The following is a 57,490-nucleotide window of genomic DNA, read 5'->3' as shown; positions in this document are numbered from 1 at the left end:
CCTTTACCTCGTAGAATATAGTTTAGACATTATCTTAAAAGAATTTATAGGGAAAATTGATACGAATGAAACTGATTTTATTGAACGCTTAAGACAAATAGCAAAAATTAAATTTGAAAACAATCAAAGATACCCTAGTGTGCTTAGTTTTCTAGGAAACATTTTTATTCAAGAAGAATGGGAAGTGTCGGAAAACCTGAAGCAACGATATGAAGAAATGATGAACATTAGACATTCGATACTATATGACAATGTTGATACATCAATATTTCGTAGCGATGTTGATACTGAAAAGGCATATAAGCTTATCAAGTGGTCAATTGAAGGTTATCAGAATGAATTAATCAATCAATTTAAAGAGAAAAACTTGGCTACCACTAATATGGACCCATACTGGGATGAGTTTTATGACTATCTAGAAGTATTAAAAACCATTTTTTACAAAAAAGAGGAGGGAACAGAATGAGTGTATTAAAGGTGAGTGATTTAACGAAAGATTTCGGGAAATTTAGAGCATTGGATGGAGTTAATTTAGATGTAAATAAAGGGGAGGTATTTGGTTTTATTGGCCCAAACGGTGCTGGTAAATCTACAACCATTCGTGTGCTCTTGGGCATTTTGAAAGCAACGGAAGGGCAAGCAAGAATATTTGGAAGAGATGTATGGTCAGATGCTGTTGAAATTCATAAACGTATTGCTTATGTTCCTGGGGATGTTAACTTATGGCCAAACCTAACTGGTGGAGAAGTTATCGATTTATTTGTGAAATTACGTGGGGGAAATAATAAGAGTAGACGTGAAGAATTAATTAAACGGTTTGATTTGGATCCAGCAAAAAAATGCCGTACTTATTCAAAGGGTAATCGCCAAAAGGTTGCATTAGTTGCTGCTTTCTCGTCGGATGCAGATCTTTATATCTTGGATGAACCAACATCTGGTCTTGACCCGTTAATGGAACAGGTTTTCCAAGAATGTGTAATGGAAGCGAAAGAAGCAGGAAAAAGTGTGCTTTTATCCAGTCATATTTTATCTGAAGTAGAAAAATTATGTGACCGAGTAGGGATTATCCGTCAAGGTAAGATAATTGAAACAGGTTCATTACGTGAACTACGTCATTTAACACGAACTAATCTACTTGTTGAAACCAAAAATCCGATTACCGGATTGCAAGAATTAAATGGTATCCATGAGGTGGAAGAAATAGATCAAGCACTAGCATTTCAAGTGGATACAGAGGAACTGGATACAGTTATAAAACACGTTAGTCAGTTTGGAATTATGAAATTGGAAAGTGCACCGCCAACACTTGAAGATTTATTCATGCGTCATTATGAAGGAAAAGGGCAACCGGAGTCAGGAGCAGGGGGGAGATCCTAATGGCTAATCCGATTTACAAACGAACTGGTAGACTTGCCAGATTAATTTTAAGACGGGACCGCATACGCATCCCACTATGGCTAATTGGTATCTGCTTCTTTACGTTTATCGTTCCAATAGCTTTCTTGGGATTGTATGAATCACAGCAAGATCGAGATGTAATGGCAGAAACGATGGAAAACCCAGCTATGATTGCGATGGTAGGTCCAGCAGATTTATCTAATTACACGATTGGTGTAATGACTGCCCATCAAATGTTATTAATGACAGCTGTAGTAGTGGGGTTAATGAGCATTCTTTTAGTGACACGACATACACGGGGTGATGAAGAGGATGGACGGATTGAATTGATCCGATCATTGCCTGTTGGTCGCTTATCCAATTTAAATGCAACATTAGTCGTCTATACGATAATAAATGTCTTGTTAGCTCTTATTGTTGGATTCGGTTTATACGCTTTAAATATTGAAAGTATGGATTTAGAAGGTTCTATGTTATACGGTGCTGCGTTAGGTGCTACGGGTATTATTTTTGCAGGAATTACTTCTCTATTCGCACAGCTTTCCGAAAGTTCTCGTGGTACAATTGGCTATTCTATTGCAGTACTTTTAATTGCTTATATAGTTCGAGGAATTGGAGATGTGAGTAATGAAGCTTTGAGTTGGGTATCTCCGCTCGGATGGGTAACAAAAACAGAGGCTTACGGAGCAAATAATTGGTGGCCAATTATTTTAATGCTTGGTGTATCTCTTATTCTATTTATAGTTGCCAATTATTTAAATGCAATTAGGGATTTGGAGGCTGGATTTTTCCCATCAAAACCTGGTAAAAAACATGCGTCTGCCTTTTTACAATCTCCAATTGGGCTTGCGTTACGACTTCAACGCACTGGTATAATTTCTTGGGCAATCGGGATGTTTGTGTTGGGTGCGTCATATGGATCTGTTTTAGGAGATATGGATTCCTTTTTTGAAGGCAATGAAATGATGATGCAAATGTTCGCATCGGAGGATGGGTCCTCGTTTACGGAGCAATTTTTGCCGATGCTCATGGTTATAATGTCACTATTAGCTACTGTACCTCCAGTAATGGCTATGAATAGATTGAATGGGGAAGAGAAGAAGAACCGTGTGGAACATTTACTGGGAAGAGCCGTTTCTCGCACAAAATTGATGTCAAGTTTTCTATTAATCTCAGTCATTAATGGATTTGTAATGATTTCATTAACTGCAATTGGATTGTGGGCGGCTAGTGTATCCGTAATGGATGAACCATTTGCATTTGGTACGATTTATGGGATGGCATTAGCATACTATCCAGCAATTCTAGTTATGGTCAGTGTTGTAGTATTATTAATAGGGTATTTGCCAAGGTTTACAAGTCTCATTTGGCTTTATGTTTTTTATTCATTTGTGGTGCTTTATTTGGGAGGAATATTCCAGTTAGATGAATGGGTTGGTAATCTATCTCCATTCGGTCACGTGCCACAACTACCGGTTGAAGATATGACTTGGATGCCAATTGGTATTCTGACTATTATTGCTATAGTTATAACTGTGGCTGGCTTTGTTGGGTATAATAAACGAGATATTGAAGGGTAATATACAATATGGCCTCGCGTTCCGTTTTTAAGGAATTCGAGGTCTTATTTTTATGCTAAAATAAGGTGATGACAAAGGTTGGGAAGGAGGACAGGGAATAATGAATAATAAATCATTTACTTATGCTCCATTTACAACTCGTTTACTTGCTTTCCTCTTAGATTATCTCATCATTATCATATATGGTGTGTTCATTGTAGGATCCGTATCGGTATTGTTCCGTCCCATTATGACACCGTTATTCACCGAATCAGTCGTTACTGCCCAGCTAACAGGGTTTCTTATGATGACATTGCCTGTTTCCCTTTATTTTATTGTAAGTGAATGTTCCAAACGACAAGGGACATGGGGAAAACAAAAGTTGGGAATTCGTGTTGTAGATCGACAAGGAAACCGAATAGGATTTGTGCGTTCTGTCGTACGGACGGGAGTGAAATTTTTACCTTGGGAAGTTGCACATTTTTGTGTTTATCGATTAATGTTACCTACGAACCTATCAGAATCAACAGTTATTGTCATACTTAATGCTGTTAATATTGCTATCGTAGTTTATTTAGTAATACCATTCTTCAATTATAAGAAGAAATCAGTATATGATTTAGTTGCTAGAACAGAAGTTGTTCGAAACGAGAAATTGTGATAGTTTCATGGAGGAATTAATATGAAAGAATGATATGTTGGTTATAGAATGTAAGGACACCAAGACAAAGTGAATCTTCAATCATAGGGGGCTTCATCCCACACTGCATGTTAGCATGACAAGGGTATAGCCTAAGTGCCACTTTACGGGCAGTTGATCCCTCACTTATTTTTTCTGGGTTCACTTTCAAACCATCGAAAGGAAGTTTTAGATGAAAATAGAAGTAAATCAAAAGTCATTATCCCCACACTTTGATCCATGGGAAGCATATATGGATATGGAAGAACACGGGAAAATGACCTTATCAAATATTGAATTCACTACTACCTACCTATGTAATATGCGCTGTGCACATTGTGCGGTTGGTTATACGTTGCAAAACCAAGACCCAGATGCGTTGTCTATTGAATTAATAATAAATAGGCTTGAGGAAATTCCGCATTTACGTACATTAAGCATTACTGGTGGCGAGCCAATGATGAATAAAAAATCAGTACGAGAGTATGTTGTTCCGTTGTTTAAATATGCGCACGAGCGCGGTGTGAGAACACAAATTAATTCCAACTTAACTCTTCCGTATCAACGATATGAAGCTATTATTCCTTATCTTGATGTATTACATATTTCACACAACTGGGGAACAGAGGACGAATTTGCAGAAACTGGTTTTGCGCGTATGGAGAGAAAACCTACTAAAGAAAACCGAAAGAAGTATTTTACGAGAATGGTAGAAAATTCGCAAGCACTTTCTAAAGAGGGTGTGATGGTGTCAGCAGAGACAATGCTAAATAGACGTACCTATCCATATCTCGAAAAGATACACGATCATGTGTTGGAAATGGGTTGTACGCGACATGAAATACATCCTATGTATCCAGTTGATTTTGCTAGCAATTTAGAAACATTAGACCTCGCTGAAATTCGGTTAGCGATTACCAGACTACTAGACCATCGAAATAAAGAATTATGGATGCTGTTTGGAACGTTGCCTTTTTACGCATGTAGTTCCAATCAAGAGGATCTAGCACTTCTAAAGCGGATCTATCAGGAGAAAAATGTAACGGTTCGAAATGATCCGGATGGTCGCTCAAGGTTGAACGTAAATATCTTTACCGGCGAGGTAATTGTTACTGACTTTGGCGATGAGGAGCCGTCGGTTGGGAATATAAAAGATACTCCACTTCCAGAAGCATATAATCGTTGGATGAAAACAAGTACAGCAAAACAATTAAATTGTCATTGCCCAGCTGTGAAGTGTTTAGGGCCGAATCTGTTAGTGAAAAATGCTTATTATAAGGAAGTTGATTTTCAAAAGCGTACAGCTAATATTCGTTTGTAATATGATTTTCATTCCATGGAATAGCCATCAAATATTTTACCTATGCGTAAATGTTTGGTGGTTTTATTTTACCAAGTCTAGCACTTCACATAACTTGTACAATTCACAAACGCCATGGAATTGATTACGGTTCTGATAATTAACATTTTCAAGTGCTGCTTTTGTTGCTTTCTTGGCTTCATCTATATTATTGTGTTCGATTTCTTTCACTATATTTTTCATGATTTCCAAATAGTGCACGGTCCTTCGAAGTGCACGAATAACAAGAATCTGGCGTAGGTGTATTTGGTTAAATAGTCGATACCCATTTTCGGGGTCACGATGAGGAGTGATTAACCCTTCCTTTTCCCAATGTCGAATAGCAGAAGCTGGAACGTCTGCTAGTTGTGCAATATATCCTATCGTCATTTTTTCTTTGCTGAATTTTTCGGGAAGCGTTGATACAAATGACTCTTGTAATAGTTCATAGGTTTGGTCTGTTAATACTTTTTCCTGTTGCAGTTTGGCTTGTTCTTTGTTAACTGTCCAGAATGCATCCGTTGCGTTTCCTTCTTGGATATATTTCATCACTTTTCTTGTAATGTCCATACCAAACCCAGGATACATCGCACGAATACAACGAAAGTACGCAACATGTTCTTCGGTGTATAATCGATACCCGTTCTTTTTCCGTTTAGGAGCGGGAACAATTCCCCATGATTCATAATGACGTAGTGCGCTTGGTGTTATATCAAGTGAATTGGCGATTTCAATTGGTTTATAGTACATGTATTCACTCACCTCTTTTACAAACAGTCGTATGAAAATAGTATACCATCAATCAAACATTAACAATAAACCTTAAAGTACTGTGACGGATTTATTGATAGAAAGGCTGTTAGAATAACCATCTTGATTTCTGTGAAAGGTACTTGCATTAGTGTTGTATGATGAATTTGTAGTGTTTTTAGAAAAAGGAGGTTGGTATTGTGAAAGATGTAATAACAAATAAAAATGCTCATGAGAATAATTTGAAGCATGTAACTGTCAATATCCCAAAGAATAAAATGGTCGTACTAACAGGACCTTCTGGGTCGGGGAAGTCAACATTAGCGATGGATATTTTACAATTGGAATGTCAAAGGCATTATATGGAATCCAGTGGTATGATTTCTTCCTGGTTTACGAAGCCAAAGGTTGAGTCAATTAGTGGATTATCACCATCCATTAGTGTTGGCCAGCATATTACAAATCGCAATCCCCGGTCTACAGTAGGAACCGTAACGGATATGTATACCTATTTGAGAATGATTTATGAAAAATTAGGAGAACGTACATGCCCGAACTGTCACACGAAGTTTTCACCTCAATTAGAAACCAACGCGGAAGTAACTCACTTAGAAGAAACTCATCATGATACGGAATATGTTAATTGCCCTACCTGTAATTATGAAATGGAAAGATTAACAAGCTCCCATTTTTCCTTCAATACAATAGCTGGAGCATGTGAAACATGTAGTGGTCTGGGAGAAGTAGCAGAGATAAATACCCAAGCAGTATTTAATGAGGAACTAAGTTTGCGAGATGGAGCAGTTCGTATTTGGTATGATTCATATGCAGCCTATCAAATAAGTACGCTAGAAGCTGCTGCTTCCTTTTATGGAATCCATTTTAATGCAGACCTCCCGTTAAAAGATTATGATAATGTTCTTCGCGATCTTTTGTATTATGGAGTCGAAAGTGACAATTTTATGATGCATTTCCCAGATAAAAAGCCACCTAAAAAGGTTAGTGATGGTAAGTTCGAAGGTGTACTTACTGGAATGTGGAGAAGGTATAAAGAAAAAGCTGGTGATACTGGGGAAGCGGTAAATTTTTATAAACAACCTTGTAACGACTGTCATGGGGAACGCTTAAGAGAAGAAAGTAGACAGGTGAAAGTGGAAGGAACCCGTATTACGGATATTTCTCAATCTTCGTTGCATGAATTTCTTGAATGGCTGAAGGTACTGCAAGAAAAACATGTACAGGATGAAGAATCACTTATTGAAACAATACTTCATGATTTAATAAATAAAGTGACAAGAGTTGTTGATGTAGGGTTAGGCTATCTGTCGATGGATAGACAAGCTATTTCGTTGTCCGGAGGAGAGTCACAGCGTTTACGCTTAGCTTCTATTTTAGGATCAGGTCTAACAGGTGTACTTTATATTCTTGATGAGCCTACTTCTGGACTACATCCGAAAGATACGAAAGGTTTAATTAGCGTGTTGAGGCAACTACGTGATTTAGGAAACACTGTTCTAGTTATTGAACATAATATCCAGGTGATGGAAGAGGCAGATCATATTATTGATATGGGACCTGGTGCTGGTCAACTTGGGGGGAGTATTGTAGGAGAAGGAGAATTGCATCAATTAGTAGAACAACCAGAATCAATTACTGGGGCATTTCTAAGAGAAAACTCCTTCCAAACAAAACAGCGCCGAGAAAGTAATGGACAAAATGTAACCATCCACCAGGCAACCAAGCATAATTTAAAAAATATCACTGTATCATTCCCTTTAAATTGCTTTATTACGGTAACAGGTGTATCAGGATCTGGAAAATCAACCCTAGTCTACGATTTACTTGCAGAAGGGATGGAAGGAAATCCGGTTAAAGGATACGAGAAACTGACTGGATTGGAGTCGATTAAGGAAAAAATAACTGTTGATCAGTCTCCACTTAGTAGGATGAGGCGTTCCAATGTTGCTACTTATACCGACGCTTTCACATTCATTAGAAATTTATTTGCCAAATTACCGGAGGCGAAGCAGCAAAAGCTAACTGCTAAAAATTTTTCTTTTAACACAACTGGTGGTAGATGTGAAAAATGTGAAGGACTAGGTACTGTTGCAGTAAATATGTACTTTTTACCCGACTTAGAGGTAAGGTGTCCATCCTGCAAGGGGAAACGATTTAAGGATGAAATTCTGTCTGTGACATTACAGGGTTATTCGATATCAGATATTCTTCATATGAGCATTGAAGAGAGCTTGCCATTGTTCCGAGATCAAAAGAAAATTTCAACCATCATTAATTTATTGTGTGAGGTTGGTCTTGGTTATTTACAATGGGGACAATCACTTACTACATTATCTGGTGGAGAGGGTCAACGACTCAAATTAGCAAAGGAACTAAATAAAACAAGTACAGGTCATACCTTATATATTTTGGACGAACCGTCAACTGGCTTACACCCTAATGATGTAAGAAACCTGTTATTGTTATTAAATAAGCTGGTAGATGCAGGAAATACAGTCATCGTTGTCGAACATAATAGTGATATTATTCGAGATTCGGATTGGGTGATCGATATGGGGCCGAATGGTGGAGAGGAAGGTGGACAAATTATTGCCGAAGGGACACCAGAGCAAGTTGCTGCTACAAGAGAATCCTATACTGGTGCTTTTCTTGATTTATAAGTAAAGATTTTGATAGAGATAGGAGAAGTAATATGAAAAAAAAAGATAAGGGCATGAAACCATTTATATCTTTAATTTTATCAACCAAAATACCTAAAATGGCCCTAACCATAGGCTCTATAGGTAGTATCATTACAATGCTTGTCGGTCTATCCATTCCACTACTAACAAGAGAGTTAGTGGATGGTTTTTCCGTCGAGGCATTGAGTACGACACTGATTATTATTATTGTTGTGGTCTTTATTTTACAGGCTGTAGTTGATGGAGTATCAACCTACTTATTAGCTGCTGTTGGACAAAAAATTGTTGCAGGATTACGAGAAAGAATGTGGTTAAAGTTAATTCGGCTACCGGTAAGTTATTTTGATAAACAAGCAAGTGGAGAATCAGTGAGTCGCGTTGTTAATGACACGGGAATCGTGAAAAACTTAATCTCGCAACACTTTCCTCAATTTATTACGGGGCTGATTACGATTGCCGGAGCGATCGTAATCTTGCTCGTTATGGATTGGAAGATGACGTTATTAATGTTGTTAGCTGTACCAGTTACTTTTGCTATCATGATTCCACTGGGTACCAGGATGTCGAAGGTTTCAAAAGGATTACAGGATGAAACGGCAACTTTTACAGGTAATATTCAACAAACACTAAGTGAAATTCGTCTAATGAAATCTTCAACCGCTGAACAAGTGGAAGAGAAAAAAGGAACCACCGGCATTGGGAAGTTATATGACTATGGTTTAAAAGAAGCTCGGATTTTCGCGCTGATTGGTCCTTTTATGTACACCGTAGTTATGTTTGTTATTGTGGTTATCATTGGGTACGGTGGAATACGTGTTGCAGAAGGATCCATGTCAACAGGGTCCCTTGTAGCATTCTTACTCTACCTTTTCCAAATCATTTATCCAATTACATCGTTTGCTATGTTTTTCACCGAATTACAAAAAGCTAAAGGTGCGACAGAGCGTATTATTCGTATTTTAGAAGTACCTGAGGAAGCAGGACAAGATGGAATCGAAAAAAATATAACCAATGAACCGGTTTATGTTTCCAATGTTTCCTTCTCCTATGATGAAGGGGAATCAGTCCTGCAAGACGTAACATTAACCGCTAATCCAGGTGAAATGATCGCTTTTGCTGGTCCAAGTGGGGGAGGAAAAACGACACTGTTTTCTCTGTTAGAACGATATTATGAACCAAATCGTGGTGAAATTAGAATTGGTGACACTCCCATTCATAAGTTGTCCCTAAGGTCTTGGCGAAGTCAAATCGGCTATGTATCTCAAGAAAGTGCGATGATGGCTGGAACCATTCGTAATAACTTAACGTACGGATTACCAAATGTCGATACGATTCCAGATGATAGGTTATGGGAAGTCACAAAGATGGCCTATGCGGAGGAATTTATCCGATCTTTTGATAAAGGATTGGATACAGAGGTTGGTGAACGAGGGGTCAAACTTTCTGGTGGTCAAAGACAACGGATCAATATTGCACGTGCATTTTTACGAGATCCTAAGATACTTATGATGGATGAAGCTACTGCAAGTTTGGACAGTCAATCAGAAGGTATCGTTCAACAAGCATTAACTAGGTTAATGGAAGGGCGGACTACATTTGTAATTGCCCACAGATTATCCACAATTGTAGATGCAGATAAAATCATTTTTATTGATAAAGGTAAGGTGACCGGAAACGGAACTCATAAGGAATTAATCGAGACTCACAACCTATACCGAGAGTTTGCAGAACAGCAATTAACCTAATAGAGATATACTTTAAAAAGCCATATTACGGTGAATTCGTATTATGGCTTCATTATTTACTTATTATTTGCATCTGTTATTATCTTTGGCTGTTGCCTAAAAGATTGTTGCTTTATCCAAGTATGAATCTTTATGGGTAATTGATGTGAAATGCGACATAAAATAGCGCTCCCATCATCGCTTGAAGTAGGGGGGACGGAGCGGACATGGAGTACGCTATTTCATAAAATAATCTGATTTGAAAATGTTATCGGACATCAAGTACGTTAATTGCTCTAATTCGTACCAGAATACCTGTCATTCCGGCTAATAACGGAACTGATGTCCTATAGCTTTCTTTATTAACTAAATTTGTCACTAATAAGGGAACGGTTGTCCGTTTCGGAAAATATTCGACTATCGTTGACGGAGAAGAAGTGAAAAAGCAACGCTATCGCTGTAAAGCGTGTAAAATGACATTTACTGACCTTACAAATACTGCCCTATATCGAACTCGTCGTCTCAACCAATGGATAAAATTTATCGAGTGTATGATAGAGGGCTATTCCTTGCGAAATTCTTCGCTTGTTATACGGGATCGTAGTCCCAACCAGCCTCAATCATGTTTCTACAAGTAGGGGGTGTACAGTTTAGTTGACGGGATCTATCTCCCACGGGCAGGGACGTTCTACCCCGGCTACAATTGTAATGTTAAGACCATATGAAACAAGGTCAACCAGTAATTTCTGGTTAACCTTATAATACGATCAGGCAGAATAGTTAAATAATTTATTCAGCCATGTGGTAAAATATGGAGAAAAACAATTGACATAAATACACATTATGATATATATTTAACTAAACGCTTAATTAAGGAGTTGCCTAATTGACTACAAAGGACACACTCAGCCTCATCTTCGCTGCGCTCGCTGATCCGACGCGCCGAAACATCCTGACTAGGTTGTCACAAAGGGCCGCGACAGTTGGGGAGGTCGCCGAGCTCTTCGAGATAAGCGCACCCGCGATCTCCCAGCACCTCAAAGTGCTGGAGCGAGCAGGGCTGATTGAACGAACAACAAACGCCCAGTGGCGGACCCTGACTATGCGCAAAGAGCCTCTCGATGAGGTATCAGCCTGGGTCGAGAAGCACCGCCGTGAGTGGAACCAGCGCTTCGACGCACTGGAAGAACACCTCAAAACCATGATTACAAAGGAGGAACAATGAACATGTCAAATGATCACAAAGGAGGAACAACGAACATGCCCACATCTGAACAGGAGTTTACCATTACCCGCACCCTGAAAGCCCGCCGCGAGCTCGTGTGGCGCGCTTGGACCGAGGAGAAGGAACTCGCCGACTGGTTGCCTTCGACACCCCTAGAGACCATCTCCTTCGATGTTCGTGAAGGAGGACGCTACTGTTATACTATGGTCAACATCGAGACCGGCGAGGAGTATCCAACCGGAGGTGTGTTTCTCGAAGTCGTACCATTCGAACGGCTTGTTTTCACCTGGGGCTACCCCGATGCTCTCATCGAGAACTCCCCTGTCGTGACCCTAACCCTTATCGAACATGGCGACCGCACCGAGATGATTTTCCACCTGCGCGGATTCGCAGGTCACCCCGGCGATCAGTACGTGTACGACGGCTGGTCCGACACGCTCGACAATATTGTGAAAAAATATACTTAAACAAACTGGTGCTTTAGTTGAAGAAGACTATATTACGAAATAGAACTTCCAGATAATTTGGAAGTTCTAATTTTTTATATAATATCAACATTAAAATTTAACAGAGCCTATGGAAAAAACCTCTAACACACCAGCGAAAATAATAATAAGTTTTAGTTCCAACATTAGCCCTTTTATGGATTATTCCTATCCCGGTAGAATAGCTAAATTTTGCTTTAAAACCTCTTCCATTGACTCCATTCCATAATAAACTACTCGGTAAACCATTTTTCCATCTCTTATTATATAGTCAAAATGGCTATCATCTTGCCAAAACCACAATTCATCTACCACACTATTTCTTTGATACACATATGATTTAAATGTCTCTGTATTATCCGCTAGTAAGGATTGTACCAAGCGTTCTGCAAACCATTCATTTCTCACTTCATAACCATAAGATTGCAAAAAAGGATCATAAATGCTGCTCTTATCTTCCCAAGTCTTTTCTGGGACTTCGACATTCTGATGCAGCTCATATTGCTTCGGAACTAAGATGTTAGATTCAACTCGGTAGAAATTAATGTAATCTCCTTGAGAGATTGGCGTAAAAGTGGATTCGTTTATAATATCTGCCATTTGAATAATAGGAATTTCTTCATTAGGAATATCGGGATATCGATCTTGTGAACCAATCTTTACTATATCGGGTACTAAAAAACTAATAAAGATAACAAATAAAATAATTAAACTGTAACCAATTGCTTTATTTCGATTTAATACTCGTTTGTAATGAACATCGTGATTAAGTAATTCTCCTGATTCTAATCTTCTGAACATTCTCGTAAGGTGAATACGACCAAACATCATGTAGAGGTTGGTAAATATAATATAGGGAATAAACATTAGAGACGGTATAAAACTTTCATCCGTAAAATACCGAACATTATCATGTTGAAACGTCAAAATTTGTACAAGAATAATAATGGCCGATAATATTAAGGTAGTCCAAGCTCTGGTTTGCAAACTACTTCTTAAAATAGTTAAAGATGCTGCCTGTTCTATCGGTTCTGTATGAATCTCGGTGGAGATTGTATTGACCACTTCACGGAATATATGGACATGTTGTCGCGATCCTACATACTCCCAACCAGCTTCTTCGTAAAAACTTTTTCTGTTTTGTTCATGGCGATTATTCCATTTAAATACTTCACATCTGTAATTTAATTCTTGAGGCTCTATTTGCTCAAATGTAGCAAACAGTTGTCCAACTTTGGTCAACTTCCAGCCTTTTCGTGACATATCCGTTAACCAGGATTCCTGTTCCTCGATATTCCAAATATCTAGCCACCAAATTCTTCTTTTCTTTTTAGTCATTTGACCGCCCCTCTCCTAAATAGGATTTTCCATCGTGTACCAATGTTGAGAGGCGTTCAAATTCTTTGTTTAATGCTTCATGCCCAACTGCATTGATATGGTATACTTTCCGCGTTCCATCTACTTCTTCTAAGTTTATAAGGTTTTCCTTTAATAGACGCTTTAATATTCCATAAAGTGTTCCTGGCCCCATGTTAATTCTACCGTTCGAGACCTTCTTCACTGCATCCATAACTGCGTATCCATGAAGGGGATTAGCTAGAGAGAGTAGTACGTAATACATTGCTTCTGACATTGGCGAATTTTCACTTTTGGGCATCAAATCATCACCTCTGATATTATGCATTGCGATATATATCGTATGACATAATAGTAGAGTTTCCATATGATATTGTCAATTATCTTCTGAATATTACGTGTGATTTTTGTTTTAAAAAACCTTCCCAGAGTAAGGAAGGTTTATTGTTTAGATATACTATTCTTGTTTTCTTCGTTTAAATAAAACGACTGCTGTTATAATAGCTACGACAAGTAAGCCACCAAACCAGTAAAGCGTTAACCAATGATTATCGCCAATAGGGGTTCCAATTAATAGTCCACGCAGGGTTTCAATTAGTGGTGTCATGGGCTGTTTATCAGCAAATGCATGTAGCCAGGTAGGCATGGTTTCTGTAGGAACAAAAGCACTACTTACATATGGTAGAAACATAATTAAAAACGTAAAAGCACTAGCCGATTCAACACTCTTGGCAAGTAACCCAAACACGACAGCTAACCAATTCATGGCAAATAAGAACAGGCTAAGCACAGCTATGATGCCGACCCACTCCAATAATCCAGCATTTGGTCGAAACCCGATTAAAAAGGCAACAAAGAATACTAGTGTAGTACTGATTATATTACGAACAAAGCTACCAATTACATGCCCGACCAATAATGAAGACGGTTGGATAGGCATACTACGAAAACGTTCAAATAAACCATCAACCATATCTTGCGTAATACTGATTGAAGTCATAGTGCTCCCATAACCGACACATGTAATAATAACACCAGGAATAACGTAATTAACATAGTCGGTCCCAGTTTGGATGGCACCACCGAATACGTATACAAACATTAGCATCAATGTAATTGGTAATCCGATGCTTAAAAATAATGACTCTGGATTTCTAAAGATATGCTTAAAGCTACGCTTAGACATGGTCCATCCATCCAAAATAGTCCAATACCACCTTGATTCTGACATCATAATTCTCCTTTCTGACTATTAGCAGTTATTTTCATGAAAACGTCATCTAATGTAGGCTTACGAAAGGTAATATCCTTAGGATTGATGGAATGATCATGTAATTCGTTTAATAATTGCCTTAATGATTCAGTGTTGCCATTAGAAGGAACTTCAATTTGTAAATTACTAGAATCTGTTAATCCATTTAATAGATTTTGGGCAAGATTAAACTCCTTTAGGTCATGGAAGGTTAGTTCAAGCATTTCTTCACCGACTAAACGCTTCAGTTGTTCTGCTGTTCCCTCTTCCACAATTTTCCCCTGATGGATAACAGCAATCTTATCCGCTAATATATCGGCTTCTTCTAGATATTGTGTTGTTAAAAAAATTGTTACACCACTATTTTTGAGATTTTGAAGAAATTTCCACATCGTTAAGCGACTTCTTGGATCCAAGCCAGTAGTGGGTTCATCTAGGAAGAGTACTTCTGGAGTAGAAAGGAGACTGATTGCGATATCTAATCTGCGTCGCATACCTCCTGAGTAGGACTTTGCAGGCTTTTTGGCTGCTTTCACCAAATCGAACTGTTCAAGTAAATCAGCTATTCGCTTTGTCAATGTTTTCTGATCTAGATGATTCAGTCTTCCCATCATTTGTAAATTTTCTTCTCCAGTTAATAGTTCATCCACAGCGGCGTATTGTCCTGTTAAACTAATCTTTTTACGAACAGTATGGGCATCACGCTTGGTGTCATGTCCTGAAATAGTTGCGTTACCACGATCTGCTGTTATTAAGGTAGAAAGGATACGCACTGTTGTAGTTTTTCCAGCTCCATTTTCTCCAAGAAGTGCAAAGATCGTACCACGATCCACGTTAAAACTTAAATTGTCTAATACAGTGTGATCACGATAGGATTTTTTAAGGTTTTCTACCGAAATTATGGTTTTTGTCATCATAAACCTCCTTTAAATATTTTGGTTGACTAATTCAGTCAAAAACAACCCAGGCGCACTTTGTTGCGCTTTTGGTTTATGGGTATTATTTTTGGTTGACTTAATCAGTCAATAATACAATATAGTTATTTGCTCCCTTTGTCAATAACAACTTATTTTTTAGAAGAGAGCATCCGGAGTAAAATATTTACCTTTTGGTCAATATTTTGTTTCCACCATTGCAAATCCTCAGACATTATCCCGGATAGGATATTCAAATAGGTTTCTAGCAGTTCCTGCGTATCTCCTTTATAAATCTCTCCTGTTTCTTGTCCTTCTGCAAATAGTGGATATAGGAATTCCAAATACATTTTCCCAGACTGTTCTATCAGTTCACTGATGTGTTGGGGAATATCTTCTGACTTTGTTACATGTTGAATTACTCGAAAAACATCACTATTCCCTTCTGAAAGAGCGAAGGTTGTGAAGTGCTTGATTTTTTCTAGAGGAGACATGGGCATGTTATTTAATTCTTGAAAAGCTGCTTCCATTGTTGCTGTCTCCATCGCCCATTCTAGGCTTTGAAATAAAACTTCTTCTTTGGAGTTAAAATAATGATACACAAGACCATGACTAACCTTTGCTTCTTTTGCGATCATACTTATTTTAGTAAGCTTTATCCCATTATTAGCAAATACCTTCATAGCAGCATTCATAATTTGTATTTTACGTTCTTCGCGAATATCTTTTAACTGATCTTCATTTAAAGGCGCCATTCAACCAATCTCCTTAACCAGAATTTCCAAATCAATCATACCATGAATTTTAAAAAGGTGCCTGTCACCACCCGAATTTTGTCGAATGATGAGGTGCTTGAAAAATAAAATCCTAACAGAACCAGGTCTGCTAGGATAATTTTGTTAAGATGAAGATCCTTCTCGTGAAGGATTATTTTTCTTAGAATTTGACTTTCCAGAAGCAAACCAACCGATGATGGCAATTCCAAGTAATACACCCCAGAAAGCAATGGTCCAGCCAGTGCTATGTGCAAAGTGTTCATCTAATATACCTACGTCTGGATGACTTATTGTGATAACGGCTAGCTTTACACCAACCCATGCTACGATTAGGTAAGCAACCGTTTCAAGAGCTGGTCGCTCATCAAGAAGCTTCACAAACCAAGTTGCTGCAAATTTAATTAAGACTAATCCTGCTATACCTGCTATTACAACTATTATAAATTGTCCTCCGTCCATACCACCAAATGTTGGTAACGGTGTTTCTGGTAGTACGATAGCAAGTGCAACGGCTGCAAGGATTGAATCAATCGCAAAAGCAAGGTCCGCCAGTCCAATTTTGGCTACAGTTGGCCAAAATCCTTTACCAGCAGATTCTTCTTCTACTTCATCTTTATCATCCTTAGACGAACCGAAGTGATCTGTAATAACATGCTTTAATCCTAGATAAATAAGGTATGCTGCACCAATAGCTTGGACTTGCCATACATTTGCTATAAATGAGATTGCGAATAGGGCTGCAAATCTAAAAAGAAATGCTCCAAAAATACCGTAATTGATCGCTCTCTTTTTTTGGTCTTCTGGCAAATGTTTTGCTATTACGGCTAAAACGAGTGCATTGTCAGCAGACAAAAGACCCTCTAATCCTATAAGTACTAATAATGTCCATGCATATTCTAACCAAATTGATTCCACTGATTATTCTCCCTTCTGGTATAAAAAAATAGAGGCATTCACCATCCAATGTGGTAAAGGCCTCTAAAAAATGTCAGACCTTTACCACTCTTGGGCAAAGGTCTTGCTAACAACACCGTAAGTTGCCAGTAAAGCCGAGAGCATACTATATACTCTGAAATGACGACTGAACTGTTAAAGCTACTCCCCTTTAAACTATTAATATTTAATCATTAAATTCCTCTTCTGTCAATTATTAACGATGGGGCGGCGCCTTTACTCGTTTTATTTTCTGACTGATGATGATGTTTTATACATGCACTGTCGGATAACCTATTGGTAGATAAAGCGTTAGTCTTATGTATTTCGTGTTTTTACCATGCTATAATTAAATCATTGTAAATTAAAGGATGATGAACGTGAATGAATATGAAAGCAAAGTATATGATGAAATAGAGGTATGGCGCAAAAGGCTACTTAAGCCATCTAGTATGATTAATCGTCTATCGAAAAAGGCACAAAATAAAATAAACAGTATGATACCAGAGAAAGCACATCAAGTGATTACAGAAGGCATTAAAAATATGGTGAAGGCGACATTAGTCGGTTCAAATATAACTACGAGAAAGCAACAAACGAACAAAAGTTTATTCGAAAGGGATGAGCTTTTAAAAGAGAAGCTCTCTTCGTATCGAAAAACAGCAACGGTAGAAGGAGCTGGAACAGGTGCAGGTGGAATATTCCTCGGTCTAGCCGATTTTCCGTTGTTACTCTCCATAAAAATGAAGTTTTTATTCGATGCAGCTGCAGTGTATGGGTACGACACGAATCGGTATGAAGAACGATTATTTATACTTCACGTATTTCAGCTAGCTTTTTCGAATGAACAGAAGCGGAGAGAAACTTTTTTCATTATTGATAATTGGGAAGAACAGAAATCAAAGCTTGTCGATATGGATTGGCGTGTTTTTCAGCAGGAATATCGTGATTACATTGATCTCGTCAAGATGTTACAGTTAATACCTGGATTTGGGGCCATTGTTGGCGCCTATGCAAATTATAATTTGCTAGATCAACTAGGGGAGACTGCGATGAATGCTTATCGGCTTCGTCTACTGAAAGAGGTTCCTAAGGATTACTAGAAGACCATAATTGGAATGGTGAGATTAGCTAATTAGAAATGAAATTAAAAATATATCGCAATGCTGGATTCAATACTTTTATGTACCACAGGAAGAGATAGTAATTACAAATCCAAAAATGAGACGCCATTGGTGAAGGGCGATTTAATAAACAGCATACCTATCTTGGAAGATTGGTATGCTGTTTTCCCTACTGAATTGCATTAATAAGGATCAGCGTCATGACTTTTTTCCACAGCATCTTTAACTGCTTTATGTGCGTCTTTTGCTCCTAATGGGTGCATTTCTTCGCCTGCTTCCATTTTCATATTACCCATTTCTTGATTTCTCTGTTGCAATCCTTCTCTCAATCGACGACCATACTCTTCATCTGCTTCTTCAGCAAGAGCAATCATTTTGTCTTGTAACCGCTTATCACATATAGCAAGATCATTCACAAGGTTATTAATTAATTCATCCTTTTCCCACTGCTCGAATTGACGGTATGTTTCACCAGCTTGCTTTGTATTACTTTGACGATCGATGGAATCACGTACGAGATTTCCTTCAACATGTGGGGTATGCTCTTTCCCTGTTTGTTCGGCCTCTTTTAGTCCACCTAATATAGATGGTTCATAATTCACATGTGGGTTTTGATCAGGTGCCTTATCATTTTCATATCTTAACTGTCCGCCCTCTTGGTTCGTAGCGACACGTTTCTTCGCGGCGTTTATAGGCAGCTGTAGATAATTTGCACCGACTCGATATCGTTGCGTATCAGAGTAGGAGAATGTTCTACCTTGCAACATTTTATCATCGGAAAAGTCCAAGCCATCGACTAATACACCCGTTCCAAATGAAGCTTGTTCAACTTCATTATGATAGTTTTCAGGGTTTTTATTTAATACCATTTTTCCTACAGGTAGCCATGGGAATTGATCCTCGGGCCATAATTTTGTATCGTCTAACGGATCAAAATCTAATTCAGGGTGTGGTCCGTCTTCCATAATTTGAACTAATAGCTCCCATTCCGGATATTCCCCTCGTTCAATTGCTTCATATAAATCCTGTGTAGCATGGTTAAAGTTTTTCCCTTGGATTTCTTCTGCTTCTTTTACAGTAAGGTTTTTAATTCCTTGTTTCGGTTCCCAGTGATACTTAACAAGTACGGCCTTACCTTCACTATTAACCCATTTGTACGTGTTCACACCAGACCCTTGCATCATACGGTAATTGGCAGGAATTCCCCATGGTGAATAAACAAATGTGACCATATGGAATGATTCTGGAGAATTTGCACAGAAATCAAAGAATCGCTCCGGGTTTTGTACATTGGTCACGGGATCTGGTCGAAATGCGTGAATCATATCAGGGAACTTCATGGCATCGCGGATAAAAAAGATTTTTAGATTATTTCCTACTAAATCCCAATTGCCATCTTCCGTATAAAATTTAATCGCAAATCCTCGTGGATCACGAACCGTTTCTGGAGAGTGATTACCGTGGACAACGGTGGAAAAACGAACAAAAACAGGAGTTTGTTTCCCTTTTTCTTGAAACACTTTTGCTCTTGTATACTTCGAAACTGGATCTTCGCCTACTGTTCCGTATGTCTCAAAATAACCATGTGCCCCAGCTCCGCGCGCATGAACGATTCGCTCGGGTACCTTTTCCCGGTCAAAGTGACTGATTTTTTCAATGAAATCGTAGTTTTCAAGTGTAGCGGGTCCACGGTTACTGACAGTTCGGATATTTTGATTGTTCGTTACAGGATGACCTTGTCTAGTTGTGAGGGTATCGTCATTTTCTATGTTTGTTTCGTTTTTATTCGATTCTTCCTTCATGATATACCATCCTTTTCTATCAACATTTTTCAAGTGTAAATTCAAACATAACTACCTATAAGTTACCCATAAATTTAAAAAATACCCTGTAATTAAGAAGGAATTTCACGGTAATTATCGAATTGTTAAATAGAATTACTAAAGAGGAGGATTTTATTTGAGGATTTTAGACACGTTTCCATCTTTTCCACAGAAACCGAATGTACAACGGTTACGAGAATATTATGCAAGCTATCCAGATGTGTTTGAGGTTTATTTTTCTTACCATTGTAAAAATACAGATGAAAGACTTACAAAAGCGCTAGAACGATATCGAGATGATTGGGATTCTATTCAAAAAGTTCATCGTCAAATAGCAGGTTTAGTAGAAGATGTCGTAGGTACATACAAAGCTAAGTATCACCTGACGTTTCCGATTGATGTGAATTTGATTGTAGGTGCATATGGTTCAAATGCGTATACGCACCGTGAAATTATACCGGATATTACCTTTGCAATGGAGCGATTAACTGCTGAATCGGGTCCGTTAAAAGTAATTATTGCTCATGAGTTTGGCCATGCTACCCATAATATAATATCAGACCAACATCGATTGAATTGGAAAAAAATGCGATGGGAGAATCCATATATATGGCTATTGCGGGAGGGTGCTGCAACACATTTTTCTAGGGAAATAGTTCCTGAATTAAAGCCATCTGTTTATTTTTCTTATCATCTAGAAGGTGATGAATGGTTTGAATTCGCAGAGAAACATAAAAGGAGTGTAATCCGGGAGTTTGCAATGGATATCCGCAATATGAAAGAATCGGGAGCATTTTTTAAGGAATGGTTTTCCATTAACGGAGGATCCAAGTTTGGTTATACACGACTAGCTTATTATATAGCCGATTGCATGTTTCAGGATTTTGTAAAACAAAGAGGAGAAATCGAAACATTACTTTTATGGAAAAATGAGGCTTACTTTGAAATGGTAGAGGATTGGTTAAGCCAGCAAATGTAGAAAGTGTGGCTAATTAGATACAAGATGGCTCGTCTGATCGGACTTGAGACGTAGGAACCCTACATTGGAAGTAGGGTTTTTTTGTGCTTAAAGTTCAGTCGATAAGCCGAAGACGGAAAGCCTCTATGACTGTAAGATAAGTATTGTAAGTTACAGGTTGAAGGAGGAATAATGATGGGTTTTGAAATAGAGGTTTACAAAAGTATTGTGCATACACGAATGGAAGAGATGAAAAAGGTGTCTAATGAAAATAAACGATTAGCAGAAATGAAACAGTCTAACCAGAAAAAAATGGCAACGAAAAGCACAAAGAGATCTTCATTCTTTCGCTCGCGTAAGGCTGGGTAGTCGCTGCTTTTAGTAGTAGTGAAGAAAAAGTCGTGAACAAAACCTTTTTCACGGAATAAGATGGAGATGTTGAGTATAAAAATGAGGAGGAAACAAACATGTATTATGAAATTGAAATTCGAAAAAGTCTTGTTGAAGCAAAGATGAATCGATTAAAAGAAATCACATATGAAAATGAAACTTTTTTAACAACAAAACGTAATACGAAAAAGAAGAGCAATCGTAAGAAAAAATCTCAATCTGTAACTTTCTTTCGTTTACGTAAAGCAGGTTAACGATAGAGAGCCTTAGAAAAATGTAGGGCTCTTTACATAATAATTTTCCCCTTAAATTAGGAGGAGCCAATATGGAAAAAATAATAGAACTAAGTATTAATCATTTAGATAACGTAACAGATATGGCGATGGCTCTATGGCCAGGACATGACTTTACTGAATTGAAAGAAGAGTTTAGCGATCACATCAATTCAGATAAAAGTCATGTCCTTCTTTGGCTACAAGAGGAAGAGCCTATCGCTTTTATATATTTGTCTATTCGGACAGATTATGTGGAAGGGGCAATAAGTTCGCCAACAGGATATGTTGAGGGAATTTATGTAAAGCCAAACTATAGGAGAAAGGGAATATCAAATAAATTATTCAACGAAGGAAAAAAGTGGATGTTGGAAAAAGGCTGTAAGCAAGTTGGCTCAGATATCGAATATGATAATACTGTCAGCTATGATTTCCATACGGGTATCGGTTTTAAAGAATCAGGGAGATTAATTACATTTATTCAAGATCTTGACTAGGGGTTATCAATTCCATTACATGATATGGTATGATAAGAACTAGTCAGGAGGTAGTCAAACATTATGGATTGGGAATTTTTAATTTCATATGACCATTTAGCTGATTTGGGAATTGCAGTAGGTATTTTCCTTCTCTTTTTGGTGTTTAGAAAGATATTTACGAAGTATGTATTTGCCATCCTACTTCGATTTTTTGATAAAACGAAAATTACTTTTTTGACGAATGTGTTAAAAGCATTTGAAAAACCGATGCAATGGGTTTTTATTGTTTTAGGAATTAATTTTGCAGTTAAATATTATCCTTATTTAGATTACACAAATGAAAAAGCCTTTAAGGTTATTATGGTTGTATTAGTAACGTGGGGGTTATTTCGACTGGCTTCGTCTTCCTCTACAAGCATCTTTAGACAAATAAATGAAAAAACCAACATTGAAATTGATGAAATACTTATTCCGTTTCTATCGAAGGCAGTTCAATTTATTATATTAGCTATTAGCTTAAGTGTGATTTTACAAGTATTTGATTATCAAATTGACGGTCTGATTGCTGGTTTAGGGATAGGTGGACTTGCTTTTTCCCTTGCTGCCAAAGATGCTCTTGCCAATTTATTTGGGGGAATTGTCATTATTACCGAAAAACCATTTACTATAGGAGATTGGATCATGACTCCAAGTGTGGAAGGTACCATTGAAGATATCACTTTCCGTAGTACAAGAGTACGGACATTTGCTGATGCGTTAGTGACGGTGCCGAATTCAACCTTAGCTAATGAATCCATTACAAACTGGAGCCAAATGGGTAAAAGGCAAATTTCATTTAATATTACACTGACATATGATACACCAACAACAAAAGTCAAACATGTCACCACTCAAATTAAGGAGCTTCTAGAACAGCATCCAGGAATACATCAAGAAACAATTTTCGTTAATTTGAATCAGTATAAAGAGAATGGTTTAGAGATATTTCTCTACTTCTTCACCAATACAACCGATTGGGGAGAGTACTTGGCAAATAGAGAAGATATAAATTTAAAAATCTTAGATATTATTGACAGAGAAGGTGTCCAGATCGCTGTGCCTAGCAGAAGGCTTTATGTAGATTCAGATGCGGATATTCAAGGTGGGGCAAGGATGAATCAAGACTCATAATATTATCGGTAAGGAAGCATATGCTAAAAAGCAAAGCTTCCTATTTTTTTTACAAATTTAGTACTAGGTATTAATAGGTTGTGATAAAATAGAATTAACTATAAACATATTTGATTGATAATGGAGTCAAAGGAGATACCTCATGTACAATTTTGCTGCTAATGTATTGAAAATTATTTTAAGTTTATTTGGAAGGATTACCGTGTACCAAAAAGAAAATTTACCGAAGTCAGGCGGTTATGTAATTGCATGCACACATACTGGCTGGGTAGATATATTATGGCTTGGTATAGCAACCCTTCCAACTAAAATTCATTATATGGCTAAGAAGGAGCTTTTTGAAACAGGTTTCTTAAAGTGGCTGATGAATAGTCTTCATGCTTTTCCGGTTGACAGAGAAAACCCAGGACCTAGTACGATTAAAATACCTCGACGATTGTTAGCTGAAGGAAAGGTTGTTGGGATTTTTCCAAGTGGAACAAGAGCAAGTGAAGAGGTGCCATTAAAAAAAGGTGCAGTGACTATTGCTGCTCACTCTAAAGCACCGATTATTCCAGCGGCTTATGTGGGTCCGAATAATTTTAGTGATTTGTTTAAACGGATTAAACCAAAACTTATTTATGGCGAACCCATCTTCCTACGAGAAAATGAGTCAAAAAAAGAAGGTATGGAAACAATGATGAAACAAATTAATGAGGAGTTCGCAAGTTTACAAGAAAGATTGAAATCCATGTAATGAATAGATGGGGACTAAGGTGTTTAGTCAAAGAAAAATCTGAACTATGATTCGAAATTCTATTAGAATTCGAGTTAGTTTGGATTTTTCTTTTGGTGTTTTCGTACTTTGTTGCTAATCATACATAAACTGCGCCAAAAAGATGAGGCGCTAAAGTATAAAATGCCAAACGGTCGATCATAGCAGTGGTGAAGAGAAAATAACCAATGGTCACATAGCAGTTATTTCGCATTTTACATCAACTAAGAATTAAGACATTACCGTTGAATAAGTAACATTTTAATCTTCCTATCGTGTAATCGTTTGGCTTTAGAAAGAAAAGTTTTTTATAGGTGTTTAAGGTTCAGGTACAAGTTGAACGGTGACTTTCTCAGAAGAAGCTTCTTCATATGCATTAATCAAACCGAGCTCCTTAATGGAAGCTTTGCTTACTTTTTTTTGATTAAAAGCAACGGTAAACGCCTGATCAAACGGAAACTCGTGTACGGAAACCGTTTGATTATCGATCCATTCTACCCCCAATGTAGATTGATTGACTCCTTCTATACTGGAAGCTAATGGAATTCCGTGTTTGAAAAAATGGTGTTCCTTTTCTTTTGCGACACCTGGCTCGTTTAAGCATAGGAATAGGGAAAGATTATCTCCGAGCTGAAGAAGTCCATAATGAAAGCGGAACAAAAGCTTATCTATGTTGCCAAGGCTCTTTAATATCCGTTTTTGACGCTTTTTCTCTTCCGTTACAAATGATTGTGCCTCAACGGATGTATGATTTAGAAGGAATCTAGTATAATGCTCACTACAAAGCAGGGCTGCATACATGTCCTTTTTTTCAACCTCATTTATTCCGTGTGCATAAAGAATAATCTTTGGATAGGTAGGAAAATCAGAAAATGTATATGGTGCCTGTGTCTGATCATTCCAAAAGGGTTGCTTATCAAATTCCTTCCATCCATAATCGTGCATATAAATGGCTGTTTCTACGGATTTTCTATTGGCTTTCCCATGAAATAATGAATCTTTCCAGTGGGACATGATGTCCCCAGATGTGAGAGCGTGGTTATGCTGCTCAATCATAATAAATTCATTTTCTCGTTCTCTAACAATCATCCTAACACTCCTTATGTAAGTGAAAACATCACAATCTGCTAAGCACCTAAGTGCAGATCGTGATGTTAGGCTTAAAGGTATCCAGATTGTAACGTATAGTAAGACCTACTGAATGAAATTTCACTTTATATTAGTTTATCAAACTGAACACGTTTATTTAAAGCATACGCGATTGGGATTCCAATAGCTAATACCGTAAATTCGCCAGCGGCTGTAGTTAGCCACGTAAGTAAAAATGGAAAATTAAGTACCAAATTTAGTTCAAATGCAATAATGAACATATTAAATGTAAAGACGATTGTATTAGCAATTAGTAGCACTATGATATTCTTTACAAATTTGGATAGAAAAATAATAATTGCTAATGAAATAGCAGAATGTGCAACACCAAAGACGAGATCATACCAACCTAATGGTGAAAATAAATTATAGATAAACACACCTACAACGATCCCGAAGAAGTACTTTTTGTTAAAAACAATAAGGTGGTTAAATACTTCAGAAATGCGGAATTGGATATTTGTAAAACCAAAAGGAACAATAAGTGCAGACACAGCGATATATAACGCTGCAATTAATGCGTTAACAACCAACGTTTTATTTTTCATAGAAATCTCTCCTTAGTTTTTTTACGTGGGATGGTTTCGAACCACGTGCTACATATAAAAGCCATTTAAGTATATCTTTAAATGACTTTATACAAAAGCAAAACACATTAGAAAGTGTTCGACTTAAATATATGTGATCCCACCATTACTATGTCACTTTGTATTAGATTTTCTATTATTTACAAGCCTAGATATAGCTTTCCAAAATGAAACAATATTACTCCAAACACATTAGCATCACTTATTGACACGTGAAGTTAGTAAGTCTTATAATAATTACTATAAGTAAGTTAATTTAAAAAAGTAACTTTAGATAAAGGAGGCTATTTCATGGAAAAGAAATTTTTTCAAAAACCAACAACCTATGTTGGGGAGGTCAATATAAATGTGACTGATTTGGAAAGGTCACTTCATTTTTATAAAAATATATTGGGGTTTCGCGTATTGAAGCAATCGAGCCTTAGCGTAGTATTAACTGCAGATGGGAAAACACCAATCCTATCATTGGAGCAACCGCCAGAAGTTATATCAAGAGAAGCAAAAACAACTGGTTTATACCACTTTGCTATTTTATTACCAACGCGAGCAGACCTTTCATCTTTTTTAAAACATAGTATTCGATCCGGTGTGCCATTAGGTGCTTCGGACCACTATGTAAGTGAGGCTTTATATTTTAATGATCCTGATGGGAATGGCATTGAAGTATACCGTGATCGACCATCATCAGAATGGAATTGGACAGAAGGGCAGGTAGCTATGGCGACAGAGCCACTGGATGGAGATAATCTTCTTGCAGAAGGTGACAAAGAATGGAATGGAATGCCAGAGGATACTATATTAGGTCATATCCATTTGCATGTTGCAAATTTAGAGGAAACGGAAAAATTTTATGTCAATGGTTTAGGGTTTAAAATTGTAACGAAATATCCAGGTGCATTATTTGCTTCAACTGGAGACTATCATCATCACATCGGTTTAAATGTATGGAATGGAGTAGGAGCTAAACCACCAGTGAAAAATAGTGTTGGCCTTAATTGGTTTGAGCTTGTTTTTCCAAGTGAAGAGGCTGTGAAACAAACAGTCAGTAAATTAAACAGTATGGGTGTAACTGTTAAGCATGATAATGAAGTCGTGGATCCGGCAGGGAATGTCATTAGATTAGTTTGTTAAATTTCGTAGATTGTCAACTTGGGATTCTTGGTAATCTTTTTTATTATTCAAGTTTGCTTTATCACGTATTCTAATGGTATGAATGGTCATTTCGTAATACACTATAAATAGTAACTTACATGAGAAAAGGAAGGAATCTATGGCTTATCTACTATTGGTTGTTGGTTTTGCCTTGTTAATAAAAGGTGCGGATTATTTTGTAGATGGATCCTCCAACATTGCTCGGTTACTCCGTGTGCCATCTATACTTATTGGTTTAACCATTGTCTCCTTTGGAACAAGTTCGCCTGAAGCAACTGTCAGTATAATTGCAGCTATGGAAGGAACGGCAGAAGTCTCATTAGGGAACGTAGTTGGGAGTAATATTTTCAATCTGACCTTAGTTGTTGGGGTTGCTGCCATGCTATATCCATTGAAAGTGGAAAGCGAGACCATTCGGAAGGAAATCCCTTTTACACTATTAGCGAGTGTTGCATTACTAATTTTAATTAGTGATATTGTTTTGCAAGGACATGGGTCAAATCTCATTACACGTAGTGATGGTTTTCTTTTATTGTTGTTTTTAATAATTTTTATGTATTATGTTTTTGAAGTTGCAATGAAAAGTAGAAAAAATAAAGTAGATGGACCTATTTCAAGTGAAACAAAATGGGGAAGAAATGTATTTTTTACACTGCTCGGACTTACTGGAATTATCATAGGTGGAGACCTAGTGGTAGACAACGGAACGGAAATTGCTTACTCGTGGGGAATGAGTGAAACGCTAGTCGGATTAACTATAATAGCTGTTGGTACCTCGCTTCCTGAACTAGTCACTTCAATAGTTGCTGCTTTGAAAAAAGAAAGTGAGATTGCGCTTGGAAATATTGTAGGTAGTAATATATTTAATATTTTATTCGTATTAGGCATAACATCCGTTATTACTCCATTACCTGTGAATGGTAAAGTTTTTTTCGATATCAAAGCGATGATCGTCTTAACCGTATTATTATTAGTATTCTCCAGGACGAAATATAAGATTGGTAAGTCAGAGGGATTCATTCTTGTACTTGCGTATGCCGCTTATCTTCTTTATATCATTATAAGAAATTAATTAAAGAAACCCGTTCTGCTAGTGAGAACGGGTTTTGTTTATGAAAAATTTTGATACCATTTTTCAGCTGTTTCCACTTCACTATAGGTTAGCTGATGCCCCATATTCTCCCAATGCAGTACAACACTTGCTCCTGCCTTTTCTAGTAATGATTTGAGGTCTTCTGATTCCTGGGCTGGACAGATCGGATCATTTGAACCAGCTGCAATAAATACATTTTTTCCAGTAAGATTCGGTAATTCGATCCCTCTTCTTGGTACCATTGGGTGATGTAGAATAGCTGCTTTTAGCGCATCTTGATAGTGGAACATCAAGCTCGCAGCAATATTTGCTCCGTTGGAATACCCGATTGCAATAATATTGTTACGATCAAATTCATATTTTTCAGCAGCCTCATTAAGAAATTCATTTAGCTCTTTCGTTCGGAAGGTTAAGTCCTCTTCATCAAAAACACCTTCTGCTAATCGTTTGAAAAAGCGTGGCATCCCATTTTCAAGAATATTACCTCGAACACTAAGGACATTTGCTTCAGGATCAATTTTTTCGGCTAGAGGCAGCAAATCCCGTTCTGTACCACCTGTTCCATGTAGCAAAAGTAATGTTGGTTTTGATTGGTCGTTACCTTTTTGAAAAATATGATTCATATTCATTTCCTCCTTATTTTCCCGCTCGTTTTAAAATATCTATTAATTGTTCCTTTTCATTGTTGCTAACATCTGCAAATATTTGATCGATTACTTTTTTATGCTTCGGGAAAATTTCGTCCATTAACACTTTTCCTTTATTGGTGATTTGGATATAAACAACACGGCGATCTTCTGTGCAATTAATCCGTTCCAGAAACCCCTTTGATTCTAATTTATCGATGACATAAGTGATGGAGCCGGTATTAATCAGGACGGCTTCAGAGATTTCTCGAATTGTTTGTCTTCCTTTATGGTAAAGAGCCTCTATAACAGCAAAGTCTGACGTCTTCATGCCATGGTCGCTAATATCTTTTTGCACCTGTTCTTGAATTGACTTTGATGCTTTCATTAAAACAACAAAGGCTTTTAAGGATAGATTCTCGCTCATATTATTGCACCTCAGTAATATCGAAATATATTTTGAATTAAAGTATCTTTAATTAAGTATAATTTTATCGTTGGTGGTGGGGGATGTCAAATGGGAGAGAATTTTGGTGATGGTTAAGGATAATTTGTAATGTACTAGATTTGTTGTTTTGAGCGAATTTTTGTCGAATAGGAGCGGATTTCTTAGTTTATGAGCGAATCCGAAAATTTATGAGCGAATTTCAGAATTTATGAGCGTTTTCATGTCGAATAGGAGCGAATTATCCAATTTAGCATATTAGCTGCTCGTTGACTCGGAGCAGCTAATAAACAAGAAAGTTCTTTGATAATCAACCTTGACCCTTTAGGACATACATTCCTTCGAGTGTAGCTATTTATTCTTATCCTGTAGCTTCAAAAACTGCATCCGCTCATTAAACAGGGTCGGATAAGATAAAAATCCAAGTGCGATACTAGTGACAACCGCTGTAGTTAATAGTAAAAACAAAATGAGTAATTGAAACTGAACAGCCTGAACAGGATCCGCTCCTGCAATGATTTGTCCACTCATCATACCAGGTAGTTGCACTAGTCCAATCGTTTTTTGACTCTCAATCGTAGGGATTGTACTAGCTTTGATCGATGTAATTAGTTGTGTATGGATTGCTTGTTTTGGCGTCCCTCCGAGTGATAAGATGAGCTCTGTTTCATCCTGATGTGTTTCCACTTCTGAAGTAAAACGGTTTAAAAAGAGGATACCAAGCACCATAGAATTACCGATCACCATCCCGCTAATAGGAATAATATACTGTGCGGTTGGTGGAGTGATGTTTAGTCCCAATAAAATACCCTGGGTTAGAACTTCTATAAAAATAAACGTAACAATTAATTTCCATGTAATCCCTCTAATGGACGCACCCTTTCTTCGGGCATTTTGTGTTGCAGCACCAATCATTAGCAGGATCATTAGAAAAATAAAAATAAAGTGCTCGGTGTCGAATACATATTGTAGAACGAAACCTACTAAGAGAAGTTGAATAATAGATCTCACGGTTGCAATAATTGTATCCTTTTCTAATCCTAAATTTAGTGTTTTCGATAAGATTAATGGGATTAAAACGAAAATAAGGGTAATGGACAACGTTACATAGCTCATCCCAATTCCCCCTTTACAAATTGTTGGACGCGTTCATCTTTTGGTGCATGCAAAAGGGAGCTTTCCCCTGTCTCTATAACCTCTCCATTCATCATAACCCAAGTATAGTGACCTATTTTTAGTGCTTGTTCTAAATTATGCGTAATCCAAACCATCGTGGTTCCGTATTTTTCGTTAATTTTTTCTATTAACTCTTCGATATCATGTTGGGACACTCTGTCTAGTGAAGAAGTGATTTCATCAAGCAATAGTATTTTTGGCTGGTTAACGAGGGTCCGGGCAATCGATAGCTTTTGACGTTGACCACCTGATAAGTCCTTTGCGTTGCGTTGTAAAAAACTCCCATCTAGTCCGACATCATATAGTAATTCTTCAGCAAATCCACGTTCAATATGTTTCCCTTGTAAAGTTAATGGAAGTTCCAGATTTTCAAGAACACTTCCTTTGATCATGGTTGCGCTCTGTAGGGCAATTCCTACAGTTCGTCGTAATTCAACAGGGTCATAGTCATTGATTGAGTGATTTCTGATCAAAATTTCTCCTGATTGTGGAGATCGTAATCCATTACATAGTTTAAATAAGGTGGATTTTCCGGCACCTGAAGGACCGACAAGGGTTGTAATTTTGCCTTTAGGGAATGTGCCGGTGATGCTTTTAAGAATATGTAAATCATCAGCCGAATAATTCACATCCCTAAATTCAACTTCAGGTTTGGTTGTCGTATTCATGAATGTCACATCCTTACTTTCTTCCTATCATTACTATTCCATTTATGTGGGTTTAAATTCTTCATCATTCTAACACAACTATTTTGGAAATTTACTATCCTCCATATTGTGAAAATAGTTTTAATTTTTAAACTTGTGATATACAATATTATGCATAGTGGAGGTGACTACATGTTAAGGTTAATACAATTTGAAATTATAAAGGTATTTAAATCTATTTTTTTTCAAATCATAATGATTGGGTTATTATTTTTTATTCTATCTTATTACACATATGTGTACATCAATACAGTACGAGCAGATGACATAATTATAAATCTTGAGAATCAGATATTTACGCAGGAACAGCAAATTCAGGAGTTGTATGACGTACTTGAATCTAACGAGGATGGAAGTGACCGTGAGACGGAACAATCTATTGAAACTTGGGAAAGGTTTCAAGAAAGAGATAGCAAATTGTTGCAAGCATACGAAGAAGAAGACTGGACGACAATTATGGAAATGGAAATTGAACAATACGAGCCTGTAGTAGACATGCTAAGAAATGACCCATACCAAAATGTATACACTTGGCCGACTTTTTTTAGTAAGGAAACTCTTCTAGCGCAATACAAGTGGATCCGGGATAAGGAAATTACGCCAGTACTACGTATTGAAGAATTTGCTTGGAAAACGGTTTATGATGAAGTGTTTGATGATCCAATTGCAGAGGAGATGGTAATAGAAAATAGCAATAAGTATTCTTCCGCAGGAGTTCATTTTCTTAATCACGTGTTTCAGATGCTTTTTAGTTTAATCGGGGCTATATTATTTCTTTTCTTGTTTGCAGATGTTGTTACAAAAGAAGGGCTAGGGAGAAATGGGTCGATTCACCTCTTAAAAACACAGCCTATTCATCGACAAAAGATTTTAGTTAGCAAATTTATGACGGTTATTATTGTATCTTTCATGACATTATTAATTACTGCAATTCTATCTATCGTTCTTGGCGTAATTTTTGACAGTTTTGGGGATTGGGATTACCCTGTTCTAATTTATGGAGAAGAACGTACCTTTACCTACATGAATATAGGTACTTACTTACTTCAATCATTTGGGTTGTTCTTTATGATTCTATTATTCTGTTATTCTATTTTATTTCTGTTTTCGGTTATTACCAAGAAGACGTTGATTGCGCTTGGGTTAACACTTGCTACGATATTTATTGGAATCGCCTGGAGTCAGGAATCTGTTCTGTCTAGTTTTGCACCGTACATCCCATTTCATTATTTTTCTGTAGGTGAGGTAATCACGAATGAGTTGGCGGTTACCTTGGAGAACTTTGCGTTTTCATTTACTAATGGGGTGATTTTGTTAGGGGTAGCTAGCTTAGGTGTTTTAGTTGTGACGTATGTTATTTCCTTTGTGCAGTCTAAATATAGCAACTGATATATAGAAAATTTTAATTAGAGGAGGAGTGGGGACATGATCGTTGAGGTGAAAGGTCTAAAAAAGAGATATAAAAAACAAGAAGTTCTAAAAGGTATTGATATTCAAGTAGAAACCCCTCAAATCATTGCATTGGTGGGACCCAATGGATCTGGGAAGACAACGTTACTTAATTGTATAACAAACTTGCTTCCCTTTCAGGAAGGAAAAGTGAGTTTGTTGGGGAAAAAACATACCGATACATCACTTTTTTACGAATTGTCTTATTTGCAGGATAACCGGTTATTATATGAGAGTTTGACAGGGTATGATCATTTGAAGTTCATCTGTAACGTACAAAAAATACCCACTTTAAAGATTAAAGAAGTTACAAAGCGGGTTGGGATGGAGAGCTATGTAAAGAAAAGGGTTCGAAATTATTCGCTTGGTATGAAGCAGCATTTATTACTAGCAATGGTGATTATGAATGAGCCGAAGCTTTTATTAATGGATGAGCCGTTAAATGGATTGGATCCAACTAGTGCGATTAATATGCGAAAGATTTTACTTGAATTATATAAAGAGGGGACAACTATTATTATTTCTTCTCATAATCTGGATGAAATTGATCGACTGACCAATACGATTTATTTCATGAAGGACGGTTCGTTACTGAAAGAATCACTTCAGGATTTTGCGACCAAACGATACCATATTCAAGTGAGTGAATTGGAGAAGGCTATCGGAATGTTGAAGGAACAAAATATTCCTTTTATAGAAACCCAGGAAGGACTACTTGGGTTTGAAGAAACAGAGGTTGACCTTCAGACATTTATCAATCTAATGAATGAAAATGATATCATGATTAAAGCAATTGAAGACCAAAAAATAGGGGCTGAAAAGCGCTATCGGGAGTTATTTGAAGAGGAGTTATCCTCATGAAGTTATTACATTTTGAATTGAAAAAGATGCTTTTTAGTAAAAAATTTTTGTATTTGATGCTCATCCTTATTGCGGTAGTTGTTCTGTTGTTCTTACGTAACGTGATTTTTGATACCTATGTAGAAAAAGAAGAACGTCAGCGCATCGAAGAACTTGAACAGGTAAGTCAATCGAATTTTAGGATGCATCAACAGACTTTGGCACAAGCCCCCGAGGATGAGGAAGCGCAGAAGTTACAGCAAATCAATGGTCCATTGCTCGATAGATTATATGAATTACGGACGCTTATAACGACAGAGGATTGGCAATATAAGTTAACGGTGGAGAATGAAGCCTTGGCATATATTAAAGAGTATAAAGAAGAAGGTGGGGATTTTCCGTTATCCTATAAGGAAATCGATCATCGTTTTGCTTTAAACGAGAAGTTATTGGAAGAGGACATCCGGCCAGAACATGATACATATAGCAAAACCTTGCCTAACTTTATGAGGATGATTGTTAATTTGCTAGTCAACTTCGGAGCGATTATCATCATACTTCTTCTAGTTGGGGATATTATGTCATCAGAATTTGAGAATCGTTCAATACAGCTACTCTTTATGCAACCTTTGAAAAGAACGCATATTATTACGAGTAAATTTTGGACTTCTATCGTCTCCTATATTGTAACAATTGGGATCATTTTAGGAGCGGTGGTGATTGCCGGCTTGCTTTTTGGTGAAAAAGGGACGTTTGATTATCCGGTGGTCATGGAGAAAAACAACGTCATTACTTTCTTGACAGTTTCGGAATATATCACTAAAGCACTTATCTTAGTTTCGGTAACCATTTTCATGGTTATTTCTTTAACTTTATTTTATAGTCTTTTATTCAAGCATACACTATCAACCTTATTTGTATTACTAGGGACGTTTCTTATCGGTTATGGATTAACAACCTTCATTTCTTGGCCGACTTTTGCGTGGTTCAATCCATTTCAATATTTGTGGCCGGAAGAGATGATATTGTATCAGAATGATCGTGCCTGGTATCAGGGAGTACTTATGACTCTTTTGATGACTATAACTTTTTACTTTATTGCTAGGCAGAAAATAAAGTGAATCTTCTATCAGTGTGGGGCTCTTTCTTCCCTCACTGATTGTTAGCGAGGCAAGTTTATGAATTTTTGCCACAGAACGAATCGGACATTTACGGACAGTTAGTTGATCACCATCTAAATCTCTTCGTTTATTTGAACTTCCTCAGGTGGGGTCTTACTGTCCGTTACATTTCGGGATGAAATCTAGTAGAAATGATTGAATTAAAAACGTTACTTCTATATATGATTGGGTAGTGATGTTTTCTATATAGAAATTATTGTACTAAAATCTCAAATGCATAGGTAGCTTCTCCCCGTAAAGAATTGTCCCACCGAACAAAAGCGGTATAGTAATATCTTCCTTTTTCAAATGGAGCTGTCATTTTCAAATCATTTACGTTAACTTCCGTTTGCTCCTGTGATTTCTGTTGAATTAATTCTATTTGTGTTGGCTTTAAAATATCATCGTTTTGTGGAAGTTTGGTTGCTGAAATGCTAAAGGATATTTCTTCCCCTGGCTGTACCTTCATCGGAGACAGTTGATGATCAAGCAGTACTTCATCTGGTGGATTAGGTTCTAGGGAACAGGTTTTTTCATCGTCTTCCCAGCAGTATTTGTCAAGAATTCCAGATGCACCTCCTTCTGTGTGTGCCTGGAAATCAGGTGGTTTAAGGTTATCATTGCTGTTCTTTGGTGGTTCAGAAGGGGATTCCTCTTTTGTTGTATCCTCACTAAAACAACCAACTAATATGAATGCGAGTAGAACTGATAGAATTATTCCTCTTTTTTTCATGATCAGACCCCTTTATTTTTTCACTTTTTTAACTATTTTAACATTAAATGAAATGTGTTTCAATTGGTGTTAGAATGAGGGATTAACAGAGATATTCTTACATCAACTGGGATTAAACCAGATGTATATATATCATGGACTCCTGAACATATTGATAAAGATGTAGAAATGGAAGAGGCATTACGTATGTTACGGAATAATGCAACAGTATAAAATATAAGCACCTAAATCTTGTAATAAAATTTAGGTGCTATTTACCTAATCCAATTGACTTCCGAGAAATTTCGCTAACTCCAACATGCCGTATTTACCTGCTATTTCCTCCGCGTCCGAGTTGTAATTAGTATTTGTATTCACATCATAGGTAAAGATCTTTCCATCGGCATTACGTATGAATTCAATTCCAGCAACATCAATGCTATTTTCCTGTAAAAATTTCTCGTACTTATAAATTATCGGATCATCAAAATCTTTTATTATTTCAAACTTAGGTTTTTCTTCTGCTTCTTCTCCAACAGGGCAGAACAGATCGTCTATAGTGCATGCATCTGCTGGACAAAGCTCAAACCCTTCTGAAGTGTCTACGCGCACAGCGTATACAAATTTACCTCCGACAAATTCACAGCGTGTAATATAAGGCTTAGGCGCTTGTATATATTCTTGAATTAAGGTAATGCCATCTACTGAAGGTTCGAATGATGGACCATTTACATATTCCTCTAGTGCATTAATGGAATGAAAGAGTTGAACACCAAGCCCTTTTCCAGCACGGTTATGCTTGGTAATAAAGGAAGGCAGGTTTAATTCCTTAGCAGCTTCTACAATCTGATCCTTGCCAACAGCTGCAATTGTTTTCGGTGTGTGTATTTGAGATGCATCTAGTGCCATATATTGATTAACCTTACTAACCTCTAGTCTTAACGCGCGGCTACCATTAAAGACTTTTCTTCCGTGGCGCTCCAACCATGCAAGGAAGGCTTCGGTTAATTCTGGTGCAAAGCGATGATTCCTTGTATGGGAAGATGCACTTATGCGATTATAAAAAACTCCTTCAGGTGGGGTGGATGTTAAGTCAACCTTTCCCTTATCTAAAAACCATTCTTCATATGGCAAATCTAATTCCTTTAAACGTTTGATCAAATGGTCGGTCCATTCGCTATTTTCATGAATGATATAGATTTTTTCAGTCATAATTAGATACCTCACATTCTTATTCTATAGTAATCATACCAAAAAACTTGGCTTTGTTATATTCATATGCGTGTAAAGAAAAAACTCCCTATTTGGGAGTTTTAGAGATTATTTAACTATTAAAACAGGACAATTTACTCGTTTTGCTACTTTGTGGCTAACACTTCCTAAGACCATTTCTTGAAATGTATTTAATCCACGGCTACCTATTACGACAGCATCAAAACGGTTTTTATTTGCATAATTAACAATAGTGGGACCTGGGTCTCCGTGAAGGAAAACGACCTCAAAATTCACTTCTGACTGCTTTGCTTTTTGAACAATAAGCTCCAATTTTTCTTTGCGTATAGCTGTGGCATCTTTTCCCCAGCTGTTAAGTACTTCATCTTTGGAGTGCTTTGGATCAACGACGTAAAGAATATCTACTTTGGAATTTTGATTGTAGCTAGCTAGTTCAAGTGCCTTTTCGCAAGCGCGCATGGAATGTTCAGAACCATCTGCTGCAAAGAGAATTTTTTTAAACATTAACTTCCCACCTTTTAGAGGTTGTTCAAAAAGGCCAGTGAAATTGACACTTCGAATTTCTTCGTGGGCTTGCTTTTCCGTTACTCAAAGCTACGCCGCCTCGAATTTCTCGGTCCTTTTCATCCTCCTTTTGAACACGTACTATTAGCTGTTACTTCCATAAAGTAAGTGCTTACATCATATCTATTTTTCAAGTATATCATGAATTATCAAAAAAATAATGAAGGATTTTATCGATATATGTAGAAATAATGGATATATACTGGATAAAAAAAATGTACTTTTGGAAAGAATCAAAACACCTGTCTTTTGGGTTAATGACGGAACAAATGTCATTTGACTTCTTAACTAACCAAATTATTCACGAATAAAAGAACGATTGCCTGTTTCTAATCTTCTCTCAATTCTCTTCTTGGCCACTTCACGTTGCCTATAGTGACATGCGATGCGATAAGATTCTAAATAAATTTATAGGAAGTAGTATAATTTTGATTCATTCATCCGTTTTATATATAGAGGATGGAAAGGAGGAGAAAATGGATTCTATTGAAGTAAGAACACAACTATTTAATGAAAAATCCCGTGAACTACGGGAAGAATTTAGCCAGCTAATCCTCGATTTTCGAGAAGATTTATGGAAGTATTGTCGGTATTTAACTGGATCTCCATGGGATGGAGAAGACCTATTTCAAGAAACATTGCTAAAAGCCTATGGTGGATTTTATCAAGTATGGCACCCGGTTAATCCAAAGTCTTATATGTATCGAGTTGCTACTAATACATGGATCGACCATTGTCGCAAAGAAAAACGAATCGTTGGCACGTTAGAAGAGGGGAATGAACCGGGGGAGGAATTCTCCGATAATCTTGATCTGGAACAAGCATTGGAGCATCTTGTCCACTTATTTACACCAAGACAAGTTGCGGTATTTTTATTGGTGCAGGTATTCAAGTTTAAGGCAGAGGAAGTTGCAAGTATTGTTAAAACTACCCGTGGCGCAATTTATGCAACGGTCAGAAGAATGGAAAATAAGTTAAGAAAACAGGATGAAACACCTAAAAAGACCGATTATAATGCAGCGAGAGGTACAAAAGAAAAAGTCATTCAGACGTATATAAAAGCGATGAATGATGGTGATTTAGATACGTTATTTCAATTAATCAGTGATCACTTGCATAATGAAGCATCTCTGGGTTTTCAGGAGTTTTCCAAAGGAGATGTACGAAAGGGATCTATGCAGCATGGGCTGCCGGGTTATCATGCTGAGGAGCATTGGCTATGGGGGAAACAGGTTATTATTATTGTTGCAGATAGTGAAGAAGGGTCACTTATCCATGATATTCAGTACCAAGAAGTTGAAAATGGAAAGATTGTATTTCACCGAAGCTTTTATTTTAGAAAAGAATTTATTGTAGCAGCAGCTAACGAGTTAGGAATGAAACCACAGCTTAATAAATTTCCTATCGGTTGGGATAAAAAATAGGGAGGAAATGAACATGAAAAGTCCAATTAAGAACAAAATTAATACGGTATTTGTGCCGGTTAGAGATATTGGAAAAGCGAAAAATTGGTATGAAAACATACTAGGCGTTAAAGGAGAAGTTATGCATGGCCATTTATTTGTTGCTGATATGAAAGACACAGGCTTGATCCTAGATGAAATGCCTGCATGGAGAAGTAAAGGGGAAGATATAACTCCATTCCGTGCCCCGGCAGTGCAATTTGGGACAGATGATATTGAAGCGTCCTATCAGTTTATGAAGGAAAATGGGGTTGAGCTAGTAGGAGAAATTCAATATGGTCACTTTTTTGTCTTTAAGGATCTTGATGGTAATATGCTGATGGTGATGCAGGATCAATAGAATTTTGGTATGAAAGAGTGCTAGGTTTGTATTTTCAAAGCTAGCACTTTTAATAGAGTGTTTCATTCGAGGTGTTTAAGTGATTATATGGATTAATGGTACATTTGGTTCGGGGAAAACAACAGCAGCTTATGAATTACAGAGAAGATTACGAGACTCCTTTGTGTATGATCCAGAACGATTTGGATTTGTCTTTATGGAAAATGTACCGAAGGAAATAGCAGAAAGTGATTTTCAAGATTATCCGTTATGGCGAGAAGCGAACTATCAATTATTAAAACAACTAGCTGATCAATACCATGGAACAATTATCGTTCCAATGACACTAACAAACGAAGCATATTTTCAAGAAATTGTTGGAAGGTTAAGAGATTCGAGTATTGAAGTAAAACATTTCACGTTGATGGCATCTCAAAGGACAATTTTAAAACGATTGAGAAAGCGGTTGGAAGGAGAAAAGTCATGGGCATATCAGCAAATGAAAGCACGTCTTTCCCAGTTACGTTCAACAACTTTTCATACTCATATAGAAACAGACGCGAAGTCAATTGATGAAGTAGTCGAGACCATTGCGAGGCTTTCTGGTGCTCGGTTACTTCCTGATAACAGATCAAGGCTTCGAAAGGTAGTAGATCGAATAAAAATCAGCTTAAAAGAAATAAGGTTATTAAAGTAAGCGTAATGGGGGCGAGAAGTTGAAAAAGGGATTATTGCATCATGTAGAGGTGAATGTTTCCGACCTCGATACGAGCATTGTGTTTTGGGGTTGGTTGCTAGAAGAAGAACTAGGGTATGAAAAGTTCCAGTCATGGGAAAAAGGTCGAAGCTGGAAGCTGGACGACACATATATTGTCTTTGTTCAAACAGAAGATCGCTTCCTCGAAATTCCTTATCATCGATCGGGTGTCGGTTTAAATCATCTTGCTTTTTATGCGGCGTCGAGAAAACAAGTAGATGTAATAGCTAACCGTTTAATCGAACGAGGTATTTTAGTTTTATATAAAGATAGGCATCCTTACGCTGGTGGACCGGATCACTACGCCGTATATTTTGAGGATCCTGACCGTATTAAAGTTGAAATTGTAGCTCCATGATAAGGGGGATTTATAATGGTGAAAGCTATCTTGTTTGATTTAGACCGAACACTATTGGATCGTGATCAATCGGTACAGAGGTTTATCAACTCACAATATGATAGATTAGAAAATATACTTAGTTATATTGACAAAAAGGAATATGTCTCCAAGTTCCTCGAATTAGACCAGTACGGATACATGCCAAAAGATGAAGTGTATCAACAAATGGTGGCGTTGTTTGGCATGAAGGGTTTAACATGGAAGGAATTATTAGACGACTATAACAGAGAATTTATGTATAGCTGTATTGGTTTTCCAAATTTAATCTTCATGTTAGATAAACTGAAGAAACGTTCTTTTCTGTTAGGAATAATAACGAATGGGCATGTTCAATTTCAGATGGATAATATAAAATCGCTAGGTATTGAAAACTATTTTGATACGATTCTCATTTCGCGATGGGAAGGAATTAAAAAACCAGATCCAAACATCTTTTTACGAGCAGTAAATCACCTTTGCGTAGAGCCATCGGAATGTATGTTTATTGGTGACCATCTTGTAAATGACATTCAGGCAGCAAAGAAGGTGGGAATGAAAGCTGTTTGGAAGCGAGCTGGTACACAGGATCATATGGACGTGGATTACATAATAGATGATTTGAGAGAGATCGTTTCTATAGGGGACGAAATAGGGTAGGTGATGATATGGAAAAAAGCTTATTAAAGCAAAGACTTTTAGAATTGAAATATAATAATTTTCAAGATTTAGATGTAGATGAACTACTTCCACTTATGAATGCGATGCTTAAGTATATTGGAGATACTGATCCAGATTTAAGAGATACGTTAATTTATAGCTCGTTTTCTTCTCTGATTTTGGAAGGGCGTTATTCCAATGAAAACTTAAGGAAACTATTGGTGACTAGTGTAAGCAATGACTATCTATTTTATGGAATTGGACGGAGGCAAGATGATAGTGTGTTTAAACGATCCTTTTCTACACTTATCATTGCATTAATTTTGCATGTAAACATACAAAAGAACTTTCTATCCTTGGTAGATATGGAAGAAGTTGCGGATAGATTAATAAACTATCTTGAAAAAGAAGTCGATGTACGTGGATTGGTTGACGAGAAAGGATGGGCTCATAGCATTGCACATGTCGCAGATGCGATGGATGAATTAGTGAACCAAAAGTTGCTTTTGGAGTCTTATCGAAAAAAAGTTATGCAAACTATCATCAATAAGATGTGTTACGATGATGACTATTATTTGTTTGAAGAGAATGAACGAATGGTGGTTCCTGTGATTTCTATTTTGAGACAAGGAACGAATCAATTTTTGCTGATTGAAGGTATCCGGCAGATTGCAGAAGATTTACGCGAAAAATACTCAAGTGATGAGAAATCATGCCTCATCTATCGCTATAATTTTAAGCAATTTCTACAAAGCCTTTATTTTCATTTGGAAGCAATCGATCTATGTGAAGATATTAGAAGAGAAGTAAAGAAAGCTCTTAAAGTCATTAATCAGCCATATTATGCTATTACATAGAAAAGGAGTTAGTATCATGAACCCAATATTACGAGATTTCCCGAACGAATTTGAAACGGAACGACTTCTAATTAGAATGCCATTGCCAGGTGATGGAAAAGTTATTCATGCAGCCATTGAAGCATCGATTAATGAATTAAAGCCATGGTTGCCGTTCGCTCAAAAAAAGCAAAGTGTTGAAGATACGGAGATTAATATTCGTGAAGCACACGTAAAATTTATAAAAAGAGAAGATCTAAGGTTAATTATTATCCATAAGGAGACGGGTGAATATATCGCTTCATCAGGATTACATCGGATCGATTGGGATGTTCCGAAATTTGAAATCGGGTATTGGATTGATTCGCGCCACAGTGGAAATGGTTATATAACGGAAGCGGTAGAAGGAATTATGAACTTTGCTTTCACAGAACTTCAAGCGAAGCGGATTGAAATTAGATGTGATGCGAAGAATGTAAGAAGTCGTGCGGTTCCTGAAAGATTAGGATTTGTTTTAGAAGGAATCCTAAAGAATGATGACATAGCTGTAGATGGCGACGAATTAAGAGATACATGTATTTACGCTAAAACCGAGGATAATAAATGATTCAAAATAATCATGGGCTACAGTTTCTAGATTTTATCAATATAAGTGAGGAAGATTTGGAAGATTATCAACCTATTGCTGGTTCCTTTGCAGTAATTGTGTGCAAAGGTAAATACTTGCTTTGCTATAATAAATGGAGAAACCAGTGGGAGCTTCCAGCTGGTAGGAAAGAGTTAGGAGAAACTTCAAAGGAATGTGCAATTCGAGAACTATTTGAAGAGACGGGGCAAAGCGTATCCGATATGGAGTTCAAAGGATTACTTAAAGTGAAAAAATTAAAAGATGATATGATTAAATATAATCCCGTATATTATGGGCAATTGAATGAATTGCAGCCATTCCAAAAGAACGATGAAATATCAGAAATAATGCTCTGGGACGGGCGAGAAACCTTACCAGAAAATGATCTAGTTGATCTACAAATTATAAATTATGTAAAATAATCTTGGCATAAGCCTTTACAAACAGACATAAGTTTTCTATAGTATAGATACCTAATAATTCTAGGTAGGTGATAAAATGTTTAATCGAGAACTTGTAAAAGGGAGTACTTCACTTCTAGTTTTGCAGCTTCTTAATGAGCGTGATATGTATGGTTACGAGCTGGTAAAGGAAATGGATCAGCGTAGTGAACACCACCTTCAAATGAAGGAGGGTACACTATATCCTGCGCTTCATAAGCTGGAAAAACAGGAGTACATTGAATGCTACTGGAAGAACCAAGAAAAAGGTCCTGCACGTAAATATTACCGTATTACAACGCAAGGGCAAGAAATTTTAGAAGAAAAAACGAGTGAATGGCATCGATATGTTCAAGTAATGAACAATTTAATCGGGAGAAATGAATCATGACGGATGGTACCAAACAATTTCTCCAAGAACTAGCAGAGGAAATTGGCGACCATCCTGAAAAAAAATCTGTTATGGAAGAATATGAAGTCCATATTGCAGAATTGATCCAGGACGAATCCATTCAAGAGGATAAGGTATATGAGCAATTGCTTATTAGAATAGGTACTCCAGAAGAAATAGCTGGTATGTGGAAGCAAGAGTCCAGTATTACACCCCGAAAAACGCAGTGGTTATTTGTACTACTGAATTCGGCGCTTTTTATCGGTGGCGGAATACTGACCATAAGTTACAATGTTCTTCATTGGGATTGGATTGAATTGCTGTGGGAGGCCCTTACTAATATATCGATCATCATCATGCTTATATACATACTGTTTTGGGGACTTCTAGGCTATGAAATTGGCAGAGAGTTTGGTCATAGAGGACGTAAACTATTACGGAAAACATTTATTATTTCTGTTATTCCTAATTTCATTTTAATGTATTTAATTATTTTTAAATTTATCCCTCATGAATGGTTCCAACCCTTATTAAATGTACCTTTCATGGTTGCTTGTATTGTGCTTACAGCATTTTTATACCCAGTTAGTTGGCTAGGATATAGATGGGGGAGAAAGGCCTCAGTTTGAAAATGGACTGTTCAATATTTGGTTCAGTCCCTGTTCAGCGTTTATTTTTGGCTATATACATAGAATAACGATGTATATAGAGACGCTTTGTATAGGAGGGTTATGATGGAGATTAGAATGAAACGAAACGATGTATTCTTTTTGCTTATATGCTTAGGATTGGGTGTTTTAGCAGAACTTAGCTTTTTTCATGGTCGTATTGGGGTTTCTTATTTGGTTTTCATTACAGGATTTTACGCGGTCCTGTTTGGAAAGTATCGACTATCTTTTAACAACCGGAGAATCGGATTGCTTCTGATGATAGGTATTTGGATGTTGGCAGGTACGTATGCATTTTATGACAATGTGTTATTTCGTAATTTGAATGTGCTGTTAATACCTGTTCTTGTCTTTTTCCATATTGTCCTGATTACAAGTTCGAATAATATTAACTGGAGTAAGCCTTCCTTTGTTGTATTTCTTTTTGAAAAGCTGGAGCAAGGGCTTCGATACAGTTCAAGGTTTTGTAAGATAAGTTTTAGAAAAGTGTTTAAAAATATGAACGATCAAACCGCTCAAACGATCAAACGTGTTTTCGTTGGTTTATTGATCGGTATTCCACTGTTAATGGTGATCACGGGTTTGTTAATGTCTGCGGATTCCGTGTTTCAGGATCTAGTATTGCGTTTGCCTGAATTTGTTTTGGAATTGAATTTTCTAGAGGGAGCTTTTCGGTCCATACTTGTTGTGTTGTTTACTCTGTTCTTTTTTGGGATTTTTCAGGTGTTACAAGTTCGCACCAAACCAAAGGATAGTTTTGGTCCAATAAAGGAAAAAAGCATACGAAGGTGGGACAGTATCACGGCAGTTACGATTTTAATATTACTAAATGCTGTATATGTATTGTTTGCTGTTATCCAGTTCAAGTACTTTTTTAATGATGGTTTGCAGTCGGGATTTACGTATGCAGAATATGCGAGAAGAGGATTTTTTGAGCTTATATTTGTGACGCTAATAAACTGGAGTATATTGATTAGCTTTCTAAAATTAGTACAGGACGATCGTCGTTCTATGAAGATCACTTTGAAAGTAATGTATTCTCTTCTTGTTGCTGTTAGTGGTGTAATGCTTACTTCTGCCTATCAACGTTTAAGTCTATATGAAGCAGCGTATGGTTTTACATTGGATCGTGTGTTGGCCCATGCATTTATGATCTTTTTGATGGTTATTTTTGCATATACCTTTATTCGCGTATTGTTAGAAAGATTATCGATTTTACATTTTTATTTAATCGTTGGACTCGTGTTTTATACCGGATTGAATGTCATTAGCTTGGAAAAGATCGTAGTAAATAATAACTTAGAGCGGTATGAAGAAACAGGAAAAATAGATATCTATTACTTAAGTCATCTTTCATATGCAGGAATTGATGGGTTAATGGACCTGTATGAAGCAGATCCAGATTACCCTGAATTAAGACAGCTTTTGGTAAAACATCACCAAAGGTTGAGTAATGAAATGAATAACTCGTGGCAATCATTTAATCTTATGAAACAGAAAGTGACCGATAGATTGGAAAAGCTAGATTTATCGCATGAATGAGGCTCACCGTGATTAACAAGAATGGAGGAACTCCAATGAATGTAAATATACCGAAACACATTGCAATCATAATGGACGGTAATGGAAGGTGGGGGAAGAGCAGAGGGCTCACTCGAAGTGAAGGCCATTATGCAGGTGCGAAGGCGATGGAAAAAGTAATTGATGCCAGCATCGATCTTGGAGTTAATGTCTTAACGTTATATGCGTTTTCTTCGGAGAACTGGTCACGACCAAAAGATGAAGTAAATTATTTAATGCGTTTACCAGTGAAATTCTTTAATCAAAAACTACCAGAGTTTATGAAAAGAAATTGTCAAATAAGGATATCTGGTAATATGGATTCTTTGCCAAATAATACAAAAGATGCGCTAAATAGAGCGGTGGAAAAAACAAAGAATAATGATGGGTTAATCGTAAATTTTGCCTTTAATTATGGTGGCAGAGATGATATTTTGCAGGCTGTGTGCGCAGTTATAAAGGAAGTGAAGAAAAATAATATTGATTTAGAAACAATGGATGAAGCGATGTTTAACCGCTTTTTATACACGCGTGACCTGCCAGATCCAGACTTGATTATTCGTACTGGCGGCGAAAAAAGAGTTAGTAACTTCTTGTTATGGCAGTCATCTATGTCAGAGTTGTATTTTAGTGATGTCTATTTTCCAGATTTTGATGAAAGGCATTTGAAGGAAGCGATAAAAGGATGTAGACATATGGTGACACAATAAATAAAAAAACAGCTTGATTCAAGCTGTTTTTTTCGTTATAAAAGTTATAATTGCAAGATTATAGTTCTACTGGAATGAGAGTGGTTGGCTCTGTAATTGGATTTATTTGTTCTGGATTATTCATGTATGCTAACTTACCTTGATAGAGTAATTCGAATGCTTCATTTTCTGTTAAGTCATGTGGAGTTATTAGAGATGTAGGCTTGTTTACTTCTGTAATGTCGCCTTGCTCCATAACGGAAGCGACAAATTCGGAACAAAAAAATGCATTGGATCTTTTTATTGGTTTGTTCAATAACACACCAAATAATCCTAAGAAATTATAGTGGTACAGGTCACGTTGCTCTTCCATGCTCTTTATATATTTATACATTCTGTAGTATTGATCATCTGATATGGAGCATGAATAAACGGCACATTCTGCCCGCTGAAAAAGATGCGATCGAATATCCTCTTTTACAAATCCGCCTATAAATGGGTTTGTTGGCTCTTTTCTTCCGAAGCTGTACACATCACATAAATTTGGATCGAAAGAAATGGAGGCATGATTATAAGGTTTGTTCGTAAAAAGCTTTATCATTTTTGTAAATAGAGTACCTGTATCAGTAAGAATCAAGTATACTTTTCTTTCATTCATCATAAATCCCCCCAATCGTTCATCGTTTTTTAAGAAAGTTTTTTGGACATATAGTACTTTTCCATCTGTTTAATATGTTACAGGGTACGTACACAAAGTGGAACATACTTAAGGAATAATTGGAAGTAGGTCTCAGGGCGTATTTTTAAAAAGCGATTTTGGTACTTATATTTTAAAGATTAGCTCTTTTACATCGTCTGTTGCGATGTAGCGGTAATATTCGATCGGCTCTGGGCAGGCGCTTACTCGGGGAGGTGAAGTGGCAATGTAGAAGTGGATAGGGAATGTATGGAAATGGACAATGTTTCTTTATTGGTACGAAAATTTGCTCAATCAGGATCTAACGGACATCATCAGTTCCTTTATTGATAGAAAGACAGGTATCCTCATGCGAATTAGAGCAACCTAGCACTAGAATGGAACCTGCTAACATACAGGTCACTCTTTTGTTTCTTGAAAACAACCTCGTAATGAAAAATAAAACTACCATCTAAACATAGATGATAGTTGAAGTAATCATTACTTCTTTTTGGTCGCTTCCGTCATTTGATGCCAAATCGACCCTTTTGCTTCTTCTCCGCCTTGAATCCTAGCTAACGCCATTTTTGCTTGCATACGGACTTCGAACTCAGGGTCTTCCAGTGTTTTTTGTAATGCTGGGACTGCTGATTCATCTCCTAATTCATATAAAAACATTGCTGCACGCCAGCGTACAAGACGACTGGAATCGGATAATGTTTGAATCATTTCTGGAATCGCTTCTGTAAATCCAAGGTCAGATAAACAATCTCCTGCCGTTCGCCGTACATTCACAGCCTTATCCCTTAATGCTTTGAATAGATAAGGTAGTACTTTAGAGTCCTCAATCATACCAAGATACGCTGTGGCGAGACGACGAATAGATGCTTTTTTATCTTTCAGCGCTTTATCTAGGACAGGTAAATCTTCTAACTTTGGATCCATCTGGTCAAGCGCGGCATATCGTTCTTTCCAATCGGGATTATCTAACATCTCTAGGGTAACTTTTTTCCATGGACGAGACTCTTCAAATTGTTTAGACGTAGAAGCAAGCTCAACAAGATTTTTTAGTCTTTCTTCATTATAACTAGCTGTGATCTCTTCTGCAACTTCTTGTCCGATATCTTCTATTTTTCCATAACGAGGACTTTGTTCTATCCATTTTCGCTCTTCTAACATGTTGTCTGCTGCCGAAGATGCTTCAATAACCGCATTCATGAAGCGGTCTGGTAATCCGAAACGCTGCTCCTTTTCCCCTTCTTCGAGTTTCACTTGCATCGGGATGTGGCGAAACATTTGGATGAATACTTTTATCTCTCCAAAATGATCATCAATGGAACGATTATTGTTTATTAAATCTTCGTTTGGGGATTCACCGAATAATCTCCGCACTTCAGGAAGAATACTTTCCCATGTGACCCGTGGATCTCTTTCTAGTGCGATAAAATCAATGACACGGTATAGCCCCTTCACCCCTTCAATAGAAAATAGGTCCTGAACATATTTTGGGGCATTAGATAACTCATCACCAACCTTGTAATTCTCTGTGTTTCCATCAGCTAATCGTTCATCTAATATGACTTTCATAGAATACGGGCTTGGCGTTGGTTCGATAGATATAATATTCATTTCTATTCCCCCCTCAGAAAAACTTTGATTAAGTCTGATAGTAACAAATTTCCAGGTGCCTGTCACTTGTCGAATTTTGACAATTGATAGGTATGGATTTCGTTTGAAACAATTTTGAGAATGCTGTCGTCTTACTGTACAAAGGTTATTAAAATGAAAAGGAGTTTTATACGATGAATTTTTTGAACAAAATAATGATCGGATTAACTGCTATAATACTGATCTCCGTATTTTTTATCGGAGGGCTAACTGTTTCAGCTAACGTAGAGAAATCGGATGATTTATCTGAAAAGATGGATGAATGGTATGAACAAGGAATAGATCCAAATCATACGGATGTAATTATGAATATCAACGCATATATAGAAGAAAATATGGATGCAGAAACATTCGCAAGTCTTCATATTGACCGTGATCAAAGGGATTTAGGTGTAATTGTTGTTTCTCTAAAGGAACCAATTGCAGAAGAGGATGAGAATAATATAGAGGCATTATTAGATGAACATGCTCAAGTTCAATTCCGTCAGGTTGATTTTACGGAAGATGAGTTAGTTAAGAAACAACAGGAAATCGACCTACTTGAATTAGAGAAAGAAGGAATATCTGTTGTGCATACGAGTGTAGATGTAATCTCTAATCGAGTGGAGGTTGGAATAGACCCGTATAACGAGGAGGATGCAGCCGTTATCTATGAAAAATTTGGAGATGACATGGTCTCGGTTGTGGAAGGGGAACAAGCTTTTACGTTAAATGGCGATGATGCTACAAAAGGGGAAGAAGTGACTGATGCTGAAATAGTCATGGAAACAGAAGAAGAGGAAATGAATTGGTTCCAAAAAATAATAGCCTCCATTTCCTCTTGGTTTAAAAACCTGTTTTAAATTTCACCATATTGTGATATAATCATGCTAACTAAAATGGAACGGAGGTTTTCCAAGTGGCAACTATAAGATTGAGAATCCAGGCTTTGAACAAATAACTGAATATGTTCAAAGGCTCTGCCTGTGTTGCAGAGTGAACGGGATTAGTCTGCCCTTATTATGGAAACCTAAATATAATATCATGTTATAAAAAGGAGGGGAGTAGTTTACCCTCTTTTTTGCTGTCCAAAATATGGAAAACAGAATATCGCAGCATTTAAGATTAGATATCCTCATCAATCTAGGTCTCTCGTTTACGCAAAGCACAGGTAGCAGTCTGTGCTTTTTATTATGATTTGATGGAGTGATGTTTATGAGAAAAAAAGCATTATTAGTAGGAATAAATATTAAGAGTAATCAAGAGGATATTGCCTATTCTATGGAAGAATTGGAGAACCTGGCAGCCGCATGTGGTATTAAGTCAGTTGGCCAATTGACGCAGAAGTTGGAGCGTGTCAATCAATCGCACTATGTCGGAACTGGAAAACTTCAAGAATTAGAAAGTATGCTTCTCGAACAGGAAGTCGATGTTATCATCTTTGATGATGAGCTATCACCAATGCAAATTCGAAATCTAGAGTCACGGTTAGATTGTGAAGTGATTGACAGAACCACGTTGATTTTAGACATCTTTGCTGAACGTGCGAAAACGAGAGAGTCTCAGCTGCAAGTAGAATTAGCAAAACTAAGATATAAGCTGCCTAGACTAATAGGTAGCCGTGAATCATTAGGCCGACAAGGGGGAGGATCAGGATTAAAAAATCGTGGTGCAGGAGAAACCAAACTGGAATTAGATCGGCGAAAAATTGAGGAAAAAATAACGAAGCTAAACAATGAGCTCGAAAAAATTGTAAAGCAACGAAATATCCAGCGGAAGAAAAGGGTGAAAAATGAAAGCAAGGTTGTTTCACTTGTGGGTTACACCAATGCTGGGAAATCAACCACTATGAATGCGGTATTGGAAGAGAATATGAATGAAGCGGATAAGAAGGTTTTTGAGAAGAATATGTTGTTTGCAACACTAGAAACATCGGTGAGGAGAATTAACACCGGTCATAACAAAGAGTTTTTATTAACAGATACAGTCGGTTTTATTAATAAACTGCCGCATCACTTGGTTAAGGCTTTTCGCTCCACACTGGAAGAGGTTACAGAAGCGGATTTGTTAGTTCATGTAATCGATTATTCCAATCCTAATCATGAGCAACAAAAAACGCTTACGAATGAAATATTGAATGAGATTGGGATTGAAAATACTCCTGTTATCTATGTGTATAATAAAGCTGATTTAGCACCAAGAGCTTATCCTGCTGTTGAGGGCAATAATGTATACCTTTCTGCCAGTAATCGAATTGGGATAAACGAGTTGATTGAAGTAATTGTGAAACATGTTTTTCAAGATGATGTAACAAGTGAACTACTTATTCCATATACGGAAGGACAAATTGTATCTTATTTTAATAATAATGCACAAGTTTTGCTAGAGGAATATGAGGAAGAAGGAATTAGACTCATTGTGGAATGTAAGGTGGAGGATGCAGAGAAATTCAAACACTATCTGAAAGAAAATAGTGTGAAAAAATAAAGAAGAACAGGGTGTGTGATAGATTATGACACTAACAAATGTACAGGTATTAGAAAAAGCGATGGAGCATGGTTTAGAACTAGAATTAGAGACACTGACCAGCAATGAATCCGGACTAGATTTTCAGGTTTTCTTTGCAACAGATAAGGCGGGGGAAAAATGGGTGTTACGGATTCCAAGACGAGAAGATGTTATCCCAACTGCTAAACAGGAAAAAAAGATTCTCGATTTAGTAAATGGAAAACTTCCCATACAATCTCCAAACTGGGAATTGTTTTCTGACGAATTAATTGCCTATAAACTATTAAAAGGTGTCCCAGCGGGAACAATTGATCCCGAGGCAAAAGCCTATGTGTGGGAATTAGATGAAAAGAATGTTCCCAATCTTTTTCATGAAACGTTGGGCAAAGCGATGGTCGCATTACACCGTATTAATCGTGAAGAAGCACGAATACAAGGATTATCAGTCACTGGACCGAGAGAAGTTAGGGAATTTATGAAAGAGAGAATGGAAAAAGTAAAGAAGGAGTTTGGTGTTGGTGAAGAACTATGGGAACGTTGGCAAAAATGGCTTGCTAATGATGAACTCTGGCCAAAACAAACCGCATTCATTCATGGGGATCTACATGCTGGTCATATTTTAATCGATCAAGATGCTCGTGTAACAGGTTTTATCGATTGGACAGAAGCTAAGGTAGATGATCCTTGTCATGATTTCGTCTCCCATTATATGGCATTTGGTGAGGGTGCCCTGAAGGAATTAATTACAGCTTACGAATCGGCTGGTGGTTATGTGTGGCCAAAGATGTTTGAACATATTGTTGAGTTAACATCAGCATATCCTGTAGGGATAGCGGAGTTTGCTATGAAATCTGGCTTGGATGAGTATAAAGAAATGGCGATGGAAACGCTTGGAATGAAGTAAATGAAAAGGGCATCCTTATATTGTGGATGCCCTTTATAGGTATTGTCCTTGTTATTGAATTTTCCTTTGTTCCCTCGTATCTTTTTCCAACCAAACGAGCAATCCGGGTAATAGTACACCCCTAATGAAGAACGTATCAATTAATATCCCTACGGCTACAATAAAGCCGAATACAAATAGTAATTGAATAGGCTGTGTCATTAGAACGGCAAAGGTTGCTGCTAGGATGAGTCCTGCAGATGAAATGACGCCACCAGTACTGGCAACAGCTTTCTCTACGGATTCTTTTACGGAGTTATTCTTGCGTTCTTCTAAAAATCGGGAAACAAGAATGATATTATAGTCAATACCTAGTGCCACTAAAAAGATAAACGCATAAACAGGAACTCTATTGCTTATCGTATCAATATCAAAAAGTACATTTGTTAGGAACATCCCTAACCCTAGAGCTGCTCCGAACGAAACGAGAATAGTTCCCATCATATAAAGCGGCATTTTGAAGGATTTTGTTAAGAACACAAGCATGAAAAATATGAGAATCGTTTCCATCGTAACAATGAATAGTAAATCACGGTTATTTGCGGAGCGGTCATCTACCGATTCAGCTGTCTCACCAGCAAAATAGATACTTCCATCAATTTTACTATCTTTCAAAATAGCCCTTGAATTTTCTTGAATCCTTTCTAGAGCATCTAGAATATCCTCATCATATGGACTCTTTTCAAATGTTAGATTATAAGTTATAGCTGTTCGTTCTTCATTTTTTCTATCTAAACGCACATTCCCAACTAGATGTTGATCAGAAAGATTTTTCAAAAGGGATTGTTGTTCTTTTTCTTTTATTGCTTTCTGTGATTCGACTAATACAGTTGTTGGAGCAAGATCTCCCGCTTCAAATTCTTTTTCTAAAATTTCATAGCCTGCCCGAGATGGCATATCTTCTGGAAAGGATTTAATCATATCAAATTCATATTTTGTTTGGAAAAGATAACTAGCAGATACGATAATGAAAATTCCAACAAGCGCGATGGAAAGTATTGGCTTTTTCGTTACATAATGACCTACTCGACTCCAAAAGGAGCTCTCTTTTACTGTCACATCCCCAACATGGGGGACTACCGGCCAAAAAGACTTCCTTCCAAACAATGTAAATAATGCTGGAATAAGTGTAACAGAGGAAAGCATGACGACAACAAGTGCAGTACCAAAGATTGGTGCGAAATTTTTATAATCTCCTAATGTTGCAAAGATCAGCATAAGCATGGCTACTAGTACGGTTCCACCAGAATAAAAAACTGGCAATCCAGTTCCTCGCATGGCAATCCTCATTGATTGGTATTTATCGCTATTGCTTTTTAATTCCTCCCTAAATCTTGAAAAGACGAATAAGGAATAATCGATTACGGCTGCAAATAATAGAATCGACATAATGGAAACAGATTGTGTGCTTAATAACAACCCTTGTTTGCCAAAAATACCCAATAGTTGTGTCACAATTTGGTAAACGAAAACCGAACCTACTAATGGGATCAACGCAAGTAATGGTGATCGATAAATAACGATAAGTAATACAAGAATGATTGCAACAGTTGAAAAGATCAATACGAGATCAGCTCTCGTAAATAATTCCGTTGTATCGACAGCAATTCCTGCAGGACCTGTAACTAAAAGAGATAAATCTGTTTCCTGTTCAACAATATCATGAACTTCCTTTAATACACGCTCTATTTCTGGTGTGTCTAAGGAATTGTCTAGGTTTAAAGGAATGAAGGCAGTGGAACGATCTTCAGAGAAAAATTCATCTGCCGCCTGTGGAGGTAAATGACCCATTGGAAGAATTTCTTCAAGACCACTTATATTTTTTGATGTAATCCTATCGGTAATTGTTGCAAGTTCCGTACGTTTAATTTCACCAGAAGTGGACTCAAAAACTAATAGGGCTGGGACATGATCCCCTGTGTCAAAATATTCTTCTATTTTCTCGCTTGCAATGATGGACGGTGTATTATCCGGAAGGGTATCGATGCTTGCAACTTGATAGTCACGAGATGTAGGAGCGAATAATGATAAAAGAATGGTAGCAATTAACCACATTCCAAGTGTGATCCACATACCTTTTCTAGATGAAACACGATCTGTAATATAATGCAATATCTTATTCATGGCTTTATCCTTTCTATAATTGGTCAAAGTAACAGACTTGTCACTTTTGATGAAAATATAAGTGACACCAGTGTCACTTATAAATTATGGTTGAAAGTAGCGTCGGTGTCAATTGCTAATTTGTGAACATTCCATCTACTATGATCTCTTTGATAGAAGCTATCCAATCTGCATGTGGTACGAGTTCATGGTTTGGGATCGCGATCGTTTGAAATATCATTCCTAAAATTAATCCATCAGGGATATGGGATTTAACAATGTTTTCTTTTTTTCCGAGACTTACAAAACTTTGTAGGTTTGTATACATATCTTGATGAAGCTGATCTAGTTTCTCTTGATTGGCAGTTACTTTTTTATTAGTAGACCTTGGAATTTGTAGGCCAATTTCTCGGAGACGATGGATGTCACGATCATCAAAAATTAGATTTATTAAATAATCAAATTGGGCTTTAAAGGATGTATATTCATGTATTCTTTGTAAATGAACCATAAATTGATTCAGTTCATAAACCATAAATTCACTAACTAATTCTTCCTTGTTCTCAAAATATTTATAAAGTGCACCTCTTGATACTTCGAGACGGTTGGCTAATAAGCTAAAAGTAAATCCATCATAGCCATGGTCTAGCAACAATTGTCGAGTTGCTTGATAAAGTTCATTTATTGAGAATTTGCGTTCGCGTGCCATTTACTCACCTCTGTTCTATTATAATGAATTAACCATGAAATTTAAATAATCGTATAAAGCTTTTCGTTTAAACAAAACATATCACTGACAAATAATAATGGGGTGGAAATATGCCTTACAGAGAACAGTTACCAATTGATAAAGGGTTCGATAATAGCTTTGCATTAATGACAGAAGGTTACAAGTATATAACAAATAGACGTGAACGCTTTGGGAGAGATATGTTTGAAACACGTCTATTGGGCGGACAGAAGGCGATATGTTTTGCTGGGAAAGATGCAGCTAAGGTATTTTATAACGAAGAAAAGATTATGCGAAAGGGAGCGGCGCCAAAGAGAATTCGACAAACGATTTTCGGAGAGAAGGCAATCCAAACGATGGATGGTGCTTCTCATAAGCATCGTAAAGCACTATTTATGTCTTTGATGAGTCATGAAAGTCTGGAGGATGTTGTAAACATAACGAGAAATGAATATGATAACTTCATTCTTAAATGGGAAGGGATGGAACGGGTAGTTCTTTTTGAGGAATCAAAACAGTTGCTGACCAGTATTGCTTGTAAATGGGCTGGGGTTCCGTTACATAAGAACGAAATGAAACAGCGAGCAAATGAGCTCGCTGCATTATTTGATTCTGCAGCTGCATTCGGTCCGAGGCATTGGCGAGGGAGACAGGCTCGTAATAGTTCAGAGAGATGGATTAAACATATGATTGAACAAATTCGGTCGGGAAACATGGAGGTTCAAGAAGGGACTGCACTACACGAGATAGCTTTCTACCGTGATACTAGTGGTAACTTATTAAATAGTCAAATTGCAGCAGTAGAAGTAATAAATATATTACGTCCAATCGTTGCCATTGCTGTATATATTGCTTTTTGTGCCTTGGCACTGCATGATTATCCGGAGCAAATGAATAAAATAAAGGAGAAGGATGATGCTTATGATGAAATGTTTGTCCAAGAAGTTCGTCGTTACTATCCCTTTTTCCCATTTGCTGCAGCACGCGTTCGAAGAGATTTTCTCTGGAATGGGCATGATTTTAAAAAAGGAAACTTAGTGTTATTAGATATATACGGCACCAATCATCATCCTGATATATGGGAAAGACCATGGGAATTTAATCCCGACAGATTTACTGATCGAAATGACGATCCATTTGATTTTCTACCTCAAGGTGGTGGGGATTACCATAAAGGACATCGTTGTCCTGGAGAATGGTTAACAATTGAAGTGATGAAAGTAACGGTCGATACATTCACTCGAAAAATGGAATACGAGGTTCCTAAGCAGAATTTGAATTATAGCATGACAAGAATGCCAAGCCTACCGAAAAGTAGGTTTGTTATGACTAATGTAAAACGGAAACTCTGATGTGTTAGACTAACGGGTTCTGTTTTGAAGTACAAAATATAAAATAACAATACTTTTAGCAGTCCAATCAATATATAAATTGGACTGCTTATTTTTGTTGATTTAATAACGTTTATACACAAAACGGAAGCAAATTGACACCCTAATTAGCAGTTGTTTTAACAAGAAGACATAAACTCTTGTCAACTGCATAATTCGGTTGCTAAAACGCTCTCCAATTGTGCTAATTTTCCATACAAAATACAAGCAAAGTGGATAATTATGTTAAAATAATTATATGAATGTGAATAATTGCACTTAAATTAACGACGCAGGAATGTTGAATAAGGTAATTGAATATAAAGGTATTATTTATTTAGAAGGGAGAGGTTGATATAACCACTATATGTTTAGTAAGACATGGTGAAACCGATTGGAATGCAATTGGAAAATTACAAGGAAGAACTGATATTCCTTTAAATTCAAAGGGTATAAAACGAAGCAGGTTAGTTGAAGAGCGGTGTTTAATTTGTGTTCAACAATCTGGGCCAAATAATTGAATAACCCCGGGTTTTTAAGCAATCGAGAAGAAATTCTTAGCGGTCAAATGTGATAAACTATTAATAGTATAAAAAGAAGGAGCGTGAAAGTATTGAAAGAAAGCGCTATTATTTACCTATATGAGGTTTACAGGGAACAGACGATAAGCTTAATGACTTCTGTTTCGGAAGAACAATCAAATGTAATTCCTGATGGTTTCAGCAATTCTTTACGTTGGAATTTTGGACATATTCTAGTTGCACAAGAGCAATCAATGTTTAACCTTGGTATGGATCAATCCGGAGAATTTCCTATAGAAGTAATGGATGCATTCAAAAGGGGATCAAGCCCTAAAGATTGGTCTGTCCCCCCACTTACTTTGGACGAAATACGAGAGCAATTACAAAAACAAAAGGAACGAATGAAATTAACCTTTTCAGGAAGACTGGGAAACCCTGCCGCTAATGTCATGGATTTAGGACAACATAGGGAGTTAAAAACATTAGGTGATCTATTCGTAGGCAGTCTCTGGCATGAAGGGCTGCATCAGGGAGTTATCGATAGCATTAAACGATCGTTAAAATAGATATTTATTCCTTTATCGGGTGCTAGAATTGAACAAGACCATCATAAATTTGGTGGTCTTTTTTTGTAGACGAATTGTTGGAATATTATGTTAAAATTAAATTAAAAAGATATTGAACTAACTGGCAGAAGAGTTAATAAAAATAATATTTTTTTGTTGATTTTCGTAAGCAAAGACTGGAGGTAGAAAGGAATGTTACATAGTTTTAATTTATCTGGAATGATAATTTTAATCATCGCAATTGTTCTTGTTGTTTACGCAGTTCGAATAATTGCCAAGCCAAGAAGAAAACTTCAGCAAAAAGTAGATAAACTGGAAAAAGAAGTTCAAGAATTAAGGAAGAATATGTAGTAATCCTTATTAAACAAAACCAGCTAATAGTTGTCAATATTTATCTCTAAAAATCTAAAATAGCTTATGATATAATAAATTTGTACATGCCAAATAATCCTCCTGTAATCTTGAGTTGGAAGTTTTTGGCATATTTGGTTATGGTGTTTATTTAAGCACTATCTTGGAAGGTAGTATTACTTTTCAATAATGCGTAAATCCAATGTAATAACTTGTTTGCACATGCAATTATGGCTACTTTATAAGGTTTCCCTTCATCTCGCTTTTTATCATAAAAGGCTCGTAACTTCCTGTTACGGGGAATGATCTCATCCGTTGTTTTCTGTTTCCGAGAAT

60 protein-coding genes, 3 pseudogenes and 1 riboswitch (1 of these 64 cut by a window edge) are annotated in these 57,490 nt (G+C 37.0%); of the genes and pseudogenes, 41 read left to right on the top strand and 22 right to left on the bottom strand.

The annotated features are described in order from the left end of the window. From ACFSTA_RS02770 to yfkAB, 5 genes are all read left to right on the top strand, one after another. A protein-coding gene (locus tag ACFSTA_RS02770) for a TetR/AcrR family transcriptional regulator (protein ID WP_377555030.1) crosses the window boundary here: on the top strand, window positions 1–466 show its 3' portion. It extends 218 nt beyond the left edge of the window; 466 of the gene's 684 nt are visible here — the last part of the coding sequence; its start codon lies off the left edge, out of view; it ends in the stop codon at window positions 464–466. After that, window positions 463–1,377, top strand: a complete 915-nt coding sequence (locus tag ACFSTA_RS02765) for an ABC transporter ATP-binding protein (RefSeq protein ID WP_377555029.1) — start codon at window positions 463–465, stop codon at window positions 1,375–1,377. The genes ACFSTA_RS02770 and ACFSTA_RS02765 overlap by 4 nt, the downstream gene beginning before the upstream one ends. After that, window positions 1,377–2,978, top strand: coding sequence for an ABC transporter permease (locus tag ACFSTA_RS02760; protein ID WP_377555028.1), 1,602 nt, complete (start codon window positions 1,377–1,379; stop codon window positions 2,976–2,978). The genes ACFSTA_RS02765 and ACFSTA_RS02760 overlap by 1 nt, the downstream gene beginning before the upstream one ends. Before the next feature lie 100 nt (window positions 2,979–3,078). Next, entirely contained in the window at window positions 3,079–3,618 is a 540-nt protein-coding gene (locus ACFSTA_RS02755) for an RDD family protein (protein WP_377555027.1), read from the top strand. Window positions 3,619–3,829: 211 nt separating this feature from the next. After that, window positions 3,830–4,957 carry a radical SAM/CxCxxxxC motif protein YfkAB gene (gene yfkAB / locus ACFSTA_RS02750; protein ID WP_377555026.1) on the top strand — a complete coding sequence of 376 codons (1,128 nt, stop codon included), beginning with the start codon at window positions 3,830–3,832 and terminating at the stop codon, window positions 4,955–4,957. A gap of 63 nt (window positions 4,958–5,020) precedes the next feature. Here yfkAB and ACFSTA_RS02745 read toward each other — a convergent pair whose 3' ends face one another. Next, a complete protein-coding gene (locus ACFSTA_RS02745; protein ID WP_377555025.1) occupies window positions 5,021–5,725 on the bottom strand; it encodes a MerR family transcriptional regulator in 705 nt (234 codons plus the stop codon). Between the two features lie 200 nt (window positions 5,726–5,925). Between ACFSTA_RS02745 and uvrA the strand changes: the two genes are divergently transcribed. The 5 genes and pseudogenes from uvrA (at window position 5,926) to ACFSTA_RS02720 (ending at window position 11,840) form a co-directional block, all read left to right on the top strand. Then, entirely contained in the window at window positions 5,926–8,403 is a 2,478-nt protein-coding gene (uvrA, locus tag ACFSTA_RS02740; RefSeq protein ID WP_377555024.1) for an excinuclease ABC subunit UvrA, read from the top strand. A 32-nt stretch (window positions 8,404–8,435) separates the two neighbouring features. Beyond that, window positions 8,436–10,169, top strand: a complete 1,734-nt coding sequence (locus ACFSTA_RS02735; protein ID WP_377555023.1) for an ABC transporter ATP-binding protein — start codon at window positions 8,436–8,438, stop codon at window positions 10,167–10,169. Between the two features lie 371 nt (window positions 10,170–10,540). Beyond that, window positions 10,541–10,741: pseudogene (locus ACFSTA_RS02730) on the top strand (transposase); the annotation flags it as partial. A 293-nt stretch (window positions 10,742–11,034) separates the two neighbouring features. After that, the gene (locus tag ACFSTA_RS02725) at window positions 11,035–11,373 is read left to right on the top strand and encodes an ArsR/SmtB family transcription factor (protein ID WP_377555022.1); all 339 of its coding nucleotides are present in this window, start codon (window positions 11,035–11,037) and stop codon (window positions 11,371–11,373) included. Between the two features lie 35 nt (window positions 11,374–11,408). Next, a complete protein-coding gene (locus ACFSTA_RS02720; protein ID WP_377555021.1) occupies window positions 11,409–11,840 on the top strand; it encodes an SRPBCC family protein in 432 nt (143 codons plus the stop codon). Window positions 11,841–12,026: 186 nt separating this feature from the next. Here the strand turns inward: ACFSTA_RS02720 and ACFSTA_RS02715 are convergent, their stop codons facing one another. From ACFSTA_RS02715 to ACFSTA_RS02690, 6 genes are all read right to left on the bottom strand, one after another. Then, complete coding sequence (locus tag ACFSTA_RS02715; RefSeq protein WP_377555020.1) at window positions 12,027–13,196, bottom strand: DUF2812 domain-containing protein; 1,170 nt, start codon at window positions 13,194–13,196, stop codon at window positions 12,027–12,029. Beyond that, a complete protein-coding gene (locus tag ACFSTA_RS02710) occupies window positions 13,189–13,515 on the bottom strand; it encodes a PadR family transcriptional regulator (RefSeq protein ID WP_377555019.1) in 327 nt (108 codons plus the stop codon). The genes ACFSTA_RS02715 and ACFSTA_RS02710 overlap by 8 nt, the downstream gene beginning before the upstream one ends. Before the next feature lie 156 nt (window positions 13,516–13,671). Continuing rightward, window positions 13,672–14,445 carry an ABC transporter permease gene (locus ACFSTA_RS02705; RefSeq protein WP_377555018.1) on the bottom strand — a complete coding sequence of 258 codons (774 nt, stop codon included), beginning with the start codon at window positions 14,443–14,445 and terminating at the stop codon, window positions 13,672–13,674. Next, the gene (locus ACFSTA_RS02700; protein WP_377555017.1) at window positions 14,445–15,380 is read right to left on the bottom strand and encodes an ATP-binding cassette domain-containing protein; all 936 of its coding nucleotides are present in this window, start codon (window positions 15,378–15,380) and stop codon (window positions 14,445–14,447) included. Before ACFSTA_RS02700 ends, ACFSTA_RS02705 begins: the two co-directional genes overlap by 1 nt. Before the next feature lie 152 nt (window positions 15,381–15,532). Further along, window positions 15,533–16,135, bottom strand: coding sequence for a TetR/AcrR family transcriptional regulator (locus ACFSTA_RS02695; RefSeq protein WP_377555016.1), 603 nt, complete (start codon window positions 16,133–16,135; stop codon window positions 15,533–15,535). Between the two features lie 144 nt (window positions 16,136–16,279). After that, complete coding sequence (locus ACFSTA_RS02690; RefSeq protein WP_377555015.1) at window positions 16,280–17,071, bottom strand: TerC family protein; 792 nt, start codon at window positions 17,069–17,071, stop codon at window positions 16,280–16,282. 398 nt (window positions 17,072–17,469) lie between these two features. Between ACFSTA_RS02690 and ACFSTA_RS02685 the strand changes: the two genes are divergently transcribed. Beyond that, on the top strand, window positions 17,470–18,192 hold the full coding sequence (locus tag ACFSTA_RS02685) for an EcsC family protein (RefSeq protein ID WP_377555014.1): 723 nt from the start codon (window positions 17,470–17,472) through the stop codon (window positions 18,190–18,192). A 203-nt stretch (window positions 18,193–18,395) separates the two neighbouring features. On the opposite strand, the gene ACFSTA_RS02680 is transcribed toward ACFSTA_RS02685, so the two are convergent. Continuing rightward, window positions 18,396–20,015, bottom strand: a complete 1,620-nt coding sequence (locus tag ACFSTA_RS02680; RefSeq protein WP_377555013.1) for a catalase — start codon at window positions 20,013–20,015, stop codon at window positions 18,396–18,398. A 157-nt stretch (window positions 20,016–20,172) separates the two neighbouring features. Here ACFSTA_RS02680 and ACFSTA_RS02675 point away from each other — a divergent pair, with 157 nt between their 5' ends. The 6 genes from ACFSTA_RS02675 (at window position 20,173) to ACFSTA_RS02650 (ending at window position 24,041) form a co-directional block, all read left to right on the top strand. Continuing rightward, on the top strand, window positions 20,173–21,015 hold the full coding sequence (locus ACFSTA_RS02675) for a hypothetical protein (RefSeq protein WP_377555012.1): 843 nt from the start codon (window positions 20,173–20,175) through the stop codon (window positions 21,013–21,015). A 174-nt stretch (window positions 21,016–21,189) separates the two neighbouring features. Continuing rightward, a complete protein-coding gene (locus ACFSTA_RS02670) occupies window positions 21,190–21,363 on the top strand; it encodes a hypothetical protein (RefSeq protein ID WP_377555011.1) in 174 nt (57 codons plus the stop codon). 98 nt (window positions 21,364–21,461) lie between these two features. After that, complete coding sequence (locus ACFSTA_RS02665; RefSeq protein WP_377555010.1) at window positions 21,462–21,638, top strand: hypothetical protein; 177 nt, start codon at window positions 21,462–21,464, stop codon at window positions 21,636–21,638. A gap of 71 nt (window positions 21,639–21,709) precedes the next feature. After that, entirely contained in the window at window positions 21,710–22,153 is a 444-nt protein-coding gene (gene aac(6') / locus ACFSTA_RS02660; protein ID WP_377555009.1) for an aminoglycoside 6'-N-acetyltransferase, read from the top strand. Between the two features lie 63 nt (window positions 22,154–22,216). Then, on the top strand, window positions 22,217–23,305 hold the full coding sequence (locus ACFSTA_RS02655; protein WP_377555008.1) for a mechanosensitive ion channel family protein: 1,089 nt from the start codon (window positions 22,217–22,219) through the stop codon (window positions 23,303–23,305). Window positions 23,306–23,447: 142 nt separating this feature from the next. After that, window positions 23,448–24,041: a lysophospholipid acyltransferase family protein gene (locus ACFSTA_RS02650; RefSeq protein ID WP_377555007.1), complete on the top strand. Its 594-nt coding sequence runs from the start codon at window positions 23,448–23,450 to the stop codon at window positions 24,039–24,041. Window positions 24,042–24,377: 336 nt separating this feature from the next. Here the strand turns inward: ACFSTA_RS02650 and ACFSTA_RS02645 are convergent, their stop codons facing one another. Both ACFSTA_RS02645 and ACFSTA_RS02640 read right to left on the bottom strand, forming a co-directional pair. Further along, a complete protein-coding gene (locus ACFSTA_RS02645) occupies window positions 24,378–25,148 on the bottom strand; it encodes a DUF3891 family protein (protein WP_377555006.1) in 771 nt (256 codons plus the stop codon). A gap of 125 nt (window positions 25,149–25,273) precedes the next feature. After that, window positions 25,274–25,756: a QueT transporter family protein gene (locus ACFSTA_RS02640; RefSeq protein ID WP_377555005.1), complete on the bottom strand. Its 483-nt coding sequence runs from the start codon at window positions 25,754–25,756 to the stop codon at window positions 25,274–25,276. A gap of 6 nt (window positions 25,757–25,762) precedes the next feature. Next, window positions 25,763–25,807: riboswitch (PreQ1 riboswitch) on the bottom strand. Between the two features lie 279 nt (window positions 25,808–26,086). Here ACFSTA_RS02640 and ACFSTA_RS02635 point away from each other — a divergent pair. Together ACFSTA_RS02635 and ACFSTA_RS02630 are read left to right on the top strand one after the other, a co-directional pair. Continuing rightward, complete coding sequence (locus ACFSTA_RS02635; RefSeq protein ID WP_377555004.1) at window positions 26,087–26,926, top strand: VOC family protein; 840 nt, start codon at window positions 26,087–26,089, stop codon at window positions 26,924–26,926. A 139-nt stretch (window positions 26,927–27,065) separates the two neighbouring features. Continuing rightward, window positions 27,066–28,019 carry a calcium/sodium antiporter gene (locus ACFSTA_RS02630; RefSeq protein ID WP_377555003.1) on the top strand — a complete coding sequence of 318 codons (954 nt, stop codon included), beginning with the start codon at window positions 27,066–27,068 and terminating at the stop codon, window positions 28,017–28,019. A 38-nt stretch (window positions 28,020–28,057) separates the two neighbouring features. Here the strand turns inward: ACFSTA_RS02630 and ACFSTA_RS02625 are convergent, their stop codons facing one another. From ACFSTA_RS02625 to ACFSTA_RS02610, 4 genes are all read right to left on the bottom strand, one after another. After that, window positions 28,058–28,663 (bottom strand): alpha/beta hydrolase, encoded by a 606-nt coding sequence (locus tag ACFSTA_RS02625; protein ID WP_377555002.1) that lies wholly within the window; start codon window positions 28,661–28,663, stop codon window positions 28,058–28,060. Window positions 28,664–28,676: 13 nt separating this feature from the next. Further along, window positions 28,677–29,093 (bottom strand): MarR family winged helix-turn-helix transcriptional regulator, encoded by a 417-nt coding sequence (locus ACFSTA_RS02620; protein ID WP_377555001.1) that lies wholly within the window; start codon window positions 29,091–29,093, stop codon window positions 28,677–28,679. Between the two features lie 369 nt (window positions 29,094–29,462). Then, on the bottom strand, window positions 29,463–30,227 hold the full coding sequence (locus ACFSTA_RS02615; RefSeq protein ID WP_377555000.1) for an ABC transporter permease: 765 nt from the start codon (window positions 30,225–30,227) through the stop codon (window positions 29,463–29,465). After that, the gene (locus ACFSTA_RS02610) at window positions 30,224–30,955 is read right to left on the bottom strand and encodes an ABC transporter ATP-binding protein (protein ID WP_377554999.1); all 732 of its coding nucleotides are present in this window, start codon (window positions 30,953–30,955) and stop codon (window positions 30,224–30,226) included. The genes ACFSTA_RS02615 and ACFSTA_RS02610 overlap by 4 nt, the downstream gene beginning before the upstream one ends. A 171-nt stretch (window positions 30,956–31,126) precedes the next feature. On the opposite strand from ACFSTA_RS02610, the gene ACFSTA_RS02605 reads away from it, so the two are divergent. The 3 genes from ACFSTA_RS02605 to ACFSTA_RS02595 are packed head-to-tail and all read left to right on the top strand — an operon-like array spanning window position 31,127 to window position 34,404. Continuing rightward, on the top strand, window positions 31,127–32,383 hold the full coding sequence (locus ACFSTA_RS02605; RefSeq protein WP_377554998.1) for an ABC transporter permease: 1,257 nt from the start codon (window positions 31,127–31,129) through the stop codon (window positions 32,381–32,383). A 36-nt stretch (window positions 32,384–32,419) separates the two neighbouring features. Beyond that, a complete protein-coding gene (locus ACFSTA_RS02600; protein ID WP_377554997.1) occupies window positions 32,420–33,304 on the top strand; it encodes an ABC transporter ATP-binding protein in 885 nt (294 codons plus the stop codon). Next, window positions 33,301–34,404 (top strand): ABC transporter permease, encoded by a 1,104-nt coding sequence (locus tag ACFSTA_RS02595; protein ID WP_377554996.1) that lies wholly within the window; start codon window positions 33,301–33,303, stop codon window positions 34,402–34,404. Before ACFSTA_RS02600 ends, ACFSTA_RS02595 begins: the two co-directional genes overlap by 4 nt. A 253-nt stretch (window positions 34,405–34,657) precedes the next feature. Here ACFSTA_RS02595 and ACFSTA_RS02590 read toward each other — a convergent pair whose 3' ends face one another. The 3 genes from ACFSTA_RS02590 to ACFSTA_RS02580 form a co-directional block, all read right to left on the bottom strand. Next, entirely contained in the window at window positions 34,658–35,176 is a 519-nt protein-coding gene (locus ACFSTA_RS02590; protein ID WP_377554995.1) for a hypothetical protein, read from the bottom strand. 258 nt (window positions 35,177–35,434) lie between these two features. Further along, window positions 35,435–36,367, bottom strand: coding sequence for an ATP-grasp domain-containing protein (locus ACFSTA_RS02585; protein WP_377554994.1), 933 nt, complete (start codon window positions 36,365–36,367; stop codon window positions 35,435–35,437). Between the two features lie 108 nt (window positions 36,368–36,475). Further along, window positions 36,476–36,892 carry a universal stress protein gene (locus ACFSTA_RS02580; protein ID WP_377554993.1) on the bottom strand — a complete coding sequence of 139 codons (417 nt, stop codon included), beginning with the start codon at window positions 36,890–36,892 and terminating at the stop codon, window positions 36,476–36,478. Window positions 36,893–37,428: 536 nt separating this feature from the next. Here ACFSTA_RS02580 and ACFSTA_RS02575 point away from each other — a divergent pair. The 12 genes from ACFSTA_RS02575 to ACFSTA_RS02520 all read left to right on the top strand — a co-directional run bounded on the left by ACFSTA_RS02575 (window position 37,429) and on the right by ACFSTA_RS02520 (window position 45,760). Then, entirely contained in the window at window positions 37,429–38,376 is a 948-nt protein-coding gene (locus ACFSTA_RS02575) for an RNA polymerase sigma factor (RefSeq protein WP_377554992.1), read from the top strand. 13 nt (window positions 38,377–38,389) lie between these two features. Then, window positions 38,390–38,755, top strand: coding sequence for a VOC family protein (locus ACFSTA_RS02570; protein ID WP_377554991.1), 366 nt, complete (start codon window positions 38,390–38,392; stop codon window positions 38,753–38,755). A gap of 79 nt (window positions 38,756–38,834) precedes the next feature. Next, a complete protein-coding gene (locus tag ACFSTA_RS02565) occupies window positions 38,835–39,431 on the top strand; it encodes an AAA family ATPase (RefSeq protein WP_377554990.1) in 597 nt (198 codons plus the stop codon). Window positions 39,432–39,450: 19 nt separating this feature from the next. After that, window positions 39,451–39,849, top strand: coding sequence for a VOC family protein (locus tag ACFSTA_RS02560; RefSeq protein WP_377554989.1), 399 nt, complete (start codon window positions 39,451–39,453; stop codon window positions 39,847–39,849). A 15-nt stretch (window positions 39,850–39,864) separates the two neighbouring features. Then, complete coding sequence (locus ACFSTA_RS02555) at window positions 39,865–40,527, top strand: HAD family hydrolase (protein WP_377554988.1); 663 nt, start codon at window positions 39,865–39,867, stop codon at window positions 40,525–40,527. 8 nt (window positions 40,528–40,535) lie between these two features. Further along, on the top strand, window positions 40,536–41,384 hold the full coding sequence (locus tag ACFSTA_RS02550; RefSeq protein ID WP_377554987.1) for a DUF2785 domain-containing protein: 849 nt from the start codon (window positions 40,536–40,538) through the stop codon (window positions 41,382–41,384). Window positions 41,385–41,400: 16 nt separating this feature from the next. Next, window positions 41,401–41,970, top strand: a complete 570-nt coding sequence (locus ACFSTA_RS02545; RefSeq protein ID WP_377554986.1) for a GNAT family N-acetyltransferase — start codon at window positions 41,401–41,403, stop codon at window positions 41,968–41,970. Next, the gene (locus tag ACFSTA_RS02540) at window positions 41,967–42,413 is read left to right on the top strand and encodes an NUDIX domain-containing protein (RefSeq protein WP_377554985.1); all 447 of its coding nucleotides are present in this window, start codon (window positions 41,967–41,969) and stop codon (window positions 42,411–42,413) included. The genes ACFSTA_RS02545 and ACFSTA_RS02540 overlap by 4 nt, the downstream gene beginning before the upstream one ends. A 76-nt stretch (window positions 42,414–42,489) precedes the next feature. Beyond that, window positions 42,490–42,822: a PadR family transcriptional regulator gene (locus tag ACFSTA_RS02535; protein WP_377554984.1), complete on the top strand. Its 333-nt coding sequence runs from the start codon at window positions 42,490–42,492 to the stop codon at window positions 42,820–42,822. Next, a complete protein-coding gene (locus tag ACFSTA_RS02530; RefSeq protein ID WP_377554983.1) occupies window positions 42,819–43,451 on the top strand; it encodes an HAAS signaling domain-containing protein in 633 nt (210 codons plus the stop codon). The genes ACFSTA_RS02535 and ACFSTA_RS02530 overlap by 4 nt, the downstream gene beginning before the upstream one ends. 105 nt (window positions 43,452–43,556) lie before the next feature. Continuing rightward, a complete protein-coding gene (locus tag ACFSTA_RS02525; RefSeq protein ID WP_377554982.1) occupies window positions 43,557–45,032 on the top strand; it encodes a DUF4153 domain-containing protein in 1,476 nt (491 codons plus the stop codon). A gap of 35 nt (window positions 45,033–45,067) precedes the next feature. Continuing rightward, the gene (locus ACFSTA_RS02520; RefSeq protein WP_377554981.1) at window positions 45,068–45,760 is read left to right on the top strand and encodes an isoprenyl transferase; all 693 of its coding nucleotides are present in this window, start codon (window positions 45,068–45,070) and stop codon (window positions 45,758–45,760) included. Window positions 45,761–45,818: 58 nt separating this feature from the next. Here the strand turns inward: ACFSTA_RS02520 and ACFSTA_RS02515 are convergent, their stop codons facing one another. Both ACFSTA_RS02515 and ACFSTA_RS02510 read right to left on the bottom strand, forming a co-directional pair. Then, entirely contained in the window at window positions 45,819–46,397 is a 579-nt protein-coding gene (locus tag ACFSTA_RS02515; RefSeq protein WP_377554980.1) for a hypothetical protein, read from the bottom strand. A 519-nt stretch (window positions 46,398–46,916) separates the two neighbouring features. Beyond that, complete coding sequence (locus tag ACFSTA_RS02510) at window positions 46,917–48,044, bottom strand: conserved virulence factor C family protein (RefSeq protein WP_377554979.1); 1,128 nt, start codon at window positions 48,042–48,044, stop codon at window positions 46,917–46,919. Between the two features lie 173 nt (window positions 48,045–48,217). Between ACFSTA_RS02510 and ACFSTA_RS02505 the strand changes: the two genes are divergently transcribed. The 3 genes from ACFSTA_RS02505 to ACFSTA_RS02495 all read left to right on the top strand — a co-directional run bounded on the left by ACFSTA_RS02505 (window position 48,218) and on the right by ACFSTA_RS02495 (window position 51,474). Then, window positions 48,218–48,925: a hypothetical protein gene (locus tag ACFSTA_RS02505; RefSeq protein WP_377554978.1), complete on the top strand. Its 708-nt coding sequence runs from the start codon at window positions 48,218–48,220 to the stop codon at window positions 48,923–48,925. A gap of 346 nt (window positions 48,926–49,271) precedes the next feature. Then, window positions 49,272–50,549, top strand: a complete 1,278-nt coding sequence (hflX, locus tag ACFSTA_RS02500) for a GTPase HflX (RefSeq protein ID WP_377554977.1) — start codon at window positions 49,272–49,274, stop codon at window positions 50,547–50,549. Between the two features lie 25 nt (window positions 50,550–50,574). After that, entirely contained in the window at window positions 50,575–51,474 is a 900-nt protein-coding gene (locus ACFSTA_RS02495) for a macrolide 2'-phosphotransferase (RefSeq protein WP_377554976.1), read from the top strand. Window positions 51,475–51,525: 51 nt separating this feature from the next. Here ACFSTA_RS02495 and ACFSTA_RS02490 read toward each other — a convergent pair whose 3' ends face one another. Together ACFSTA_RS02490 and ACFSTA_RS02485 are read right to left on the bottom strand one after the other, a co-directional pair. Next, window positions 51,526–53,637 (bottom strand): MMPL family transporter, encoded by a 2,112-nt coding sequence (locus tag ACFSTA_RS02490; protein ID WP_377554975.1) that lies wholly within the window; start codon window positions 53,635–53,637, stop codon window positions 51,526–51,528. A 115-nt stretch (window positions 53,638–53,752) separates the two neighbouring features. Next, window positions 53,753–54,325, bottom strand: coding sequence for a TetR/AcrR family transcriptional regulator (locus ACFSTA_RS02485; protein ID WP_377554974.1), 573 nt, complete (start codon window positions 54,323–54,325; stop codon window positions 53,753–53,755). Between the two features lie 110 nt (window positions 54,326–54,435). On the opposite strand from ACFSTA_RS02485, the gene ACFSTA_RS02480 reads away from it, so the two are divergent. From ACFSTA_RS02480 to ACFSTA_RS02465, 4 genes and pseudogenes are all read left to right on the top strand, one after another. Continuing rightward, the gene (locus tag ACFSTA_RS02480) at window positions 54,436–55,698 is read left to right on the top strand and encodes a cytochrome P450 (RefSeq protein ID WP_377554973.1); all 1,263 of its coding nucleotides are present in this window, start codon (window positions 54,436–54,438) and stop codon (window positions 55,696–55,698) included. A 374-nt stretch (window positions 55,699–56,072) separates the two neighbouring features. Then, window positions 56,073–56,195: pseudogene (locus ACFSTA_RS02475) on the top strand (histidine phosphatase family protein); the annotation flags it as partial. 134 nt (window positions 56,196–56,329) lie between these two features. Beyond that, on the top strand, window positions 56,330–56,803 hold the full coding sequence (locus tag ACFSTA_RS02470) for a DinB family protein (protein ID WP_377554972.1): 474 nt from the start codon (window positions 56,330–56,332) through the stop codon (window positions 56,801–56,803). A 192-nt stretch (window positions 56,804–56,995) separates the two neighbouring features. Continuing rightward, on the top strand, window positions 56,996–57,154 hold the full coding sequence (locus tag ACFSTA_RS02465; RefSeq protein ID WP_377554971.1) for a hypothetical protein: 159 nt from the start codon (window positions 56,996–56,998) through the stop codon (window positions 57,152–57,154). A gap of 151 nt (window positions 57,155–57,305) precedes the next feature. Here the strand turns inward: ACFSTA_RS02465 and ACFSTA_RS02460 are convergent. After that, window positions 57,306–57,490, bottom strand: a pseudogene (locus ACFSTA_RS02460) (IS110 family transposase); the annotation flags it as partial.

Source organism: Ornithinibacillus salinisoli, from assembly GCF_042684965.1.
GTDB classification, from domain to species: Bacteria; Bacillota; Bacilli; order Bacillales; family Amphibacillaceae; genus Ornithinibacillus; species Ornithinibacillus salinisoli.
Note: the sequence above shows the minus strand (reverse complement) of the source record. Positions and strands in the feature narration are given on the sequence as shown.

Coding starts and splice junctions, on each gene's coding strand:
- ACFSTA_RS02680 (WP_377555013.1), bottom strand. CDS start 20,015: ATGAAGGAAGAATCGAATAAAAACGAAACAAACATAGAAAATGACGAT.
- ACFSTA_RS02515 (WP_377554980.1), bottom strand. CDS start 46,397: ATGAATGAAAGAAAAGTATACTTGATTCTTACTGATACAGGTACTCTA.
- ACFSTA_RS02625 (WP_377555002.1), bottom strand. CDS start 28,663: ATGAATCATATTTTTCAAAAAGGTAACGACCAATCAAAACCAACATTA.
- ACFSTA_RS02665 (WP_377555010.1), top strand. CDS start 21,462: ATGTATTATGAAATTGAAATTCGAAAAAGTCTTGTTGAAGCAAAGATG.
- ACFSTA_RS02645 (WP_377555006.1), bottom strand. CDS start 25,148: ATGATTGTTAGAGAACGAGAAAATGAATTTATTATGATTGAGCAGCAT.
- ACFSTA_RS02535 (WP_377554984.1), top strand. CDS start 42,490: ATGTTTAATCGAGAACTTGTAAAAGGGAGTACTTCACTTCTAGTTTTG.
- ACFSTA_RS02605 (WP_377554998.1), top strand. CDS start 31,127: ATGTTAAGGTTAATACAATTTGAAATTATAAAGGTATTTAAATCTATT.
- ACFSTA_RS02480 (WP_377554973.1), top strand. CDS start 54,436: ATGCCTTACAGAGAACAGTTACCAATTGATAAAGGGTTCGATAATAGC.
- ACFSTA_RS02510 (WP_377554979.1), bottom strand. CDS start 48,044: ATGAATATTATATCTATCGAACCAACGCCAAGCCCGTATTCTATGAAA.
- ACFSTA_RS02705 (WP_377555018.1), bottom strand. CDS start 14,445: ATGTCAGAATCAAGGTGGTATTGGACTATTTTGGATGGATGGACCATG.
- ACFSTA_RS02720 (WP_377555021.1), top strand. CDS start 11,409: ATGCCCACATCTGAACAGGAGTTTACCATTACCCGCACCCTGAAAGCC.
- ACFSTA_RS02465 (WP_377554971.1), top strand. CDS start 56,996: ATGTTACATAGTTTTAATTTATCTGGAATGATAATTTTAATCATCGCA.
- ACFSTA_RS02580 (WP_377554993.1), bottom strand. CDS start 36,892: ATGTTTAAAAAAATTCTCTTTGCAGCAGATGGTTCTGAACATTCCATG.
- ACFSTA_RS02710 (WP_377555019.1), bottom strand. CDS start 13,515: ATGCCCAAAAGTGAAAATTCGCCAATGTCAGAAGCAATGTATTACGTA.
- ACFSTA_RS02755 (WP_377555027.1), top strand. CDS start 3,079: ATGAATAATAAATCATTTACTTATGCTCCATTTACAACTCGTTTACTT.
- ACFSTA_RS02590 (WP_377554995.1), bottom strand. CDS start 35,176: ATGAAAAAAAGAGGAATAATTCTATCAGTTCTACTCGCATTCATATTA.
- ACFSTA_RS02745 (WP_377555025.1), bottom strand. CDS start 5,725: ATGTACTATAAACCAATTGAAATCGCCAATTCACTTGATATAACACCA.
- ACFSTA_RS02635 (WP_377555004.1), top strand. CDS start 26,087: ATGGAAAAGAAATTTTTTCAAAAACCAACAACCTATGTTGGGGAGGTC.
- ACFSTA_RS02555 (WP_377554988.1), top strand. CDS start 39,865: ATGGTGAAAGCTATCTTGTTTGATTTAGACCGAACACTATTGGATCGT.
- ACFSTA_RS02695 (WP_377555016.1), bottom strand. CDS start 16,135: ATGGCGCCTTTAAATGAAGATCAGTTAAAAGATATTCGCGAAGAACGT.
- ACFSTA_RS02630 (WP_377555003.1), top strand. CDS start 27,066: ATGGCTTATCTACTATTGGTTGTTGGTTTTGCCTTGTTAATAAAAGGT.
- ACFSTA_RS02650 (WP_377555007.1), top strand. CDS start 23,448: ATGTACAATTTTGCTGCTAATGTATTGAAAATTATTTTAAGTTTATTT.
- ACFSTA_RS02640 (WP_377555005.1), bottom strand. CDS start 25,756: ATGAAAAATAAAACGTTGGTTGTTAACGCATTAATTGCAGCGTTATAT.
- ACFSTA_RS02485 (WP_377554974.1), bottom strand. CDS start 54,325: ATGGCACGCGAACGCAAATTCTCAATAAATGAACTTTATCAAGCAACT.
- ACFSTA_RS02540 (WP_377554985.1), top strand. CDS start 41,967: ATGATTCAAAATAATCATGGGCTACAGTTTCTAGATTTTATCAATATA.
- ACFSTA_RS02520 (WP_377554981.1), top strand. CDS start 45,068: ATGAATGTAAATATACCGAAACACATTGCAATCATAATGGACGGTAAT.
- ACFSTA_RS02550 (WP_377554987.1), top strand. CDS start 40,536: ATGGAAAAAAGCTTATTAAAGCAAAGACTTTTAGAATTGAAATATAAT.
- ACFSTA_RS02570 (WP_377554991.1), top strand. CDS start 38,390: ATGAAAAGTCCAATTAAGAACAAAATTAATACGGTATTTGTGCCGGTT.
- ACFSTA_RS02595 (WP_377554996.1), top strand. CDS start 33,301: ATGAAGTTATTACATTTTGAATTGAAAAAGATGCTTTTTAGTAAAAAA.
- hflX (WP_377554977.1), top strand. CDS start 49,272: ATGTTTATGAGAAAAAAAGCATTATTAGTAGGAATAAATATTAAGAGT.
- ACFSTA_RS02585 (WP_377554994.1), bottom strand. CDS start 36,367: ATGACTGAAAAAATCTATATCATTCATGAAAATAGCGAATGGACCGAC.
- ACFSTA_RS02655 (WP_377555008.1), top strand. CDS start 22,217: ATGGATTGGGAATTTTTAATTTCATATGACCATTTAGCTGATTTGGGA.
- ACFSTA_RS02760 (WP_377555028.1), top strand. CDS start 1,377: ATGGCTAATCCGATTTACAAACGAACTGGTAGACTTGCCAGATTAATT.
- ACFSTA_RS02490 (WP_377554975.1), bottom strand. CDS start 53,637: ATGAATAAGATATTGCATTATATTACAGATCGTGTTTCATCTAGAAAA.
- ACFSTA_RS02765 (WP_377555029.1), top strand. CDS start 463: ATGAGTGTATTAAAGGTGAGTGATTTAACGAAAGATTTCGGGAAATTT.
- ACFSTA_RS02530 (WP_377554983.1), top strand. CDS start 42,819: ATGACGGATGGTACCAAACAATTTCTCCAAGAACTAGCAGAGGAAATT.
- ACFSTA_RS02575 (WP_377554992.1), top strand. CDS start 37,429: ATGGATTCTATTGAAGTAAGAACACAACTATTTAATGAAAAATCCCGT.
- yfkAB (WP_377555026.1), top strand. CDS start 3,830: ATGAAAATAGAAGTAAATCAAAAGTCATTATCCCCACACTTTGATCCA.
- ACFSTA_RS02735 (WP_377555023.1), top strand. CDS start 8,436: ATGAAAAAAAAAGATAAGGGCATGAAACCATTTATATCTTTAATTTTA.
- ACFSTA_RS02505 (WP_377554978.1), top strand. CDS start 48,218: ATGAATTTTTTGAACAAAATAATGATCGGATTAACTGCTATAATACTG.
- ACFSTA_RS02670 (WP_377555011.1), top strand. CDS start 21,190: ATGGGTTTTGAAATAGAGGTTTACAAAAGTATTGTGCATACACGAATG.
- ACFSTA_RS02700 (WP_377555017.1), bottom strand. CDS start 15,380: ATGACAAAAACCATAATTTCGGTAGAAAACCTTAAAAAATCCTATCGT.
- ACFSTA_RS02545 (WP_377554986.1), top strand. CDS start 41,401: ATGAACCCAATATTACGAGATTTCCCGAACGAATTTGAAACGGAACGA.
- ACFSTA_RS02525 (WP_377554982.1), top strand. CDS start 43,557: ATGGAGATTAGAATGAAACGAAACGATGTATTCTTTTTGCTTATATGC.
- ACFSTA_RS02715 (WP_377555020.1), bottom strand. CDS start 13,196: ATGACTAAAAAGAAAAGAAGAATTTGGTGGCTAGATATTTGGAATATC.
- ACFSTA_RS02620 (WP_377555001.1), bottom strand. CDS start 29,093: ATGAGCGAGAATCTATCCTTAAAAGCCTTTGTTGTTTTAATGAAAGCA.
- ACFSTA_RS02610 (WP_377554999.1), bottom strand. CDS start 30,955: ATGAATACGACAACCAAACCTGAAGTTGAATTTAGGGATGTGAATTAT.
- ACFSTA_RS02495 (WP_377554976.1), top strand. CDS start 50,575: ATGACACTAACAAATGTACAGGTATTAGAAAAAGCGATGGAGCATGGT.
- ACFSTA_RS02600 (WP_377554997.1), top strand. CDS start 32,420: ATGATCGTTGAGGTGAAAGGTCTAAAAAAGAGATATAAAAAACAAGAA.
- ACFSTA_RS02615 (WP_377555000.1), bottom strand. CDS start 30,227: ATGAGCTATGTAACGTTGTCCATTACCCTTATTTTCGTTTTAATCCCA.